This window comes from Curtobacterium ammoniigenes NBRC 101786 (assembly GCF_001571045.1).
Classification (GTDB): domain Bacteria; phylum Actinomycetota; class Actinomycetes; order Actinomycetales; family Microbacteriaceae; genus Curtobacterium; species Curtobacterium ammoniigenes.
The window spans coordinates 346,030-403,700 of sequence record NZ_BCSV01000001.1; the positions used below are offsets into that span (position 1 = coordinate 346,030).

At 68.0% G+C, this 57,671-nt stretch carries 47 protein-coding genes and 2 tRNA genes (2 of these 49 only partly in view); 34 read left to right on the top strand and 15 right to left on the bottom strand.

The annotated features are described in order from the left end of the window. Nucleotides 1-688, top strand: the end of a protein-coding gene (locus CAM01S_RS01545) for a UrvD/REP family ATP-dependent DNA helicase (protein ID WP_066515193.1). 2,507 nt of this gene lie to the left of the window's left edge; 688 of the gene's 3,195 nt are visible here — the last part of the coding sequence; its start codon lies off the left edge, out of view; it ends in the stop codon at nucleotides 686-688. Next, entirely contained in the window at nucleotides 685-3,966 is a 3,282-nt protein-coding gene (locus CAM01S_RS01550; RefSeq protein ID WP_245631498.1) for an ATP-dependent helicase, read from the top strand. The genes CAM01S_RS01545 and CAM01S_RS01550 overlap by 4 nt, the downstream gene beginning before the upstream one ends. 85 nt (nucleotides 3,967-4,051) lie before the next feature. On the opposite strand, the gene CAM01S_RS01555 is transcribed toward CAM01S_RS01550, so the two are convergent. Next, nucleotides 4,052-5,053: a phosphotransferase gene (locus tag CAM01S_RS01555; RefSeq protein ID WP_066515196.1), complete on the bottom strand. Its 1,002-nt coding sequence runs from the start codon at nucleotides 5,051-5,053 to the stop codon at nucleotides 4,052-4,054. A gap of 157 nt (nucleotides 5,054-5,210) precedes the next feature. Between CAM01S_RS01555 and nudC the strand changes: the two genes are divergently transcribed. Then, a complete protein-coding gene (nudC, locus tag CAM01S_RS01560; RefSeq protein ID WP_066515197.1) occupies nucleotides 5,211-6,146 on the top strand; it encodes an NAD(+) diphosphatase in 936 nt (311 codons plus the stop codon). A gap of 12 nt (nucleotides 6,147-6,158) precedes the next feature. Next, nucleotides 6,159-7,886 (top strand): ATP-dependent helicase, encoded by a 1,728-nt coding sequence (locus CAM01S_RS01565; protein ID WP_066515203.1) that lies wholly within the window; start codon nucleotides 6,159-6,161, stop codon nucleotides 7,884-7,886. Between the two features lie 855 nt (nucleotides 7,887-8,741). Here CAM01S_RS01565 and CAM01S_RS01570 read toward each other — a convergent pair. Then, complete coding sequence (locus CAM01S_RS01570; protein WP_066515207.1) at nucleotides 8,742-10,118, bottom strand: zinc-dependent metalloprotease; 1,377 nt, start codon at nucleotides 10,116-10,118, stop codon at nucleotides 8,742-8,744. 101 nt (nucleotides 10,119-10,219) lie between these two features. Between CAM01S_RS01570 and CAM01S_RS01575 the strand changes: the two genes are divergently transcribed. The 8 genes from CAM01S_RS01575 (at nucleotide 10,220) to CAM01S_RS01610 (ending at nucleotide 20,286) form a co-directional block, all read left to right on the top strand. Beyond that, a complete protein-coding gene (locus tag CAM01S_RS01575) occupies nucleotides 10,220-11,329 on the top strand; it encodes a YlbL family protein (protein ID WP_157071340.1) in 1,110 nt (369 codons plus the stop codon). Between the two features lie 144 nt (nucleotides 11,330-11,473). Next, nucleotides 11,474-14,527: a UPF0182 family membrane protein gene (locus CAM01S_RS01580; protein ID WP_174520400.1), complete on the top strand. Its 3,054-nt coding sequence runs from the start codon at nucleotides 11,474-11,476 to the stop codon at nucleotides 14,525-14,527. A 55-nt stretch (nucleotides 14,528-14,582) separates the two neighbouring features. Further along, nucleotides 14,583-14,659: transfer RNA gene (locus CAM01S_RS01585), tRNA-Met, on the top strand. 149 nt (nucleotides 14,660-14,808) lie between these two features. Continuing rightward, entirely contained in the window at nucleotides 14,809-15,207 is a 399-nt protein-coding gene (locus CAM01S_RS01590; RefSeq protein WP_066515217.1) for a DUF1304 domain-containing protein, read from the top strand. Between the two features lie 160 nt (nucleotides 15,208-15,367). Further along, complete coding sequence (locus tag CAM01S_RS01595; protein ID WP_066515221.1) at nucleotides 15,368-16,609, top strand: DUF2254 domain-containing protein; 1,242 nt, start codon at nucleotides 15,368-15,370, stop codon at nucleotides 16,607-16,609. A gap of 160 nt (nucleotides 16,610-16,769) precedes the next feature. Continuing rightward, complete coding sequence (locus CAM01S_RS01600) at nucleotides 16,770-17,423, top strand: acetate uptake transporter (protein ID WP_083527628.1); 654 nt, start codon at nucleotides 16,770-16,772, stop codon at nucleotides 17,421-17,423. Between the two features lie 31 nt (nucleotides 17,424-17,454). Next, nucleotides 17,455-19,425, top strand: coding sequence for an acetate--CoA ligase (gene acs / locus CAM01S_RS01605; protein ID WP_066515224.1), 1,971 nt, complete (start codon nucleotides 17,455-17,457; stop codon nucleotides 19,423-19,425). A gap of 54 nt (nucleotides 19,426-19,479) precedes the next feature. Next, a complete protein-coding gene (locus CAM01S_RS01610; RefSeq protein WP_066515227.1) occupies nucleotides 19,480-20,286 on the top strand; it encodes a carbon-nitrogen hydrolase family protein in 807 nt (268 codons plus the stop codon). Nucleotides 20,287-20,403: 117 nt separating this feature from the next. Here the strand turns inward: CAM01S_RS01610 and CAM01S_RS01615 are convergent, their stop codons facing one another. Then, on the bottom strand, nucleotides 20,404-21,600 hold the full coding sequence (locus tag CAM01S_RS01615) for an aminotransferase class I/II-fold pyridoxal phosphate-dependent enzyme (RefSeq protein ID WP_066515228.1): 1,197 nt from the start codon (nucleotides 21,598-21,600) through the stop codon (nucleotides 20,404-20,406). A 150-nt stretch (nucleotides 21,601-21,750) separates the two neighbouring features. On the opposite strand from CAM01S_RS01615, the gene CAM01S_RS01620 reads away from it, so the two are divergent. From CAM01S_RS01620 to CAM01S_RS01635, 4 genes are all read left to right on the top strand, one after another. Further along, complete coding sequence (locus tag CAM01S_RS01620) at nucleotides 21,751-23,391, top strand: S1C family serine protease (RefSeq protein ID WP_157071341.1); 1,641 nt, start codon at nucleotides 21,751-21,753, stop codon at nucleotides 23,389-23,391. Nucleotides 23,392-23,579: 188 nt separating this feature from the next. Beyond that, nucleotides 23,580-24,623: a glycosyltransferase family 2 protein gene (locus CAM01S_RS01625; RefSeq protein WP_066516690.1), complete on the top strand. Its 1,044-nt coding sequence runs from the start codon at nucleotides 23,580-23,582 to the stop codon at nucleotides 24,621-24,623. Between the two features lie 2 nt (nucleotides 24,624-24,625). Continuing rightward, nucleotides 24,626-25,444 carry a CDP-alcohol phosphatidyltransferase family protein gene (locus CAM01S_RS01630; protein WP_066515230.1) on the top strand — a complete coding sequence of 273 codons (819 nt, stop codon included), beginning with the start codon at nucleotides 24,626-24,628 and terminating at the stop codon, nucleotides 25,442-25,444. A 53-nt stretch (nucleotides 25,445-25,497) separates the two neighbouring features. Next, nucleotides 25,498-26,343, top strand: coding sequence for a glycosyltransferase family 2 protein (locus tag CAM01S_RS01635; RefSeq protein ID WP_245631499.1), 846 nt, complete (start codon nucleotides 25,498-25,500; stop codon nucleotides 26,341-26,343). A 19-nt stretch (nucleotides 26,344-26,362) separates the two neighbouring features. On the opposite strand, the gene CAM01S_RS01640 is transcribed toward CAM01S_RS01635, so the two are convergent. The 4 genes from CAM01S_RS01640 to CAM01S_RS01655 are packed head-to-tail and all read right to left on the bottom strand — an operon-like array spanning nucleotide 26,363 to nucleotide 29,028. Beyond that, entirely contained in the window at nucleotides 26,363-26,656 is a 294-nt protein-coding gene (locus CAM01S_RS01640; protein WP_066515238.1) for a hypothetical protein, read from the bottom strand. A gap of 42 nt (nucleotides 26,657-26,698) precedes the next feature. After that, entirely contained in the window at nucleotides 26,699-27,475 is a 777-nt protein-coding gene (locus tag CAM01S_RS01645; RefSeq protein WP_066515243.1) for an ABC transporter ATP-binding protein, read from the bottom strand. Further along, nucleotides 27,475-28,296: an ABC transporter permease gene (locus CAM01S_RS01650; protein ID WP_066515246.1), complete on the bottom strand. Its 822-nt coding sequence runs from the start codon at nucleotides 28,294-28,296 to the stop codon at nucleotides 27,475-27,477. Before CAM01S_RS01650 ends, CAM01S_RS01645 begins: the two co-directional genes overlap by 1 nt. Nucleotides 28,297-28,332: 36 nt before the next feature. Continuing rightward, a complete protein-coding gene (locus tag CAM01S_RS01655) occupies nucleotides 28,333-29,028 on the bottom strand; it encodes a phosphocholine cytidylyltransferase family protein (protein ID WP_066515250.1) in 696 nt (231 codons plus the stop codon). Nucleotides 29,029-29,498: 470 nt separating this feature from the next. Here CAM01S_RS01655 and CAM01S_RS01660 point away from each other — a divergent pair, with 470 nt between their 5' ends. Together CAM01S_RS01660 and CAM01S_RS01665 are read left to right on the top strand one after the other, a co-directional pair. Continuing rightward, nucleotides 29,499-30,533 carry an ABC transporter ATP-binding protein gene (locus tag CAM01S_RS01660; protein ID WP_083527629.1) on the top strand — a complete coding sequence of 345 codons (1,035 nt, stop codon included), beginning with the start codon at nucleotides 29,499-29,501 and terminating at the stop codon, nucleotides 30,531-30,533. Beyond that, a complete protein-coding gene (locus CAM01S_RS01665; protein ID WP_157071342.1) occupies nucleotides 30,509-32,068 on the top strand; it encodes a hypothetical protein in 1,560 nt (519 codons plus the stop codon). The genes CAM01S_RS01660 and CAM01S_RS01665 overlap by 25 nt, the downstream gene beginning before the upstream one ends. A gap of 12 nt (nucleotides 32,069-32,080) precedes the next feature. Here the strand turns inward: CAM01S_RS01665 and CAM01S_RS01670 are convergent, their stop codons facing one another. Then, nucleotides 32,081-32,341 carry a DUF3039 domain-containing protein gene (locus CAM01S_RS01670; RefSeq protein ID WP_066516695.1) on the bottom strand — a complete coding sequence of 87 codons (261 nt, stop codon included), beginning with the start codon at nucleotides 32,339-32,341 and terminating at the stop codon, nucleotides 32,081-32,083. 29 nt (nucleotides 32,342-32,370) lie between these two features. Beyond that, the gene (locus CAM01S_RS01675) at nucleotides 32,371-33,657 is read right to left on the bottom strand and encodes a nicotinate phosphoribosyltransferase (protein ID WP_174520401.1); all 1,287 of its coding nucleotides are present in this window, start codon (nucleotides 33,655-33,657) and stop codon (nucleotides 32,371-32,373) included. Between the two features lie 67 nt (nucleotides 33,658-33,724). On the opposite strand from CAM01S_RS01675, the gene murI reads away from it, so the two are divergent. Genes murI through rdgB form a run of 3 tightly spaced genes read left to right on the top strand, consistent with a single transcriptional unit; the run spans nucleotide 33,725 to nucleotide 35,969 of the window. Further along, a complete protein-coding gene (gene murI / locus CAM01S_RS01680) occupies nucleotides 33,725-34,561 on the top strand; it encodes a glutamate racemase (RefSeq protein WP_066515263.1) in 837 nt (278 codons plus the stop codon). Nucleotides 34,562-34,614: 53 nt separating this feature from the next. Next, complete coding sequence (rph, locus tag CAM01S_RS01685) at nucleotides 34,615-35,358, top strand: ribonuclease PH (RefSeq protein ID WP_157071343.1); 744 nt, start codon at nucleotides 34,615-34,617, stop codon at nucleotides 35,356-35,358. Further along, on the top strand, nucleotides 35,355-35,969 hold the full coding sequence (gene rdgB, locus CAM01S_RS01690) for an RdgB/HAM1 family non-canonical purine NTP pyrophosphatase (protein ID WP_066515267.1): 615 nt from the start codon (nucleotides 35,355-35,357) through the stop codon (nucleotides 35,967-35,969). The genes rph and rdgB overlap by 4 nt, the downstream gene beginning before the upstream one ends. Before the next feature lie 16 nt (nucleotides 35,970-35,985). Here the strand turns inward: rdgB and CAM01S_RS01695 are convergent, their stop codons facing one another. The 3 genes from CAM01S_RS01695 to CAM01S_RS01705 all read right to left on the bottom strand — a co-directional run bounded on the left by CAM01S_RS01695 (nucleotide 35,986) and on the right by CAM01S_RS01705 (nucleotide 38,230). Continuing rightward, nucleotides 35,986-36,714: a DedA family protein gene (locus CAM01S_RS01695; RefSeq protein ID WP_066515276.1), complete on the bottom strand. Its 729-nt coding sequence runs from the start codon at nucleotides 36,712-36,714 to the stop codon at nucleotides 35,986-35,988. A gap of 129 nt (nucleotides 36,715-36,843) precedes the next feature. Next, nucleotides 36,844-36,925: transfer RNA gene (locus CAM01S_RS01700), tRNA-Leu, on the bottom strand. A 45-nt stretch (nucleotides 36,926-36,970) separates the two neighbouring features. Beyond that, nucleotides 36,971-38,230: an MFS transporter gene (locus tag CAM01S_RS01705; RefSeq protein WP_066515284.1), complete on the bottom strand. Its 1,260-nt coding sequence runs from the start codon at nucleotides 38,228-38,230 to the stop codon at nucleotides 36,971-36,973. Between the two features lie 42 nt (nucleotides 38,231-38,272). Between CAM01S_RS01705 and mnmA the strand changes: the two genes are divergently transcribed. From mnmA to CAM01S_RS01750, 9 genes are all read left to right on the top strand, one after another. Further along, a complete protein-coding gene (gene mnmA, locus CAM01S_RS01710; protein WP_083527630.1) occupies nucleotides 38,273-39,430 on the top strand; it encodes a tRNA 2-thiouridine(34) synthase MnmA in 1,158 nt (385 codons plus the stop codon). A gap of 10 nt (nucleotides 39,431-39,440) precedes the next feature. Continuing rightward, nucleotides 39,441-41,765 (top strand): NAD-dependent DNA ligase LigA, encoded by a 2,325-nt coding sequence (ligA, locus tag CAM01S_RS01715; RefSeq protein WP_066515295.1) that lies wholly within the window; start codon nucleotides 39,441-39,443, stop codon nucleotides 41,763-41,765. A gap of 99 nt (nucleotides 41,766-41,864) precedes the next feature. Further along, the gene (locus tag CAM01S_RS01720) at nucleotides 41,865-43,289 is read left to right on the top strand and encodes an alpha/beta hydrolase (RefSeq protein ID WP_083527631.1); all 1,425 of its coding nucleotides are present in this window, start codon (nucleotides 41,865-41,867) and stop codon (nucleotides 43,287-43,289) included. Between the two features lie 100 nt (nucleotides 43,290-43,389). Next, nucleotides 43,390-45,699 (top strand): transglycosylase domain-containing protein, encoded by a 2,310-nt coding sequence (locus CAM01S_RS01725; protein ID WP_066515305.1) that lies wholly within the window; start codon nucleotides 43,390-43,392, stop codon nucleotides 45,697-45,699. A 63-nt stretch (nucleotides 45,700-45,762) separates the two neighbouring features. Then, nucleotides 45,763-46,062, top strand: coding sequence for an Asp-tRNA(Asn)/Glu-tRNA(Gln) amidotransferase subunit GatC (gene gatC / locus CAM01S_RS01730; protein WP_066515308.1), 300 nt, complete (start codon nucleotides 45,763-45,765; stop codon nucleotides 46,060-46,062). A gap of 17 nt (nucleotides 46,063-46,079) precedes the next feature. Beyond that, complete coding sequence (gatA, locus tag CAM01S_RS01735; protein ID WP_066516705.1) at nucleotides 46,080-47,606, top strand: Asp-tRNA(Asn)/Glu-tRNA(Gln) amidotransferase subunit GatA; 1,527 nt, start codon at nucleotides 46,080-46,082, stop codon at nucleotides 47,604-47,606. Next, nucleotides 47,606-49,108, top strand: coding sequence for an Asp-tRNA(Asn)/Glu-tRNA(Gln) amidotransferase subunit GatB (gene gatB, locus CAM01S_RS01740; RefSeq protein ID WP_066515313.1), 1,503 nt, complete (start codon nucleotides 47,606-47,608; stop codon nucleotides 49,106-49,108). The genes gatA and gatB overlap by 1 nt, the downstream gene beginning before the upstream one ends. Before the next feature lie 200 nt (nucleotides 49,109-49,308). Then, nucleotides 49,309-50,445 carry a type III polyketide synthase gene (locus tag CAM01S_RS01745; protein ID WP_157071344.1) on the top strand — a complete coding sequence of 379 codons (1,137 nt, stop codon included), beginning with the start codon at nucleotides 49,309-49,311 and terminating at the stop codon, nucleotides 50,443-50,445. After that, nucleotides 50,442-51,218, top strand: coding sequence for a methyltransferase domain-containing protein (locus CAM01S_RS01750; RefSeq protein WP_083527632.1), 777 nt, complete (start codon nucleotides 50,442-50,444; stop codon nucleotides 51,216-51,218). The genes CAM01S_RS01745 and CAM01S_RS01750 overlap by 4 nt, the downstream gene beginning before the upstream one ends. Here the strand turns inward: CAM01S_RS01750 and CAM01S_RS01755 are convergent. Continuing rightward, on the bottom strand, nucleotides 51,196-52,248 hold the full coding sequence (locus tag CAM01S_RS01755; RefSeq protein ID WP_066515318.1) for a zinc-dependent alcohol dehydrogenase family protein: 1,053 nt from the start codon (nucleotides 52,246-52,248) through the stop codon (nucleotides 51,196-51,198). The genes CAM01S_RS01750 and CAM01S_RS01755 overlap by 23 nt on opposite strands. A 263-nt stretch (nucleotides 52,249-52,511) precedes the next feature. Here CAM01S_RS01755 and CAM01S_RS01760 point away from each other — a divergent pair, with 263 nt between their 5' ends. From CAM01S_RS01760 to CAM01S_RS01770, 3 genes are read left to right on the top strand one after another with little or no spacing between them, the layout of a single operon-like run. Beyond that, on the top strand, nucleotides 52,512-53,357 hold the full coding sequence (locus tag CAM01S_RS01760; RefSeq protein WP_066515326.1) for a DUF3097 domain-containing protein: 846 nt from the start codon (nucleotides 52,512-52,514) through the stop codon (nucleotides 53,355-53,357). Between the two features lie 42 nt (nucleotides 53,358-53,399). Beyond that, a complete protein-coding gene (locus CAM01S_RS01765; RefSeq protein ID WP_083527633.1) occupies nucleotides 53,400-54,053 on the top strand; it encodes a spermidine/putrescine ABC transporter substrate-binding protein in 654 nt (217 codons plus the stop codon). Nucleotides 54,054-54,111: 58 nt separating this feature from the next. Next, nucleotides 54,112-54,555, top strand: coding sequence for a DUF3054 domain-containing protein (locus CAM01S_RS01770; protein WP_066515329.1), 444 nt, complete (start codon nucleotides 54,112-54,114; stop codon nucleotides 54,553-54,555). On the opposite strand, the gene CAM01S_RS01775 is transcribed toward CAM01S_RS01770, so the two are convergent. Then, nucleotides 54,552-55,037, bottom strand: a complete 486-nt coding sequence (locus tag CAM01S_RS01775; protein WP_174520402.1) for a nucleoside deaminase — start codon at nucleotides 55,035-55,037, stop codon at nucleotides 54,552-54,554. The genes CAM01S_RS01770 and CAM01S_RS01775 overlap by 4 nt on opposite strands. Before the next feature lie 3 nt (nucleotides 55,038-55,040). Next, on the bottom strand, nucleotides 55,041-56,474 hold the full coding sequence (locus tag CAM01S_RS01780; RefSeq protein ID WP_245631500.1) for a purine-cytosine permease family protein: 1,434 nt from the start codon (nucleotides 56,472-56,474) through the stop codon (nucleotides 55,041-55,043). Between the two features lie 127 nt (nucleotides 56,475-56,601). On the opposite strand from CAM01S_RS01780, the gene CAM01S_RS01785 reads away from it, so the two are divergent. Next, nucleotides 56,602-57,671, top strand: partial view of an ATP-binding cassette domain-containing protein gene (locus CAM01S_RS01785; protein ID WP_083527635.1) — the 5' portion only. The gene runs 70 nt beyond the window's last position; 1,070 of the gene's 1,140 nt are visible here — the first part of the coding sequence; the start codon lies at nucleotides 56,602-56,604; the stop codon falls past the right edge of the window.

Below are 57,671 nucleotides of genomic sequence, written 5' to 3' on the forward strand. Positions count from 1 at the left end.
CGGCGGCGGCGCCCCGACCGCGGCGATGGGTCTCGGCACGATCATCCATGCCGCTCTCGAGGAAGCCACGAGCGCCGATGCGGAATCGCTCTGGGGCGTGGTCGAGCGCCGCTGGCACGAGTTGCAGTTCGAGTCGCCGTGGATCGAAGCCCGCGAACGCCGCCGCGCCAGACGGATGGTCGACGGCCTCAGCGACTACCTGTCCGTCGCCGAACGTGAGGGCCGAAGCGTCATCGGCGCCGAGATCCGCTTCGCCGTCGAGCACGGTGCTGCCGCGCTCCACGGCAGCATCGACCGGATCGAGGCGCACCCGGACGGATCCCTGAGCGTGGTCGATCTGAAGACGGGCGCAACGATGCCCGCGATGCCGAGCATGCCCACGCACGCACAGCTCGCCGCGTACCAGTTCGCTGTCCGAGAGGGCGCGGTCGATGGAGCCCCGGTCGGCGCGCCACTCCGTGACGCGCGACTCGTGTTCGTGCAGAAGTCCAATCGATCGCGGCATTTCAACGAGCGCGTTCAGCACGGGTTCGACGACGAGCAACACGCCGAGTTCGGTGACCGCCTCCAGCGCGTTGCGGCAGGAATGGCGGACCGCACCTTCATCGCCAAGGTCGACGAGCACTGCACCGCAGATCAACTCGGTGCGCCGTGCTCGGCGCACATCGTCGGGGAGATCACGTGGTGACCGACACCGCCGCGACGAACGCGCCCCGAGCCTCCGATGCGTCCCTGCGCTACACCGCCCTCGACATCGCCGAGGCGCTTGGCATGCCGGCCCCGACACCGCAGCAACGTGCTGTGATCGAGTCGCCACTCGAACCGGCGCTCGTCGTCGCGGGCGCGGGGAGCGGGAAGACCGAGACCATGGCGGGCAGGGTCGTCTGGCTGCTGGCGAACGGCTTCGTCGAACCGGATCAGGTTCTTGGCCTCACGTTCACGCGAAAGGCAGCCGGAGAACTCTCGGCCCGCATCGGCCGCCGCATCGCCGGGTTGGAGGCTGCGGGCCTCATCCCCGCGACCGACGCGTTCCAAGCGCCCACCGTCTCCACCTACAACGCGTTCGCGAACACTGTCTTCCGCGAACACGCGCTCCTCGTCGGCCGGGACAGTGAGTCCCAGGTCCTGTCCGAGCCATCGGCGTGGCAGCTCGCACGGAGCGTGGTCGTCGGATCGAGCGACGACCGGCTGGCTGCCCTCGAACGGTCGGTCGACACGCTGACGCGCGCGGTGCTCGACGTGAACGGAGCAGCCAGTGAGCACCTCGCAGACCTCGGTACCCTCCGGGCCTTTTCGGAGCAGTTCCGTCAGGTCCTCGCGCTGCCCGACGGGGCCAAAAGCACGATCCGCCCCGCGATCCGCGACATGGTGAAGGCGGTGGATGCCCTCGAGCCGCTCGCAGACCTCGTCGACGCGTTCCGCCGCCGGAAGATCGAACGCGGGCTCGTCGAATTCTCGGACCAGGTGGCGCTCGCGCTCGCAGCGGCAGACGCGGCGCCGATCGTCGCATCTCGGCTCCGGGCGCGATTCGGGGTCGTTCTTCTCGACGAATACCAGGACACTTCCGTCGTGCAAACGCGGTTCCTCGCGCGCATCTTCGCGGGCACACCCGTGATGGCCGTTGGCGATCCGCACCAGTCCATCTACGGTTTCCGCGGCGCCAGCGCCGCGAACCTCGCACGATTTCCCGCCGACTTCGGCGCGAACGCGTGCGAATCGAACGCGACATACGCGCTGTCGACGAGCTGGCGGAATGCGGCGAACGTGCTCCACGCGGCGAACGTCATCGTCGAACCGCTTGGAGCGACCGTGAGCGCACCCGTCGAAGCGCTCACCCCGCGTCCTGCCGCGCCTGACGGGGCGGTTGAGACCGTCTTCACCGAAACACTGAGCGAGGAGGCGCAGTCCGTCGCTCGGTGGTTCGGTGGCTACCGACGCAAGCACCCGGATGGCTCGATGGCGCTGCTCATGCGCTCCCGGACCGAGCTCCGCACGTTCACCTCAGCGCTCGACGCCGAAGGCGTTCCGCATCACGTGCTCGGCTCGGGGGGATTGCTCCTCCGGCCCGAGATCGTGGATCTCACCAGCTGCCTTCGCGTGCTGCATGACCCTGCGGCCGGAAACGCGCTCATCCGGCTCATGGCGGGAGCGCGATGGCGGATCGGTCCCGCTGACATCGCGGCGCTCGCCGACGTCAGCCGGTGGCTCTTCCATCGAGACCACGCCCACCAGCCGCTGGACGACGCCGTGCATGATGCGTTGCGCGCATCCGTCGCCGCAGGAGAGCACGGGTCGCTCGTGGACGCCCTCGACTTCGTCGCGACTGCCCCGGACGACCACCGCGCGATCGCGACGATCAGTGCGGAGGGCCGATCGCGCATGCGTCGCTTAGGCTCGTCGCTGGCCCGGCTCCGCACGCGAGCGCGGGGCGACCTCGTCGAGTTCGTCTGGCAGGTTGTGCGCGACATGCAATTGGACGTTGAACTCGCGGCCCACGAGGGCGCAGACGCCCGGGGGGTGGACGCGTTCTTCGACGCGCTCTCGAGCTTCGTCCAGACCGACGACCGGGCCGATCTCGGGTCATTCCTCGGATGGCTTGACGCCGCCGGCAGGAAGGATGACCTCGGGCCGCGCTCCGAGGAACCGGAGCCGGGGTGCGTGCAGATTCTCACCATTCACGGGGCGAAAGGCCTCGAATGGGACGCGGTCGCCGTCGTGCGCATGGTGGAGGGCGGCCTCCCGGGCGCATCGAACGAGGGGGCAACCGGCTGGCTCCGACTTGGGTCGCTCCCGTACGCCTTCCGCGGCGACGCCTCGGAACTGCCGGTCTTCGGATGGCGATCCGCGACGAGTCAGCGTGAGCTCATCGCCGCGCTCGACCGATTCAAGTCGGAGGTCGCCGCGGGTCACGAGCAGGAGGAACGTCGGCTCGCGTACGTCGCCATGACGCGGGCCAGGGATGCGCTCCTCCTATCCGGATCCTTCTGGGGGCGCGGCAAGCGAGCCAAGACCCCGAGCAGATATCTCCGGGAGCTCGCTGCCCGATCCGTCATCGACCCGGATGCCGTGCCCGAGGCGTCGGCGCACGACGAGAACCCGATGGCGGACCTCGCGCTCACGGCTCCGTGGCCGAACGACGGCCTCGGCGGTCGTGCTGCTCGGGTGCATGCAGCCGCGGACGCCGTCCGATCAGCTGCACCCGGTGACGACGACGGACCGTACGGCGCGGACATCGATCTGCTGCTGGCGGAACGGTCGGCGAGTCTCAGCGGAACGACGACGGCGCACGTGCCGCATCGAATCCCTGCCTCCGGATTCAAGGACTACCTGCACCGCCCGGACGAGGTCGCGGCCCGTATTCGGCGACCGCTGCCGGATCGCCCATACCGGGCGACGCGGCTCGGCACGCTCTTCCATCGCTGGGTCGAGGAACGAAGCGCTCCGAGCGGCACCGTGGAACTCCTGGACGCGTGGCCAGACGAGCTCGACGATGCGGCCGAGGCGCCAGATGCCGAGACCGAAGCCAGCGTGCTCGACGACGACGAAGCCACGCGGCTCAGAGCGTTCCAATCGACGTTCGCCCGTTCGAGGTGGGCGGATCGAACCCCGATCGATGTCGAGCGCGAAATTCACATACCGTTTCTCGGGCACAGCGTGGTCTGCAAGATCGACGCCGTCTACGAGACCGCGACCGGGTGCGAGATCGTCGACTGGAAGACCGGGCGGCCGCCGTCCGGCGCGCGGGAGCTCGACGAACGATCGCTCCAGCTCTCGCTCTATCGGCTCGCGTACGCCGAGGCGACCGGCCGCTCCCTCGACAGTATCGACGCCGTGTTCTTCTACGTCGCCGCAGATCAGGAGATTCGCGCGACGTCCCTCCTGGATCGAGCCGCGCTCGAGGCGCGCTGGCGCGGGGTGTTCTCGCAGGAACGGTCCCCGGCTGGAATCCGCCTGATCGACGGCTGACGCCGACTCCGCTGCGTCAGCGGCCAGCGCTTGCGGCCGAACTCGCTGCGTCAGCGGCCAGCGATCGCGGCCGACCGTGCTGCGGTCAGCCGTGCCGGCGCTCAGTCGTCGAGAGCAACTCTTCGACCTCGCGGATCTCCATCGTGTGAACGTGCTCCGCCTCGATCGGCGTCGCCGCGTCCGCATCGACCACGGCCGCGAGCCGCTGCATCATCGCTACGGCGTCGTCGACGATCTCGGTCCGCTTCACCTGCACGCCGTGCAGAAGCCAGCCCGCGGTCTCCAGCTCGTGGTACAGCCGCGCACGCTGCCCGAGTTGACGGTCGCGTCCGCCGCCGTTCGACGTATATGCGGCGAATACCGCGCTGGTCGTCCGGTCATCGCGGATCCCGAGCACCCACGCCAGATCCTTCGCGGGGTCGCCGAGCCGGAGGTCGCCCCAACCGAGGACCCCGGAGACCGTGCCGCCGCGCACCAGCAGACTCGACGCGTCGAGCGAGCCGTGCACCACGGTCGGCGTGAACTGCCAGAGCTGCTGATCCCGCGCAGCGTGCTCCCAGCGCTGCTGGAGGGCAGCGGGAACGAGCTGGGTGGCAACGGCCCGGTCCATCGTCGTGACCGCACCGCGCAGGATTTCGAACGGCGTGAGCGACGGCAGGCCGGCATCGCTGACAAAACTGGTGGGGAGCCCATGGATCGCCGCGACGGCGGCGCCGATCGAGGCGGCGAGCGTCGGACTCGTCGGCAGGGCGCGCGGGTCCAGATGGTCGCCGTCGACGAACGTCGTCACGATTGCGCGCGTCGATCCGATGGGCGCCTGTCCGATGTATTCCGGAACGGCGAACGGGAGGCGCGTGCGGATTCCGGCGCTCAGCGCACGGATGGCGACGAGGTCGGCGGACTGCCGCGCTTCCGCCCGCTGAGACCGCGGGCGTCGGATGACCGACAGCGCGCCGTCCGCGTGCTGCAGAAGCGCGGACTCATAGTCCCCGTCGCGGACCGAGCCGAGCACCCCGGCACCGGTCACGACGAGCTCCGGGACAGCCGTCGTCGCGAGCGCGGCTAGAGTGAACTGGGATCCCGCCATGCGGTCCAGGGTAGGTCGTCGGGTGTCGCCCAGCCGGTCGCCACGCTGAAGCGGGTGAAGGGTCCGGTCAGTCGCCGCATCGCTGGGCGCCGAGCCGCCGGAGCCGTCCGGATCGCGGCACGCGACCCTGAGCCGAGACAAACGACAAGGAGTCACTGTGACCGCTGCGTTCGCCGCTCGACTGCCGCTCGCGCGGAACGCACTGGACCGGGACGCTGAGTACCGCGACCGGCCGGACGCGATCGAGCAACTGCTCGGCGATCCGGAGACGCGTGTGCTGCCGGTCCGTCGCGGATCGCTGCTTCGTACGACGTCGGGTGCGCTTCGCTTCGTCGCGCCCGCGGCGGTGCCGGACGACGCCGTGATCGTCTATCTCGGCCGCGCGCTCGCTGACGAGTCCGATGCTCCGGCCGGAACCCGGTTCGTCGCCGCCCTCGTCGACGACGCGGCCGCGCGGGCGATCGAACCCGATGACAACGCGTGGGAGAGCCTGCGCATGTTCGGCACCGAACTCTCCGCCCGAGACTCGGGCATCGCTGTCGAGGCGGTGGCGATGGCGAACTGGCATGCCGTGCACGGCTTCTCGCCGCGCTCCGGCTCGGCTGCTGTCGTTGAGCGTGCCGGATGGGTTCGGCGGGACGCCGAGGGCCATGACGTGTTCCCGCGCACTGACGCGGCGATCATCGTCGGCGTCACGGATCGGCAGGATCGCATGCTGCTCGGCTCGAACGCGGCCTGGGAGACCGGGCGATACTCGGTGCTCGCCGGTTTCGTCGAGCCCGGCGAGTCGCTCGAGGACGCCGTTCGCCGTGAAGTCTGGGAGGAAGCCGGCATCCGATTGAACGAGCCGGAGTACCTCGGGTCGCAGCCGTGGCCGTTCCCCGCCTCTCTGATGCTCGGGTTCCGCGCCCGCGTTCGCGATGGTGACCCGGAGACGGTTCGACCCGACGGTGTCGAGATCACCGACGTGCGCTGGTTCTCACGGGCGGAGATCGCCGCAGAAGCGGGGACGAGCCTGCATCTGCCTGGCCGCGCATCCATCGCTCGCGCGATCATCGAGGAATGGTACGGCGCACCCATCGACGCACCGTGACGGGGGTACGCAGTGGTTGACGCGCCTCCGAGTCCGGACGCGCTGCTCGCCGGGCTCGACCCGGACCAACGAGAGGTCGCGAAGGCACTGCTCGGTCCGGTCGCTGTTCTGGCCGGTGCGGGGACGGGCAAGACGCGCGCGATCACGCATCGCATTGCGTACGGGGTCGCGACCGGCACCTATGCGCCGTCGCACGTGCTGGCGCTGACGTTCACGAGCAGGGCCGCTGGCGAGCTCCGAGGCCGGCTGCGTCAGCTCGGCGCAGGACAGATCTCCGCGCGCACGTTCCATGCGGCCGCGCTCGCGCAGCTCGCATACTTCTGGCCCGACACCGTGGGCGGTTCGGCCCCTCGGATCGTGGAGGCGAAGGGACGCTTGATCGCGCACGCCGCCGACACCATCGGCTTGCGCGTGGACACTGCGGTCCTTCGCGACCTCGCGGGAGAGATCGAATGGCGCAAGGTCGAGCGCCGAACCCTCGACGAGTACGAGGCGGCTGCGGCCGATCGGACGCTTCCCACCGGCCTGTCGCCGGCGCGCGTCGTCGACCTGATGCGTGCCTATGAGCGGATGAAGGACGACCGTCGGCAGCTCGACTTCGAAGACGTCCTGCTCGCAACCCTCGGAATGATCGAGACGGAGCCACGAGTGGCCTCCGCGGTGCACGCGCAGTACCGGTTCTTCGTGGTCGACGAGTATCAGGACGTGTCTCCGGTGCAGCAGGATCTGCTCCGCGCGTGGCTCGGCGATCGTGACGATGTATGCGTCGTCGGCGACGCCAGTCAGACGATCTACTCGTTCGCCGGAGCTACCTCCGACTATCTCCTCGGATTCCATCGCGCGTTCCCGCGGGCGAACGAGATCCGGCTCGAGCGGAACTACCGATCCACCCCCGCCATCGTGTCGGCGGCGAACCGGCTGATGCGGGGTCGTGCGGGCGCGCTCGAGCTCACGTCGCAGGCGCCGGACGATGGGCCCGCTCCCGCGATCCTGGCGTGCGAGCACGACGGCGCCGAGGTCGCGGCCATCGCCTCGCGCCTGCGCGAGCTGATCGACGCCGGCGCCTCGCCGCGGGATTGTGCCGTGCTGTTTCGTGTCGGAGCCCAATCGGCCGCGATCGAATCGGCGTTGCAGCACGCGGGGATCCCGTATCGCGTGCAGGGCGGGCAACGGTTCTTCGACCGGCCGGAGGTGCGGCAAGCGGTGCTCCTCATCCGCGGCGCAGCGCGGAGCATCGTCGGCGAGCCGCTGACGAAGTCGGTCTCCGACGTCCTGCGATCGCTTGGGTGGACGTCCGCCCCGCCGGAGGGAGCTGGCGCGGTCCGGGAGACGTGGGAGTCCCTCCAAGCGATCATGGGGCTCGCCGAAGCGGCGGGCGATGCCTCGTTGGCGCAGTTCTCGGCCGAACTCGTCGACCGGCAGAACACCCATCACGAACCCGAGCTCGAGGCGGTGACCCTGTCGACGCTGCACTCGTCGAAAGGGCTGGAGTGGGGCCATGTCGTGATCGCCGGAGCTGTCGAGGGGCTGCTGCCGGTCTCCCATGCGACCACGGAGGCTGCCATCGCCGAAGAACGTCGGCTCCTGTACGTGGGCATCACCCGCGCGCGCCGCTCGCTGACCGTGACCTGGTCGCGCCGGGGCGGGATCCGTTCCGGAGATCGTGCACCGAGCCGATTCCTTGCGGACCTGCACACAGACAGTCCGGGTGCTGGGCGACCGGGACCCGGACTGCCGTGAGGCTCGCTCGATCCAGGACCAGCTGACCTGTCCCGGAGTCGGACCGGTCGTCCGTCGAATGCGGGTGGGGGAGCGGCCTGGCCGACGGCAACCGATTCGGACCCGTCAGGAAATCAAGCACCTCGGCGGCGGCGCGCGTCGCGACCACACTCACGCGATAGGGAGTGAGCGGTGCGGCGCGCCGCCCGAGGAGCTGCGTGGCGATCGCGGGCCACGCGCCGTCGGCGGCCGCGTGCCGCAGCTCCAAGCAGTGCAAGCACGGGCCGTGGTCCGGGTCGAGGATCGGCCCGATCCGCACGGCGCCATCGCCGATGACCACCGGCAGATGCGGGACACAACTGCGGGTCAGCGCTGAGCGGACGCGCGGAGCGATGACGTGTTCGGCGACGACGACGCTGAGGTCGCCGTCGTACGCGGCGACCGCGCTCGCATCATCAGCAGCGAGACGCCGAACGTCGACCGACTCACCGGCGAGCATCTCGACGATCGCGTCCGCGGCCGGATGGGCTCCGATGATCGCGGTCGCCGCGGGCATCGGATTCGTCGTCTCGGTCAAGGCCGGGGCAGCGGCCCGCAGCGTGCGCGCGGCGCTCATCGGATCGCACCCGTACTGCTGCGCGACAGCGGCAAGCGCTCCCCGCGCCGTCTCCGTGCGAAGCGCGGTGAGGAACCGCTCCGCGGAGGCATCGGGCACGGACACGATCGCGCGGGCCGGGTCGGTCCCGAGCTGCATGGTGTACGGGTCGCGCCAGACAAGCTCGAGGGTCGGATCGATGCGAATTCCCATCGGACGAGCGTGTCGGACCAACGCGGCCGATCACGAGCCTCCCCGGCGAACTGTGGAGAACGTTCGCCTCAGCGGCCCGATGCGCCCGGGCCCTCGTCCGCGGAGCCATCCGAGCGCTCGTGCGGTCGGTCCCCGCTCTCATCATCGAGGAGCTCTTCGATCGCGCGGTCGATCGCGTCATCTTCGGTGCCCGGGTCACGAAGCCGAGCAACGAGCGCGCCAGGCTCGTCGATGTCCTCAGAGGTCGGCACGAGATCCGGGTGCGACCACAGTGCGTCGCGCTGTGCCCGTCCGAGGTCGCTTGCGAGGCGCTGCCACATCGTCGCCGCCTCGCGGAGCCGCCGTGGACGAAGCTCGAGCCCGACGAGCGCCCCGAGAGCGGACTCGGCCGGCCCACCGGTCGCCCGGCGGCGCCGGACCATCTCGGCGATCGCGTCCGCGTGGGGGAGGCGCGCAGTGGCTTCGGCCGTCACCGTGTCGACCCAGCCCTCGACCAGCGCGAGCATCGTCTCCAGCCGCGCCAGCGCAGCCTCCTGCTCGGGGGTCTTCGGCGGGATCAGGGCGCCTGACGCCATCGCCTCCTGCAACTCCTCGGCGTTCGACGGATCGAAGCGCATCGCGAGGTCCTGCACCGCGTCGGCGTCGATGTGGAGACCACGCGCATACTCCGTGATCGAGGTGATGAGGTGCAGACGCAACCATCGGGCCGATCGGAACAGCCGTGCGTGCGCGAGCTCACGGACCGCGAGGTAGATGCGGACCTCGTCGACGGGGATGTCGAGTCCTTCGCCGAACGCATCGACGTTCTGCGGGACGAGCGCGGCCTCCTGCTCGTCGAGCAGCGGAATGCCGACATCGCCCCCGGAGACGACCTCGCTGCTCAACTGGCCGATCACCTGTCCGAGCTGGAGCGCGAACAGCGCGCCCCCGAGCGATCGCATCATCCGGCTCGGATCGCCGAGCATGCTCCGCAGCTCTTCGGGGGCCTGTTGATCGATCACCTCGGTCAGCGCGTTGGCGATGCTCGATGCGACCGGCTCGGCGAGCTGCGCCCAGGTCGGCGTCGTCAACGCAGCCCATTGTTCGCGCGTCAGCAGGCGGGGAGCGCTCGTCAGCTCGGCGACGTCGGTGACCTCATCGAGCCAGAGTGCGGCGACCTGAAAGGCCTGCATGAGCGCGTTGGAGGTCGCGGGGTCGAGCGCACGCTGGTCCTCGCGAGCGATCGCGGACGCGCGGTCCTTCGCTGCGTCGAGGTCGATCCCGTCGCCGCGGTACTGCATCGCCGACTGCAACTGGCTCATGAGGCTGGCGATGAGCGCCGGGTCGGTGGGGAGTCCCGCCGCGCCGGCGAGCTGCTGCGGGTCGATGTCGCCGTTGCCGGACAGCATCCGCCGAAGCATCTCGCGGAACTCTTCCTCAGGTTCGCGCTGCTCGTCATCAGCCATGCCCACTACGCTAACCGCTGGTTCATCCGCCGGCGCCGGGTTCGCGCGCGGACGGGCCTCCCAGCCCTGCGCCGTGGGCGAACACCCTGGAAGGAGCTCCGTTGCCGTTGTTCGTGACGCCGCCTGTCGAGCGAATCAGGTCCCGAACGATCGGCTGGACGCTGCTTGCGATCGCCGCGATCATCGCGATCGTCGTGAGTGCGCTCCCAAGCCCCTACGTCATCGAGCTGCCCGGACCGGTGTTCAACACGCTCGGCGCCCAGACGATCGGCAGCGGCAGTTCCGCCAAGAAGATCGCGCTCATCAAGGTCTCCGGACATCGCACGTATCCGACGTCCGGTGCACTCGACATGCTCACGGTGAGCATCGATGGAACCGCCACGCAGCGGCCCTCGTGGCTGAGCGTGGTCCGAGCCCTGCTCACGCCGTCGGAGGCGGTGATCCCGGCCACGGCCATCTATCCGCCCGGGCAGACGACGCAGCAGGTCAACCAGGCGGACCAGGCCCAGATGACCGACTCGCAGCAGTCGGCGATCGCCGCCGCGCTCATCCACGCCGGATACTCGGTTCCCTCCATCTTGACGGTCGCCCAGGTGCAAAGCGGATCCGCCGCGTCGGGCGTCATGAAGCAGGGGGATGTGATCGAGTCGGTCAACGGGACGTCGTTGACGACCGACAGCGACACGACGGTTCTCCGAGACCTCGTCGCGAAGAACGGCGCGGGGAAGCCCGCCCAGGTCGTCGTCAAGCGCGACGGGGCGGATATCCCGCTGACGGTCACGCCGAAGCTGTCGGACGGAGCGCCGCTCCTCGGCGTCGTCGTCTCGGAACGGTTCCGGTTCCCGTTCGACGTGTCGATTCAGCTGCAGAACGTCGGCGGACCAAGCGCGGGCATGATGTTCGCGCTCGGGATCATCGACACGATCACGCCGGGATCGCTGAACGGCGGCAGGCATGTCGCGGGTACCGGCACGATCACGGCGGGCGGCCAAGTCGGCCCGATCGGCGGAATTCGCCAGAAGTTGTATGGAGCGCGGGCTGCCGGAGCGACCGTGTTCCTCGCGCCGAAGTCGAACTGCAACGAGGTCGTCGGACACATCCCCTCCGGGCTCAGCGTGTACGCGGTCTCGACGCTCGACCAAGCGGTCCACGACCTCGACACGATCGCGGCGGGTGGGAGCACGGCGGGACTCGCCCGCTGCTCCTCGTAGCCGATCCACAGCCTCCTGATGGGAGGCCCGTGGTGCGTCCACAGGCAGGTCACGTCCAGGGTGCGACCGGTGCGCTGCCCGTAGGATCGGTGGTCTGACGGCCCGCTCCGGCGGGCGCCGGTACCAACGTCTGGAGCACTACTCGTGACGAATCCGTCGTCCACTGCCGAGCGGCGATCCCCGCGCGTTCCGATCATCGTCACGATCGTCGTGCTCGCGGCGTTGGTCATCGCGTTCTTCGTGTTCGCGAGCCTGTACACCGACTTCCTCTGGTACGCGCAGCTGGGGTTCCAGCAGGTCCTCACGACTGAGTGGCTCGCGGGCACCGGCATGTTCTTCGCAGGCTTCTTCGGCATGGCGGTCCCCGTCTGGGCGAGTATCGCGCTCGCATACCGATTCCGGCCTGTCTACGCGAAGCTCGGCACCCAACTGGATCGCTATCAGCAGGTGATCGAGCCGCTCCGACGGGCAGTGATGTTCGGTCTCCCGGCCGTTCTCGGGCTGTTCGCGGGCCTGGCGACCGCACCGCGGTGGAGCATGGTCCTCGCGTACTTCAATCGGACCCCGTTCGGCACGAAGGACCCTCAGTTCCATCTCGATATCTCGTTCTACGTCTTCGAGCTGCCGTTCTGGCGCGCGATCGTCGCGTTCGCCTCCGCGGTCGTGCTGCTCGCCGGCATTGCTGCGATCGCTGCCACCTATCTGTACGGCGCCCTCCGAATCGGCGGACGCGAGCTCCGCGTATCGCGTGCGGCGCGCGTGCAATTGGCCATCACAGCGGCCGTGTACGTCGCGCTTCAGGCGGTGAGCCTCTGGCTGGATCAGTACGCGACGCTGACGCAGAACAATTCGCTCATCACCGGTGCGCAGTACACGCAGGTGAATGCGACGATTCCTGGCCGGCAGATCCTCGCCGGGATCGCCGCAATCGTGGTGGTGCTCTTCGTGGTCACGGCGATCGTCGGGCGCTGGCGGGTCTCGGTCGTCGGTACCGGACTGCTGCTCGTCTCCGCGATCGTCGTCGGTGGCATCTATCCCTGGGTCGTGCAGCGGTTCCAGGTGGCGCCAAGCGAGCGGAGCTACGAGGCGCCGTACATCCAGCGGAACATCGACGCCACCCGTGCGGCGTACGGCGTGCAGAACGTGAAAGTGCAGCAATACGACGCGACGACGAAGACCCCCACGGGTGCGCTCGCGAACGATGCGCAGACCACGGCGAACATTCGCGTCATCGATCCGAACATCGTCAGCGAGACGTTCAGTCAGCTCCAGCAGTCCAAGCAGTTCTACTCGTTCCAGAACACGCTCGACGTCGACCGCTACCCGATCAACGGCAAGAGCACGGACGCGGTGGTCGGCGTCCGCGAGCTCGACCTCAGCGGTCTCCAGGGCAGTGCGACTCCGTATAACCGGACCTTCGTCTACACGCACGGATACGGGCTGGTCGCCGCCTACGGGAACCAACGCACCAGCGATGGCAAGCCGATCTTCTTCGAGTCCGGAATCCCGACGTCAGGCAAGCTGTCCCCGTATCAGCCTCGGGTGTACTTCGGCGAGGGTTCTCCCACCTACTCGATCGTCGGTGCTCCCTCGGGAACCAAGTCGATCGAATACGACTACCCGTCGGGCAACGACAGCGGCTCCGGAAATGCCACGACCACGTACCAGGGCAGCGGCGGCCCGAGCGTCGGAAACTTCTTCAACCGCCTCGTGTACGCGGCGAAGTTCCAATCGGAGCAGATCCTGCTCTCGAATGCGATCAACAAGGACTCGCAGATCCTGTACGACCGGAACCCGATCGAGCGCGTCCAGAAGATCGCTCCGTACCTGACGCTCGACCACGATGCGTACCCGGCCGTGGTGAACCACCGAATCGTGTGGATCGTCGACGGATACACGACGAGTGACAACTACCCCTATTCGGACAGCCAGAGCTTGACCGACAGCATCAATGGGACGAGCAGCGGCGCATTCAGCACCAACCAGGTCAACTACATCAGGAACTCCGTCAAGGCCACGGTTGACGCGTATACCGGGAAAGTCACCCTGTACGCCTGGGACACGACCGATCCGATCCTGAAGACGTGGCAGAAGATCTTCCCGTCCACGATGAAGCCGATGACGGACATGAGCGCCGCACTGCTCGACCATGTGCGGTACCCGACCGACCTCTTCAAGGTCCAGCGCACGATTCTCGCCACCTATCACGTGACGAACGCGACATCCTTCTACTCGCAGGAGGATGCGTGGGTCACGCCGGACGACCCGACCAAGGGCAAAGCCGCGTCGACGACCACGGTGAACGCGAACGGGACCGTCACGACGACGCCTGGGAGCGGTACCCAGCAGGATCCGTACTACCTCACGATGAACGTGCCCGGGCGGGGCGAGGCGTACTCGCTGTACTCCACGTACATACCGCAGGGCTCGAACGCGCGAAACCTCCTGACGGGGTATCTCACGGTCAACTCCGACGCGTCGGGGGCTGGAGCCGGAAAAAAGGCGTCGGGATACGGGGAGCTGACGCTGCTCACGATCCCGAAGAGCGACAACATTGCGGGGCCGGGCCAGGTCCAAGCGAACTTCAACGCGGATCCGACGGTCTCGAACGAGCTGAACATCCTGAAACGGGGCGACAGCACGATCGAGCGCGGGAACCTCCTGACACTGCCCGTAGCCGGCGGGTTCCTGTACGTCGAACCCGTGTATGTCAAAGCGTCGTCATCGTCCTCGTCGACGTCCTATCCGCTCCTACAGAAGGTGCTCGTCGCGTTCGGTGACAAGGTCGCCTTCAACGACACCTTGAACCAGGCGCTCAACGCACTCTTCGGTGGGAACTCCGGCGCCACCGCGGGCGACCAAGGGGCGTCGTCCGGTGGGGGAACGTCGAGTAGTGGATCCGGCGGTTCATCCTCCGGCTCGGGTTCCTCGTCCGGTTCCGGGAGTGGGGCCAGCAGTTCGAGCGGCTCGGGGTCGGGCTCGTCGAGTTCCCCCGCGACGAACAAGGCGTTGCAGCAGGCGCTCGCGGCAGCGAACGCCGCACTGCAAGCGCGCCAGCAGGCCTACGCAAGCGGAAATCTGGTCCAGGCGGCGCAGGAAGACGAGAAACTGCAGAAAGCGATCGCTGCCGCTGTGGCCGCCGAGCAAAGCGCAGCGGCGACTCCGTCGCCCTCAGCGTCGGCGTCCGCGTCGGGCTGAGGGCGGCGCTCGATTCGACCGCTCCGCGCTGCCGTGCTAGGCTCTTCAAACGTGCCGCGGGGTGGAGCAGTTCGGTAGCTCGCTGGGCTCATAACCCAGAGGTCGTAGGTTCAAATCCTGCCCCCGCAACCAAAAAGGCCCCCTGATCAGGGTTTTCTGATCGGGGGGCCTTCCTCTTTCCCTGCGGGCTGGGGACTGCGGGCTGGAGACCCCACCTGGCGCCGCCAGACAACTGAACCGCATGCCAAGCTCGTCGAGCCACGATCCGCGGAAGGCTTCGGATGCTCCTTGCAGGCATTATTCTCGCTGGCCTCTCGGCCGCGCTCCACGTCGTCATCTTCTGGCTCGAGTCGGTGGTATGGGGAAGCCCCCGTGCCAACCGCACCTTCGGTGTTGCAGCGGCAGACGTCGAGACGACGCGTGCACTCGCGTTCAATCAGGGTTTCTACAACCTGTTCCTCGCCGTCGGAACGTTCGTCGGAATCGCGGCCGTGGGTATCGGCGCGGTCACCGTCGGCGTGACCCTCGTCGTCGTGGGGACCGGATCGATGCTCGCTGCAGCCTCCGTGCTGTTCTCGTCGAGCCCGAATCTCCGGCGAGCAGCAGTCGTGCAGGGGTCGCTTCCAGCGCTCGCACTGCTCGCAACCGTCATCGCCATCGCGGTCGTGCCCGGAGGGTAGATCGGCACTCGCCACGGACTTCTGCGGATCGCCCACGGTAGCCACGGACCTCCGAGGATCGCCCAGGGGCCACGCTTCGCCGACGACCAGCCAGCGGGCCATCCGTCGGCAACGACCTGCTGCGTGTACGCCGGTTGCGCCGAATGGATTGACTGATCGTATGCACGGTCTGTCACTGCGCGTCCGCGAGTCGTTCTGGTTCCTCCCGGCGCTGTTCGGCATCGGCGCAGTCGCGCTCGCCGAATTGATCGTCCTGCTCGATCGCGTCCTCATCGCGCACGGCGCAACGCAGCTCTGGTTCATCGACGCACTGAGTGCGAGCGGAGGCCGGTCGATACTGACGACCATCGGAACGGCGATGCTCACCGTCGCGGGGACATCGTTCTCCATCACCATCTCGGTGCTTGCCACGACCTCGTCGACCTACGGGCCGCGGTTGGTTCGAAACTTCATGGCAGACCGGGCCAATCAGTTCGTCCTCGCCGCGTTCACGTCGACGTTCCTCTATGCGATCGTCGTCCTTCGCAGTGTGCACACCGCCGTCGACGGACAGGCGTTCGTCCCGGTGATCGCCATTCACGTCGCGGTCCTCTTGAGCATTGCGGACGTCGCCATCCTCGTGTTCTTCATCCACCACATCGCATCGAGCACCCAGATCACCTCGCTCCAGCGACAGGTGCAGACGGATCTTGAGGACGCGGTGCGCGAGGTGTACCGCGATGGCACTGATTCCGACGTGCGTGTCGACCCGGTGGAGCTCGCTGACGGTGCGTGGGTGCTCGTTGGCGCACACGAAGACGGGTACCTGCAATCGGTCAGGTGGGAGCGGCTCCGAGAGTGGGCCACCAGCCACGACACGGTCATCGACATGACCGCGATGCCCGGCGACTACGTGATCTGCAATGATCCGATCTTCCGGATCGCGGTCAGCGCAGCGCTTTCGGCGAAGGACAGAGCTGCGCTCGTTTGCGACGCTTCCGCGCTCGCTCGGGCGGCGAGCATGATCGGCACGGCCCGAACCCCGTATCAGGACGTCGGCTTCGCGCTGCAGCAGCTCGTGGAGATCGCGGTTCGGGGGCTCGCAAGCGGCACGAATGACCCGTACACAGCAGTCAGCGCGCTCGATCTCGCGGCGACCGCGCTCGTCCCGCTCTGGCGTTCCGGTCAGCCGATCACCGCCTACTGCGACGGCTCCCGGACGCCGCGGGTGATTTCGCACTGGCCCGAGGCGCAAACACTCATCGGCACCGTGTTCGACGGCGTCCAGACCTACGGAACCGAGCACCCCATCGTCGTCGCAGCAGCCGTGCGGCTCGCAGAGCGGCTGGAGGCGGCGGCGCCGACCGCACGTCGCGGAGCCCTTCTCGAGACGATCGCGAACCTCCGGAGCGCTCGCGGCTGACGTCGGTCGCGCTCACATCCGCCGAACGGACACGCCGGAACACTCCACAACGCCGACACGGCAAAAAGTGACGTTCGCCCTGTTGCGCTCCACCACAAACCTGGGCGTATGCTCCGTCTCCAGTGGAAAGCAATGGAGCTTTCCGGTCGAAGGAGACATCATGTCGTCGGCACCACTCACCTCTCGTCACAGCAGCAGCGTCGGTGAAAGCCCGGCCGTCATTCCGCAGAGCGCACCGCTCGAGAATGCCGCGCCGGCGGTTACCCCGTTCGCGGATCCGGGGCCGCTTGGCTTGGCCGCGTTCGCACTGACCACGTTCGTGCTGAGCTTTGCAAACGCCGGGATCATCCCGACTGCCGGCGCAGCCGTCCTCGGCCTCGCGGCGTTCTATGGCGGCCTCGGCCAATTGATCGCCGGCATTTGGGAATTCGCGAACAAGAACACGTTCGGCGCGACCGCATTCTGCACATACGGCGGATTCTGGCTGGCCTTCTGGTATCTGGTCTCGACCAAGGGAGACGTCGCCGCTGGTGGAAGCGGCGTCGGTATCTTCCTCATCGGGTTCGGCATCTTCACGCTCTACATGACGATTGCGGCCACGAAGACGAACGGCGCCCTCATCGCGGTCTTCGCATTCCTGACCCTGACGTTCTTCGCCCTGGGAATCGGCGCCGCCGCAGGCAGCTCAGCACTCTCTCACATCGGCGGGTACCTCGGCATCATCACTGCGCTGCTCGCCTGGTACACGTCGTTCGCGATCGTCACGAACTCCACGTTCAAGCGCATCGTCCTACCGGTCTTTCCGCGGCCCTGAGCGGTGAGCGACGAGCAAGAACGGATCCCGAATGAGTGACATCGTCACACCAACACTCGACAATCTCTCCGAAGAATCCCGCACCTTTCCGCCATCCGACTCGTTCGCCGCAGCTGCGAACGTCACTGCGGACGCGTATCGGGAAGCCGACGCAGACCGCCTCGGCTTTTGGGCCGAACGCGCGAGGAGACTCGACTGGGCAACACCCTTCGAGCAGGTGCTCGACTGGTCGAACGCTCCGTTCGCGCGTTGGTTCGCCGACGGGCGTCTCAACGTGGCGGTCAACTGCCTCGACCGCCACGTCGCGGCGGGGCTCGGAGATCGGGTGGCCTTCTACTTCGAAGGCGAACCCGGCGACAGCCGGACGATCACCTACCGAGAACTGACCGACGACGTCTGCAGGGCGGCGAACGCACTCACCGACCTCGGCGTGCGGGCCGGGGACCGGGTGGCGATCTACATGCCGATGATCCCCGAGACAGTGGTCGCCATGCTCGCCTGTGCGCGGCTCGGTGCGCCGCACACGGTGGTATTCGGCGGGTTCTCGTCCGAGGCACTCGCGACACGCATCCTCGACTGCGACGCCCATGTGGTCATCACCGCTGACGGCGGCTGGCGCCGTGGATCGGTGGCGCCGCTGAAGCCCGCGGTCGACGACGCACTTGCACAGTGCCCCGACGTCGACGCCGTGCTCGTCGTCCGCCGCACCGGCAACGACGTCGCGTGGACCGAGGGACGCGATCACTGGTGGCACGAGACGGTCGACCCTGCCTCCCCGCACCACGACCCCGAGGCGTTCGACGCCGAGCATCCGCTCTACGTCATGTACACGTCGGGCACCACCGGGAAGCCGAAGGGCATCCTGCACACCTCAGCTGGATACCTCACGGGCTGCTCGTGGACGCAGTACGAGGTGTTCGACGTCAAACCCGAATCCGATGTCTACTGGACGGCAGCGGACATCGGCTGGGTGACGGGTCACTCGTACATCGTGTACGGACCGCTGTCGAACGCGACGACCAGCGTGCTCTACGAGGGCACCCCGGACTTCCCGGATAAGGACCGCTGGTGGTCCATCATCGAGAAGTACCGGGTCAGCATCCTCTACTGCGCGCCGACCGCGATCCGCACCCACATGAAATGGGGTCACGAATACGCCGCTCGGCACGACCTCTCCTCGCTGCGCGTCATCGGCAGCGTCGGCGAGCCGATTAATCCCGAGGCGTACATCTGGTATCGCTCGCACATTGGCGGTGACCGGACTCCGGTCGTCGATACATGGTGGCAGACCGAGACCGGCTCGATCATGATCAGTCCGCTCCCTGGCGTGACCGCGGGAAAGCCTGGCGCCGCGATGACACCCCTCCCTGGGGTCAGCGCCGACGTGGTCGATGACGACGGCAACTCCGTCCCGAACGGCTCCGGCGGGTATCTCGTGCTCACGGAGCCGTGGCCGAGCATGCTGCGCACCATCTGGGGTGACGACGACCGATATCGCGAAACGTATTGGTCGCGGTTTCCCGGTCGGTACTTCGCCGGTGACGGTGCGAAACGCGACGCGGACGGGGACATCTGGCTGCTCGGTCGTGTCGATGACGTCATGAACGTCGCCGGGCATCGACTGTCGACCACGGAAATCGAGTCGGCACTCGTCGCGAATCCGAAAGTCGCGGAGGCTGCCGTCGTCGGACGCGCCGACGAGACGACGGGGCAAGCGGTCGTGGCGTTCGTGATCCTGCGTTCCGAGGCCGGCGACGGTGGTCCTCACGTGGCAGCGGAGCTTCGGGACTGGGTGGCGAACCAGATCGGAAAGATCGCCCGACCGGCACAGATCATGGTCGTCGCCGAACTGCCGAAGACCCGTTCCGGCAAGATCATGCGGCGGTTGCTGCGCGATGTCGCCGAGAACCGGCCGGTGGGCGACGTCACCACGCTCGCCGACACCACGGTCATGGAGACAATCCGGTCCGGAATGGCGAGCTCCGCGAATCAGGAGGACTGACCGGCCGTCCAGGATCACTGAAACACCGCCAGCCGCGCCCCGTACGCTCGACGCATGCCGACGCTTGCGATCGCGATCCTCCAGTTCACTCCGGGCACCGATCCGGATGCGAATCTGCGCGAGATCGAGAACGGGGCGCGGCGTGCGTCGGCGGCGGGGGCGCGCCTCCTGATCGCTCCGGAATACAGCGCGTTCTTCGCGCCGACCCTCGATACCGCCTATCTGGAGGCTGCCCAACCGCTCGACGGCGCCTTCTGCTCCGGACTTGCGTCCTGTAGCGCGGCGACGGGCATCACGATCATCGCTGGGATGAACGAGCGCGCCGACCGCGCGGACCGCTTCTGGAACACCCTCGTGGTGGCCGACCCAGCGGGCGGTGCCGGTGTCGGCTATCGGAAGGTTCACCTGTACGACGCATTCGGTGCGCGCGAATCGGAGTGGATCGAGCCCGGCGATCCGGCACAGCTCCCGGTCATCGAGATCGAGGGCGTCCGCATCGGCCTCGAGACCTGCTACGACCTGCGGTTCCCGGAAATCTCGCGTCGGCTCGCGGGGGAGGCAGCGGTCGACGCCATCGCAGTGCCCGCCGAATGGGTCCGCGGCCCTGGCAAAGAGCGGCACTGGAACACGCTTCTGGCTGCGCGCGCGATCGAGAACACGATCTGGATGCTCGGCGCCGGTCAGTCCCCACCGATCGGCATCGGGTGCTCGGCAGTCGTCGCTCCCGACGGCACGGTTCGGGCCGCGGCGGGCGCCGAGCCGGAACTCCTGTTCGCGTCGATCGATACGGAGGCTGTGGCTCGCGTCCGGCACACCAACCCGTCGTTAGCTGCGCGCCGGTACGCCATCGCACCGCGCTGATGCCGGCCCGGAGCGCACCGCGCTGACGATAGCCCGACCGTGCTGCGCTGCCAGCACCCCGGAGCGATCGAACCGCACCGCCCGCACGAGCGGGCGACGGGTCGGAACGCCATCCTGTCACGCAGCCAGGCGGCCCAACCGTTCGACCGCTTCGTGGAGGACGCGCTCCCGCTTGCAGAACGCGAAACGCACGAGCGACGTGAAATCGTCCGCATGGTCTGGGCGCACGAACGCAGTGACCGGGATGGCGACGACGCCGACGCGTTCCGGGAGCAGACGGCAGAACTCGCGCGCATCGGGGAACCCGAGGGGTCCGGCGTCGGCGATGACGAAGTACCCTGCGTCGGGAGTGAAGACGTCGAAGCCCGCGCCGCGGATTCCGTCGGCGAGCACCGCATGCTTCGCGGCGAGGGCACTGGCAATGCCGCCGAAGACGGCGTCCGGAAGGCGAAGGCCGGTCGCGATCGCCGGTTGAAATGGCGCGCCGTTCACGTAGGTCAGAAACTGCTTCACGGCGAGGACGCCCTCGATCAGCTCGGACGGGCCGGTGATCCACCCGATTTTCCAGCCCGTGGTGCTGAACGTCTTGCCGCCGCTGGAGATCGTCAGCGTTCGATGCGCGGCACCGGGCAGGCTCGCCACCGGTACGTGCGGCGCGCCGAAGGACAGATGCTCGTAGACCTCGTCGGTGAGGATGAGGGCATCGTGCTCCTCGGCGAGCTCGACGATCCGCTGCAGCACGTCCTGCGGGAAGACTCGACCGGTCGGATTGTGCGGGCTGTTCACGAGGATGACGCGCGTGCGGTCGGTGATCGCCGACGTGAGCTCATCGAGATCGGGGAGGAAACCAGGACTGCGCAACGGCACGGTCACGTGCTCGCCGCCAGCCAGTGCGATGAGCGCGCCGTACGCGTCGTAAAACGGTTCGAATGTCACCACCTGATCGCCCGGTTCGACGAACGCGAGCAGGGCTGCAGCGAGGGCTTCCGTCGCGCCAGCCGTGACGAGCACCTCCCGCTCCGGGTCGAGGTGGAGGTCGTAGAACCGCGCCTGGTGCTCCGCGATGGCCTCGCGGAGGTCGGCGGTGCCGCGCCCCGGGGGATACTGGTTCACCCCGTCGGCAATGGCACGACGTGCGGCGTCAAGCACTTCGGCAGGGCCGTCCTCATCGGGGAATCCCTGACCGAGATTCACCGATCCGGTCGCCGCAGCGCGAGCGCTCATCTCGGCGAAGATGGTCGGAACGGGCGCACCATCGGTGCCGAGCAGCATCGCTCCAGCAGCCGCTCGGCGCCATGGACCGGAGGTTCGCATGGATCTCCCATCAAGATCATCGGCTTGGTGCCTACGGTAGCGGTGCGACGATGCAGAATCCGGCTCCGCCGTGACACCTGGCCCATCATCGCGTTCCACCATCCGGACGCCCGACCGACCATCGTCGGGCTCGAAAGGAGCACCCTCATCATGACCGACCGTTCGCCGAACGAACCCGACGACGTCGCAGGCCGCGAAGCGGGTCGGGATGTTGAGCAGGACATCCACGAGGAGCCAGACATCGCCGGCGCCGAGCCGACGACGCAATACACGGCACCGTATCCGCAGCACTGGTCGCCAGCGCCCGCACCCGCACCCGCGTCCGGGGAACCGGAGCGAGCCCACCAGGGTCATGACGATGCGTGGCAAGGACAGGGGGCCTGGCAGCCGCAGCAGGCGTGGCATCAGCAGCCGCAATGGCACGCGCCGCAGTCGGGCGCGCCGGACTACGGCCAGGCGAGCGCTCACTCGGGGTTCGGCGGCCACGCCGCGCAGCCCTCCTGGGAACAACCGTGGAATGCGCAGTACGACCAGGCTCCGATGTCGAGCGGCCTCTCCGGGGGCTCCTACTTCGAGTCGGCGAACGAGACCCCTCGACGTCAGCGCGCGTCACGGAGAACGGCCCCACTCGTCGGAGCACTGCTCGTCGGCGCGCTCGTCGGAGGTGCCGCTGGAGCAGGGTGGACGGCGGCCTTCGGACCGCATGCGTCGAACACCGCAGCAACGAGTGGCCAGCCCGGTGGCAACATCACCGTGAACGATTACAACTCGGCCTCCGTCGTCACGGCGGTCGCGGCGAAGGCGACGGGATCCGTCGTGACCATCAACGCGACTGCGTCGTCCGCATCGGGGACCGGGTCCGGCGTCGTGCTCACCGCGGACGGCTACATCGTGACGAACACGCACGTCGTCACACTCGACGGCGACAGCGGAAGCGCGAGCATCTCGGTGACCACCTCCGACGGTCACATCTATCCGGCGAAGGTGGTCGGCACCGACCCCACGGTCGATCTCGCCGTCGTGAAGATCGACGCAAAAGGTCTGACGCCGATGCCGTTCGCGGATTCGGCGAAGCTCAACGTCGGTGACACGGCGATCGCCATCGGCGCGCCGCTCGGCCTGTCGAACACCGTCACCGACGGCATCGTCTCGACGCTGAATCGCAGCATCTCGGTCGCGTCGAGCGCGCCCGGCAGCGGGTCCGGTGACCCGAACTCCGGCGGCACCGACCCATTCAACTTCGGCGGCCAGAGCGGGACCGCGACGAACTCGACCGTCTCGCTGCCCGTGATCCAGACCGATGCCGCGATCAACCCCGGGAACTCCGGCGGTGCGCTGCTCGACTCGAAGGCGCGTCTCATCGGGATCAACGTGGCGATCGCGAGCGCGGGCAACCAGAGTTCGTCGACGTCGCAGTCCGGCAGCATCGGCGTCGGCTTCGCGATCCCGTCCGACCTCGTGAAGCGGGTCTCGGACGAGATCATCAAGAACGGCAAGGCGACGCACGGCCTCCTCGGCGCGAGCGTCACCGACGCCACCGCGGACCAGAACGCCACGCAGGTGGGTGCGCTGATCAAGTCCGTGACGAAGGGTGGCGCTGCGGATCAGGCGGGCATCCAGCCCGGCGACGTTGTCACGGCCCTCGGTGGGATCCCGATCACGAGTGGAACCGACCTGACCGCGCAGGTGCGCTACTTCGCGGGCGGTGCGAAGACGTCGCTCACCTATGTGCGCTCCGGGCAGTCGCACACGGTCGACGTGACCCTCGGCACGTACGCGAGCACGAGCTGACGCTGACGCAGACGCGGATTCCGACGCGCACGCGGTGACAGCCGCTGGCGACGCTCGACCGTATCCGCTCGGGCAGCGTGCAGCTGAGCGTGCCGGCCCGAGCGACGCGGCTTGATAGGCTCGTCGTCGCTCTGACAAGGGCCGACGGATGCGACTGAGCGCGTCCACGACCACAAGGTATGGATCGAATGCAGCGAGACGGCGCGCCCCTGCCCGGGGTCTCCTACGTCATGCCGGTCCTCAACGAGGTCACAGAGGTTCGTGCCGCGGTCGCCAGCCTGCTGGCGCAGGAGTACGACGGTCCCGTCGAGATCATTCTGGCGCTCGGCCCGTCGATCGATGGAACGAACGAACTGGTCGCGGAGATGAGCGCCTCCGACCCGCGGATCGTTGCGATCGACAATCCCATTGGGTCGACTCCTGCCGGCCTGAACGTCGCGATTCGGGCTTCTCGGTATCCCGTCGTCGTCCGCGTCGATGCGCACTCGGTCCTCCCACGCGACTACACCAGGATCGCGGTCGAGACGCTCGCGGCGACCGGTGCGGACAACGTCGGTGGCATCATGCGTGCAGAGGGGCGAACCGCATTCGAGCGCGCCGTCGCGCATGCGTACGGCAGCAGGGTCGGGCTCGGCGGCACCCCGCACCATGTCGGAGGCACGGCCGGGCCTGCTGAGACCGCCTACCTCGGGGTATTCCGCCGCGAGCGCCTGTTCGAGGTCGGTCTCTTCGACGAGGACATCAAACGTGGTCAGGACTGGGAGCTCAATCGTCGACTCCGGATGACCGGAGGAACGGTCTGGTTCACCCCGGAGCTCGTGGTGACCTACCGGCCGCGCCCGAGCCTCCGTCGCCTGATACGGCAGTTCGTTGCGACCGGCCTCTGGCGGGGCGAACTCGCGCGCCGATTCCCGACCGGGAACGGCATCCGCTATTTCATCCCGCCGATCATGGTCGTCGCCGTGGGTGCCGGGTTGATCGCGGGAGTCGTCGGGCTGATCGGTGCGCTCGCGCACGCGGGCGCAGCCTGGGCGCTCCTCGGGCTGGCGATTCCGGCGACCTATCTGGTGTTCGTCGTGATCGGCAGCCTCGTCGTCGCGCGCGCGAGTTCGTTGCGCACGCGGCTGTGGCTCATGGTCGTGCTTCCGTGCATCCATGTCGGGTGGGGCACGGGATTCATCGTCGCGTTCCTCACGCGCACTTCCGAGCTCACGACCCATACAGGACGGTGACGGTGGCTGACGCGAATCACACATCGACGCAGGCCCGACCGCGTTCGATCGCCGAGCTGCGCGCCGTGGCGCAGCCCGACGAGGTTCGAGCGCGCGCGAACGCCGAACACTGGACTGCGTCGCTGTATCTCCGGGATCTGTCGCCCTACTTGACATGGACGCTCCTCCGAACTCGGGTCAGCGCGAATCAGGTCACGGGCCTCATGATCATGGTCGGCTGGGCGACTGCCGCTGCACTGCTCATTCCCGGTGTGTGGGGTCCGTTGGTCGCGCTCCTCCTCGGCCAGCTGCAGATGCTCGTGGACTGCTCGGACGGCGAAGTCGCGCGCTGGCGCAATACGCGGTCTCCTGCGGGCGTGTTCCTCGACAAGGTCGGGCACTACACGACGGAGGCGCTGATCCCCGTGATCCTCGGGGTGCGCGCTGCTGGGCTCCCCATCGTCGGCGCGTCCTGGATGTGGACGACGTTCGGTTGCACGCTCGCGCTCGTCATCGTGATCAATAAGGCGCTCAACGACATGGTGCATGTCGCGCGGGCCCATGGGGGCCTCGCACGGCTGGAGGATCGGCGCGACGCATCGACGGCGCCAGGCCGGCGCGGACTGGCGTCCCTCCGACGGCTCGCGCGCTTCCTCCCGTTCCACCGGCTCTACCACTCTGTCGAGTTGACGATGCTCGCCGTCGTGTTCGGGGTCGTCGGCATCGCCATCGGCCAGAGGCCGGCGTTCGAGATCCTCGTCGCTGCACTCCTCCCGCTCGCGCTGCTCGCGACCGTGGGACACTTCGTGGCGATCCTCTCGTCGCGGCGGGTTCGCGCGTGACCGGACAGGGCGGCCGCGGGACGGCGAGTGCAGTCCGGCCGCGGGTCGGAGTCGTGAGCCTCACCCAAGGGACGCGGCCGAACGAGCTCCGGCACGGGCTGCAGAGCGTGCTCCAGCAGCGCGACGTCGATCTGGATGTTGTGTGCGTGGGGAACGGTTGGGATCCGAGCGACCTGCCGGACGGCGTCCGCCCGCTGTACCTGCACGAGAACGTCGGGATTCCCGCAGGGCGGAACGCGGGCGCGGCCGCGGTGCGGGGCGACTACATCTTCTTCCTCGACGACGATGCATCGGTGCCTTCGCCGACGTTCCTGATCGACGCGGTTCGTCGATTCACGTCGGATCCCAGCCTCGGCCTCATTCAGCCGCAGGTTGTCGACCCATCGGGCGCGGCGAATCCGCGGCGGTGGATCCCACGGATTCGGAAGGGCGACCCGTCCAGGTCCTCCGCTGTCTTCAGTGTGTGGGAGGGCGCCACGATGCTGCCGCGCGAGATCTTCGACGCCATCGGAGGCTGGGGTGATCCGTACTTCTACGCGCACGAAGGGATCGAGCTGGCGTGGCGCGTCTGGGACGCGGGTCGTCGGGCCTGGTATGACGGCGGGCTCGTCGCCCACCACCCGGCGGTGAGCCCCACGCGACATGCCTCGTACATCCGGCTGAACGCTCGGAACAGGGTATGGCTCGCGCGCCGGAACCTTCCGGCGGCACTGCGTCCGATCTACGTGGCAAGCTGGGCGACGGTGCAGTTGGTGCGGTGGTGGCGACACCCGGCTCGATTGATCGTCTGGTGGCGGGGCCTGCTGGAGGGATTCCGCACTGACTGCGGCGATTCGCGCGTCATGGCGTGGCTCACCATTGCGCGGATGGCCCTGGCCGGTCGGCCGCCAGTGATCTAGTCGGACCGCGACGCACCAGTCACGCCATCGGACTCAGGTTCAGACGCCACAGGTATTCGGCATCGTTCGGACGCCGCCACCGAACGACGAGGATGCCGGTGTCGGTGTGGGAGGCGCCGAAGACCGCGATCGAGAGTTCGGCTCCCGGCGCGAGGCATCGGACGGCGAGCGGGGGCGCGTAGCCATTGCCCAGATGCGTCAAGCTGATCGCGCGGACCGGCTCAGTGCTCATGTTGCGAAGCCGGTACAGGCGCGGCGCAGCGGAGCGGTCGACGACGAATGGGACGGAATACGCGGGTTCGGTGCTGAGCATGCGCTCAGGATAGGAGGGGCTACCGACGCCGGGCGGGATGCATCAGGTCGGGTAGTCGCTGGCGTAGCGATCGAGCGCGTCCCCGATCGAGCCGTCGAACTGCAGCGTCCCGCGGTCCAGGTAGATCCCGCGCTCACAGAAGCGGCGCAGGTCGTTCTCGTTGTGCGACACGAAGAACAGGGTCCGGCCGTCGGCGAGCATCGCGTCGATTCGGCGGTAGCACTTCTCGCGGAAGCGCTTGTCGCCGACGGCGAGGACCTCGTCGACGAGAAGGATCGGCTCATCGAGACGGGCGATCACGGAAAACGCGATGCGCACCTGCATGCCGCTGGAGAGGTGCTTGTACGGGGTGTCGATGAAGTCCTCGAGCTCCGCGAACGCGATGATCTCGTCGAAGCTCTCCTGGATCTGCGATCGAGGCATGCCGTGCAAGCCGGCGGTCAGGTAGACGTTCTCGCGCACCGTCAGGTCGTTGACGAAGCCGCCGGTGATCTCGATGAGCGGTGCGACGCCGCCACGCACTCCGACGCGGCCCTCGTCGGGGAGCATCACCTGCGCCACCAGCTTCAAGAGCGTGGATTTCCCTTGACCATTCCGTCCGACCACTCCGATCGCTTCCCCGGGGCGCACGTCGAAGGAGACACCTCGCAGCGCCCAGAACTCATCCGCAGGGCGACGGCGCTGGGCGGACGAGAACAGATCTTTGAACGATCGCTTCGCCTTCCGGTTGCGCTTGAACCGGATGCCGGCGTTCTCGACGACGATGACGGGAGACGCGGCATGATCGACCGGATGCCGCACACTGATGCTGTCGGTCATCACAGTTCCTTCAGGACGCGACGTTCGGAGCGGCGGAACACGGCGACGCCGATCGCGAGAACGACCAAGGTGACGATCGCGGCGGCGATCACCTCGTGCAGGTCGAGCTGTTTCGGGAAGAAAGCCGCGCGATACATGCCGATGATCCCCGCGAGCGGATTCAGCGCGAAGACGTCGTGCACGCCATGCGAGAGCGCGAGGGGCGAGTAGACGATCGGGCTCGCGTAGAACGCGAATCGCAGAATGAGCTTCACGGCGCGCTCGAGGTCACGGAAGAACACGACGAGCGGCGCGATGATCAACCCGAGGCCGTAGATCAGCGCTCCTTCCATGATCACGGCGAGCGGGAAATACACCACCTGCCAGTGGAGGTGGGCTCCGGAGAAGATCGCGAAGAGCGCGAGCACGGGGATGCTGAGGAGGAACTCGATCCCTTTCGACAGATCGATCCGCGCGACCCAGATGGAGCGCGGGATCGTCGTCGAGCGGATGAGCCGCGCTTCGCTGGTGAACGCGCGCGTCGAGTCCGAGACGGCGCCCGTGAACCACATCCACGGCAGCAACGCAGTGAGCAGGAACGTGATGTACGGATCCTCGCCCGCGCCGCCGCGGTGGAAGATCTTCGTGAACACGAACCAGTAGATCAGGGACATCAGGAGCGGATCGAGGATCGACCAGATGTAGCCGAGCGCGGACGTCGAATACCGGACGCGGAGATCGCGCGAGGTCAGCAACCACAGTGCGTTGCGGTAGCGGGCGGTTGCGCTCCGAGAGGTGCTGTAGACCGCGGACTTCGGCGGTGTCGCGGTGGTGCTCGTCATTCGTTCCTCGGCGTCCGGCCGAGGAACGAACCACTGTTACCTGAACAGCGCGTTGGCGCGGTCCAGATCCTCGGCGAAGTCGATCTCGACCGCATAGAGGTCAGAGATGTCAACGGGCGTCCAGCGTAACCCGTCTTCGTGGATCGCCGCCTCGATCCCGCCTTCGAAGTACTCCTGGTCGGGAACCTTCGCGAGATGGCGGATGAGCGCAGCCTTGTCAGCGCTCGAGACGTAGTTGATCCCGACTGCTTCGCCGAGCGCATTCGTGACCTGCTTTGAGAGCTGGTCGATACACCCCGCTGCGTCGACGGTGTACTTGACCTCCTCGTCAGACACCTTCTCGGTGTTGACGCTCACGAACGAGCGGTCGAGGTCGATCATGTCCGCGGCACGGACGAGCGCGCGCGGATCGAAGACGACGTCACCGTTCATCCAGAGCACACCGCTCTTGCCGGTCGCCTTCAGCGCGCGCAGCAGGCTCTTGGAGGTGTTCGTCGAGTCGTAGGACTCGTTGTACACGAAGTTCGCGTCGGGGAACGCCTCGACGATGTGCTCGGACTTGTACCCGACCACGACAGTCACTCGCGCCGCCGAACCGAACGCGGCCGCGATGTTGTCGAACTGCTGCTGCATGATGGTGCGACCGTCGCTGAGCTCGGTCAGCGGCTTCGGGAGGCTCCGGCCGAGACGGCTTCCCATTCCTGCGGCGAGAATTACGATCTGCGTAGTCATGCGGGTTCCTTTCGACGGTCGGACCGAACACGGCCGGCGCGGAGCCGTACTCGCACCGTGCGACTCGCGTGCATGCTGTCGGCCGGCCCTCTGAAACTCCCGAGAATCAGTTCAGAAAGCGCGGGCTTCAGCAGGCGGATCGGCAAGCAATGCGGCGACGAATCCAGTGACGACGGGTTGAACACCCGGTCGCCGTTCGGTGAATTCTACGCCGGATCCCCGGATCGGGGTGTGAAACCGGACATTCGTCACGCAACCGTAACGACTGTCTCCTCCGGGCCATGGCCCTCCCGTCCGGACGAACCCCGCCCTGCCGCCGTCCAAGCTCGGGTGCCGTGGATAGGGTGGGGAGAACGGCGGAAGCACGCCCCAAGCGCGTCGGGGCCGCGCAGGGGCGATTCGGCCGAGCCGTGCGCGATCCCGCTGCACGCACATTGCGGCGCCCGCCGCACACGAGCACAAGGGGCGAAATGACCGACGACGAGGCGCCTCCCGGCCAGGCCGAGAACGCGCGCGCCGGCTCGGAGGAGCAAGCCCTCCCTCCGCGCCCCGCACGCAGCCGGGCGCCGAGGGCTCCCCGCGTCAGCCGCACGCAGGCCGCAGGAGCGACGCGTGCTGACGTGGCGCCGACGACCGACGGCGAGGACGACCAGGCTCTGGCGTCCCCCTCGGCGGACGACACCGTCCCTGCACCGCGCAAGCGAACGGGGCGCTCTGCACCCCGGCGTCCGACTCGAGAACAAGAGCCGGTGGTCCTTCGAGCGGACGGGCTCACGAAGCGATACGGCACGACGCTCGCCGCGGACAGCATCGACCTCGAGATTCGGCGCGGATCCATCTACGGCATCGTCGGTCCGAACGGAGCGGGCAAGACGACGACCCTCTCGATGCTCACTGGGCTCCTGCGTCCCGATGCCGGCTCCGCGTTCGTTCTCGATCAGGACGTCTGGACAGACCCGGTCGCCGCGAAACGCAGTCTCGGGATCCTGCCGGACCGTCTCCGACTGTTCGACCGGCTGACCGGCGTGCAACTCCTCACCTCCGCCGCTGTGCTGCACGGCGTCGACATCGCCACCGCACGCAGCCGAGCCGCCGACCTCGCGACCGCATTCGGTCTCGGCGATGCGCTCGGCCGGCCGGTGTCCGACTACTCGGTGGGCATGGCCAAGAAGATCGCGCTCGCGGCGACGCTGATCCACACACCTCGCGTGCTCGTGCTCGACGAACCCTTCGAGTCCATCGACCCGGTCAGCCTGGTCGGAATCATCGAGATTCTCCGTCGGTATGTGCGGGGCGGCGGCACCGTCGTGCTGTCGAGCCACTCGATGGAGCTCGTGCAACGCACATGCGACTCAGTCGCGGTCATCGTCGGCGGCCGGGTGCTCGCCGCCGGGACCATGGCCAAGGTGCGGGGTCGCAAGAGCCTCGAGGACAAGTTCGTCGAACTCGCCGGTGGTCTCGGCGCTGCGGAGAGCATGGAATGGTTGCACAGCTTCTCCGCCTGAGGGCCGCCATGCTCCTCGGTATCGTCCGGACCGACCCGGTCAGGGCGGTCGGTCGGAGCGTCGGACTGCTCGCATCGCTCGGCGCCTCGTTCGTCGTGGCGGTGGTCGTCGCGAACGTCGACACGACGACGCCGAGCGGCCGCGGCGTCATCGTCGCGGTGAGCGCGCTCATGCTGATTGCGTTCACCGTCGTCCCCGCCATCACGGGTGCTCGCGACGCAGTCGACCCTCTGCGCTTCCGGCAGTTCCCGCTGGGGCAGCGCGACGCGGCAGTCGGACTGCTTGCCGCCGGCGCGCTGAGCTGGCCGATGCTCTGCCTCCTCATCGTCGCCATCGGCGCCGCGGTCGGGCTCGGGAGCACCACCGGTGCAGCGACGGCTGCGGTGATCAGCGTCGTGCTGGTCGTCGTGCAGGCGACGGCGTTCGGTCGTGTCGCGGTGAGTGCGACCACGCTGCGCACGGAGACGCGATGGACACGCGCAGCGCAATGGGGAATCGCGATCGTCCTCGCGGCGCTCGCTGCCGTCGCCGTGCCGTTGCTGATGGTCGGCATGCGCGGAGGCTCCGGCGCCGCCGGGATCGGAGCCGTCCTCGGCTGGACGCCGTGGGGGAGCGCGGCCGCGTTCACCGCGAGCGTCGAAGCGGGTCATGCCGGAGCGGCCGTCGGGCAGCTGATCGAATCGCTCGCCGTCACGGCAGCGCTGCTCGCGACCTGGTGGGTGCAAGCGGGGCGTGCGCTCGAGGCGACGCCGCCCTCGCCGACCGGGACGCGCCTCCAGATCGGCGGATTGTTCCGGATGGTCGGACGCACCTCGGTCGGCGCGATCGCTGCCCGGTCGTTCGTCTACTGGGGTCGCGACCCGCGGTATCGCGCGTCGTATCTGGTGCTCCTTGTCGTGCCCATCGTCGTCATCCCACTGGGTGTCGCGGGGATGCCATGGCGCTTCGCCGCCCTGGTACCGCTGCCCGTGATGGCGCTTATCGCCGGATTCCTGCCGCACAACGACGTCGCGCTCGACGGAACGGCCCTCTGGATGCACGTCGCAGCGGGTGTGCGCGGCTGGGCTGATCGCCTGGGCCGGATCATGCCGATGCTCGTGGTCGGCCTTCCGGGCGTCGTCGTCGGCGCGCTCGTCGTTGCGGGGCTGTGGGCCCCGTCAGGGACCCTTGCGCCAGAGCTTGCGGCCTCGATCTGCCTGCTCCTGACCGGCACCGGGCTCTCGAGCGTCGCGTCGGCACTGCTGCCCTACCCCGCGGTCCGCCCGGGCGATCGGCCGTTCCAGCAGCCGCAGTCGCTCGGCTCGCATGCGGTGCTCGCCCAAGTGCTCACGCTCGCACCAACCCTCGCCTTGAGCGCTCCGACGATCGTCCTCGGCGTCATCGCCATCGTGACCCGCGACCCAGCGACCGCCGCTCACGCACTGCTCGTCGGCATCGGGACCGGCGTCCTCGTCCTCGTCCTCGGCGTGCTCGGTGGCGGGTGGGCGTTCGATCGACGCGGTCCGGCCCTGCTCCAGGCCGTTCAGCGCTTCTGAGCGGAGCGGGACCTATTCGTCCCGCATGCGTTCGTAGATCGCCTTGCAATCGGGGCACACCGGGAACTTCTCGGGGTCGCGCCCCGGGATCCACTTCTTGCCGCAGAGCGCCCGCACCGGCTTGCCCGTCATGGCCGATTCCAGGATCTGCTCCTTGCGCACGTAGTGCGAGAACCGTTCGTGATCGCCCGGCTCGACGGTCTCCTCTTCGAGCAGCCGCTCGAGTTCGCGGTCCATGACATCGGTTCCGCCCACCGGCTCCGTCGTGCTCATGACCCCAGCGTACGACTCGACCGGTCCGATCACACGACCAGCGTGGGGATGGCCGGATCGCCGCGACCGATCCGCTCAGCATCGGCCGGCAACTCCTGTTTGGCCCCCCGATGGTGCCGCCGTGCCGCCTGCACCCCGTCGGTACCGAGCCACCGCGGGTCGACCTCGCCGTGCTCCGCGACGCCGACGAGCAGCGGCCGCTCGTCGATGACCGACGTGGGCTCCACGCGGATCACCTCCGCGATCGCCGCACCGCCGCTGAGACGACGACCGGCCCATTTGCGGCCTCCGATCGTGGCCTTGTCCACCGACTTCTTCGCCACCGGCTCGAGATCACCCGCAGCGGACTCGCGCGCGACGAGCTTGAACACCATTCCCGCGGCGGGATGGCCGGAGCCCGATACCACCGAGGTTCCGACGCCGTACGCGTCGACCGGCGCTCCGCGGAGCGCAGCGATCGTGAACTCGTCGAGGTCGTTCGTCACGGTGATCGTCGTCCCCCGTGCGCCGAGCGCATCGAGCTGCGAACGCACTGCGCGGACGACGCTCGGAAGGTCGCCGCTGTCGATCCGGACGCCCCCGAGCACTCCGTCGGTCAGGCGGACGGCAGTGTCAACAGCCCTGGCGATGTCATAGGTGTCCACTAACAGCGTCGTGCCGGTGCCGAGTGCGGCGAGCTGTGATCGGAACGCCTCCTCCTCGGAGGCGTGCAGCAGTGTGAACGCATGGGCGGCGGTCCCCATGGTCGGGATGCCCCACGTGCGCCCGGCCTCGAGGTTGCTCGTCGCGCCGAACCCCGCGATGTAGGCAGCTCGGGCCGCGGCGACGGCGCTCCACTCGCCGGTCCGTCGGGAGCCCATCTCGGCAACAGGTCGTCCGTCGGCCGCCGAGACCATCCGCGCGGCAGCCGATGCGACCGCCGAGTCCGCGTTCAGGATGCTGAGCGCGAGCGTTTCAAGCACGACCGACTCGGCGAACGACCCCTCGATCTGGAGGACCGGCGAATTCGGGAAATACATCTCGCCTTCCCGGTACGCGCGAATCGTGCCGCGGAACCGGTACTCCTCGAGCCACCGTGCCGTCGCCGCGTCGACGACGCCCCGGTCGCGCAGGAATCCGATCTCCTCGTCGCCGAAGCGGAAATCCTTGAGCGCGCCCAAGAACCGCCCCAGTCCCGCCGCGACCCCGTAGCGGCGTCCGTCGGGGAGACGGCGCGCGAACACCTCGAACACGCATCGTCGGTCCGCAGTGCCGTCCTTCAAGGCCGCATCGACCATGGTGAGCTCGTACTGGTCCGTCAGGAGGGCGGTGGTCACTCCTGGGAGCGTAGTCGGCACGCCCGCGCCGACCTCCGTGCAGGCTCGGACTGGTTAGGGTTGCACTGTGACGAGCGCGCCGATCGGAGTCTTCGACAGCGGTGTCGGAGGACTCACCGTCGCGCGCGCCATCATCGACCAGCTCCCGAGAGAGAGCATTCGCTACGTCGGCGACACGGCGCACTCGCCATACGGCCCGAAGCCGATCGCCGACGTCCGCCGATATGCGCTCGCCGTCATGGACGACCTCGTCGATCAGGGTGTCAAGACCCTCGTGATCGCCTGCAACACGGCCTCCTCCGCGGTCCTCCGCGACGCGCGCGAACGGTACGAACGTGCGGCGGGCATCCCCGTCATCGAAGTCATCCAGCCAGCGGTTCGCGCCGCAATGCAGCAGACCCGCTCTCGACGCATCGGGGTGATCGGCACGGAGGGAACCATCGCCTCCCGGTCGTACGAGGATGCGTTCGCCGCGGCGAACGACGTCACGCTGACGCTTGCCGCCTGCCCCCGCTTCGTCGAGTTCGTCGAGGCCGGGGACACCGCGAGTCCCGCGCTGCGAGCGGCGGCCGAGGAGTATCTCGAGCCGATCCGACGCGCGGACGTGGACACCTTGATCCTCGGGTGCACGCACTACCCGCTCATGTCCGCGGCGATCCAGTACGTCGTCGGCCCCGATGTCACGCTCGTCTCCAGCGCAGAGGAGACCGCGAGCGACGTCTATCGGCGTCTCATCGAGCACGGCCTCGAACGCGTCGACGCGCGGCCGCCGACCTACACATTCGAGGCGACCGGACTCGATCAGGCCGGCTTCAAGGCGCTCGCCCGACGCTTCCTCGGCCCCGAGGTCGCGTCGGTCGGACACCTGCAAACCGGCGTCATCGCTCTCCCCGCCGACGCCTGACGGGCGCAATGACCACCTCCGGACCGTTCCGAAACGACGAAAGCAGCACGACAATGACGCGAATCGATGGCCGAGAACCGCACGAGCACCGCCCGGTGACGATCGAGCGCGGCTGGAGCGGTCAGGCAGAGGGCAGCGCCCTGATCAGCTTCGGAAACACGCGCGTGCTCTGCACCGCATCCTTCACCAACGGCGTTCCTCGCTGGATGACCGGGAAAGGCAGCGGGTGGGTCACCGCGGAGTACGCGATGCTCCCGCGCTCGACGAACGAGCGCATGCAGCGCGAGTCGATCAAGGGGCACGTCGGCGGGCGGACGCACGAGATCTCCCGGCTCATCGGTCGTTCGCTCCGCGCAGTCGTGGACATGCGCGCACTCGGCGAGAACACGATCGTGCTCGACTGCGACGTGCTCCAGGCCGATGGCGGCACCCGAACGGCATCAATCACGGGCGCATTCGTGGCGCTCGCCGATGCGGTCGAGTGGGGTCGCGCGCAGGGGTTCATCGCGAAGAAAGCGACCCCGCTGACGGACAGCGTCCAGGCGATCTCGGTCGGCATCGTCGGCGGCACACCAATGCTCGACCTGGCGTACGCGGAAGACTCCATCGCGGACACGGACATGAACATCGTGACGACCGGCTCCGGGACGTTCATCGAGGTTCAGGGCACCGCCGAGCATGCGCCGTTCGATCGGGATGAGCTCAACACGCTGCTCGATCTCGGACTCGCTGGGAACGCGTCGCTCGCGGCGATCCAGCAGGCGGTCCGCACCGGCGCCGACGTGGCCGGCGCATGACCGATCCAGTGGTCGATGCCCGAACGGTGGTCCTCGCCACACACAACGCGCATAAGGTCGCCGAGCTCGAACGCATTCTCGACGACGCACTCGGCGACGTGTCCCTGCGGGCTTACGACGGTCCGGAGCCGATCGAGGACGGCGCCACGTTCGGCGAGAACGCCCTAATCAAGGCGCGTGCAGCAGTGCAGAACACGGGACTGCCGGCGCTCGCGGACGACTCGGGGATCGCCGTCGATGTGCTCGGCGGCGCCCCGGGAATCCATTCCGCGCGCTACGCCGGCACGCGGGTCGACGCGGATAACACAGCGCTCCTGCTTCGCAACCTCGAGGGCGTCCTCGAGCGCACCGCGGCGTTCGTCTGCGCGGCCGCATTCGTCACGCCAGACGGTGAGGAGCACGTCGTCGAGGCCGTCTGGCCGGGGGAGGTCTTGACGGCGCCGAGCGGTGACGGCGGCTTCGGGTATGACCCGATCTTCAAACCCGACGATGCCCCGGTGAGTGCTGCAGCGTTGAGCAGGGATGAGAAGGACGCGCTCAGCCATCGATCCAAGGCGTTTCGCGGCATCGCGCCCAGCGTTCGGACGTGGTTCGACACCGCCGACAGGTAAGTCGCGTCGCGGTTCGTCAGGCGGCGTCCTGGTCGGGCTCGTCAGTCGGGTCGGCTCGGCCCGCGCCGTCCGGATCGCCGTCGCGGCTTTTGCGAGCCTTGCGCGCGTTCCGCCAGTAGGTGAGCGCAGCGGGCACGACGGTGACGACGACCGCGAGCACGAGGATGAGGTCGATGTAGTTCCGGACGAGTGCCGCGATCGGTGGAATGTACCCGAGGAGGAACCCGAGGAGCGTCATGCCAGTGCCCCAGGCGAGACCGCCGATCGCGTTGTAGAGCGAGTACTTCCGATAGTTCATACGCCCGACGCCCGCGGCGATCGGCGCAAACGTGCGGACAATCGGCACGAATCGCGCGAGCATGACGGCCCTCGATCCGAAACGCTGGAAGAACCGGTCCGTTCGCTCGACGGCCTCGCGGGAGAAGAGCCCGCTCTCTCGTCGCTCGAAGATCGGCGGACCTGCGCGACGGCCGATCAGATACCCGAACTCACCGCCGAGGAACGCCGCTGCGCCGATCATGATCATGGCAAGCCAGACGGGGATCCCGCCGATGCTGCCACCGCGGTCGAAGGCGAACACGCCGGTGATGATGAGCAGGCTGTCGCCCGGAAAGATGAACCCGATCAGCAGACCGGTCTCAGCGAAGATGATCGCGCACACCACGAGCACCGCGACTGCACCGAAGTGGTCGAGGATGTAGTTCGGGTCGAGGAACGGGATCAGAGCGAAGGCGACGTGCGGCATGGGACTTCCGGATCGGGAGGCGAGGTCCCCTTTCGCCTCGCCTGCCCAGGCTAGCGTGCGACATCGGACGCCAGCAGTGCATGTCATCGTCACTCGCTGCTGCTGCCGCCGCCGCTCCGACATGGTCGGTGCGGGAGAAGGGACTCGAACCCTCACGCCCGGAGGCACAGGAACCTAAATCCTGCGTGTCTGCCAGTTTCACCACTCCCGCGGCGCTGCCAGTGTAGGGGAGCCGAGCCTCCGGATAGGCGCGCGGCTAGCGGAGGGCGCGCGGAAGGTACCGCGGTACGTAGCGGAGGAGGACACCCGCTCCGACGAGCCCGAGCACACCCATAACGCCGCTTGCGAGCGCGATCGATGCGGCGCCGGTGACGATCGAGATGAGGACGGGTGCCGCCGCCTGCCCGAAGTCGCCGGTGAAGCGCCACGCACCGAGGAACGGTGCTGGATGATCCCGAGGCGCGAGGTCCGCGCCCAGCGTCATGAGGATCCCCGACCCGACGCCGTTCGCAAGCGACATGAGCATTGCGATCGCGATGAACCAGATCACGCGGGTCGTCGACGAGTCGCTCCACGTCAGCAGGAAGTAGCAGATGCTCAGCCCGACCAGACAGGGGAGCGCGCTCGCAAGCCGCCCCCACCGGTCCATGATCTGACCGCTCGTGTAGAACAGCCCGAAGTCGATGGCCCCGGCGATCCCGATGACGAGGGCTGCCTCCGACGCGCCCATCCCGATGCTCACCGCCCAGAGCGGCAGGATGACCTGACGACCGGCCCGCATCGCCCCGATGATCCCTGCGCCGCTGCCGAGTTGAACGAGAACGCCGCGATATTGCCGGATCGTGCGGAACAACCCCTCCGACTCTTCGCGCACCAGCTCTGCGCCCTCGTCCTCGGCCGCACCGGAGGCCCGTCGCGCGACTCCGAATCCGCGTCGCCCCGTCGCCGGGTCACGAACGACGAAGAGCACCATCGCGGCAGCGAGACAGCACGCGACGTGGATCCAGAACGAACTCTGCACCGATCCGGTCATCCGAGTGATGCCAGAGGAGAGGAAGGGACCGACGAAGTATCCGAACCGGAACACCCCTCCGAGCGTCGACAATGCTCGCGCCCGGTAGGCGATGGGGACCGCAGTTGTCATGTACGCGTGTCGCGCGAGCGCGAAGACCGCGGTGGACATTCCGACGAGGAACACGCCGATCGCGAGAACGAGGGCGTTCGGCGCGCTGACGGCGACGAGCAGCCCGACGATGCTGACGAGCGACGCGCCGATCATCGCCGTCCGTTCGCCGATTGCGGAGACGACCCATCCGCTCGGGACGTCGCCGATGAGTTCCCCGACGAGGATCAGCGATGCGACGAAGCCCGCGATCGCCAACGTGGCCCCGAGCGAGTGCGCGGCGATGGGGATGATCGGGATGATCGCGCCTTCGCCGACAGCGAAGAGGGTGGCCGGGAGGAACGCCGACAACGCGACCGATCGAATCGAGAAGCCCGCCGAGGTCGTCGCCATGAGGGTTTCAGGGTACGCCCGAGCGCCGGGTACCCTGGAACGATGCGTGTGCTTGCAGCAATGAGCGGCGGGGTGGACTCCGCGGTAGCCGCGGCACGAGCGGTCGAGGCCGGGCACGACGTCGTCGGAGTTCACCTTGCGCTGAGTCGCATGCCCGGAACGCTCCGGACCGGGAGCCGCGGTTGCTGCACGATCGAGGACTCCATGGACGCCCAACGGGCCGCCGCCACGATCGGCATTCCGTATTACGTCTGGGACTTCTCCGAGCGGTTCAAAGCCGATGTCGTCGACGACTTCATCGCCGAGTACACGGCCGGCCGCACCCCGAACCCCTGCATGCGCTGCAACGAGCGCATCAAATTCGCCGCGCTGCTCGAGAAGGCGCTGGCACTCGGCTTCGACGCCGTCTGCACGGGCCACTACGCGACGATCATTCGCGACGAACAGGGGCGGCCGGAACTGCACCGAGCGGCGGCGTGGGCGAAGGACCAGTCGTACGTGCTCGGGGTCCTGACCGAGGAGCAGCTCGACCACGCCATGTTTCCACTCGGGGCGACACCGTCGAAGGCCGAGGTTCGAGCCGAGGCGGCCGCGCGAGGACTCACCGTCGCCGCCAAGCCGGACAGCCACGACATCTGCTTCATTCCTGACGGCGATACGCGCGGGTGGCTCGCCGATCGTGTCGGCGCGTCCGACGGACCGATCGTGGAGCGGGACGGAACCGTCGTCGGGCAGCACGCCGGCGCACATGCGTACACGGTCGGCCAGCGTCGCGGGTTGTCGATCGGGCGCCCCGCGCCGGACGGCCGTCCGCGCTTTGTGCTCGAAGTGCGACCCAAGGACAACACGGTCGTCGTCGGCCCGAAGGAATCGTTGGCGATCGCAGAGCTCTCCGGGCAGCGATACACGTGGGCCGGTGCTGCGCCGTCCGACATGACGTCGCCATTCGCGTGCACCGTGCAGATCCGCGCGCACGCTGACCCGGTTCCCGCGGCAGCCCGCGTCGTCGCGGATGACGATTCGGTGGGCGGTCGGCTCGTCGTCGCGCCTGCAGAACCGATCCTCGGGGTCGCGACGGGCCAGACTGCGGTCGTGTATGTCGGTACGCGCGTCCTCGGGCAGTGCACGATCGATCGCACTGTCGCGGCCGATGTCCTCGCCACGACACCGGAGCGGGAGAGCGTCAGCGGCGACCGGTAGAACTGACCGCATGAGCGATCTTGCCGACTCCACGATGTCGACCACGGCGGTCGACGAACTCGACCCGGCCCAGGCCGAACAGGAGAGCGACGCCCTGCGCACGCGCATCAATCGGCTGCGCGACGAATATTACGAGGGCAACGAATCCACCGCCTCCGACGCGGAATACGACGGGCTGGTCCGTCGCCTTGCCGCAATCGAGGCGCGGTTTCCGGAGATGCTCCGTGACGACAGCCCCACTCAGACGGTCGGCGGGCGGCCGCAGACGACGCAGTTCGCTCCCGTGGAGCACGCCGAGCCGATGCTCAGCCTCGACAATGTCTTCAGCCCAGCCGAACTCGCCGATTGGGCTGCCCGTGTGCAGCGTGACGCGGGCGATCATCGCGTGCGATTCCTGTCCGAGCTCAAAATCGACGGCCTCGCTGTCAACCTCCGATACGAATACGGCGAACTCATCACCGCGGCGACCCGCGGGGACGGCGTCATCGGAGAGGACGTCACCGGCAACGTCCGCACGATGGGCACCATCCCGACACGGCTCGCCGGCTCCGGGCATCCTCCATTGCTCGAAGTCCGCGGCGAGATATTCTTCCCCGTCGCCGAGTTCGACGCGCTGAACGCGAGTCAGCGCGAGGCGGGTGAACGGGTGTTCGCCAACCCGAGAAATGCCGCTGCGGGATCGCTCCGGCAAAAGGAAGAGGGGAAGAGCCCGGCGAAGCGAGCGCTGATGGTGGATCGGCTTCGGCGACTCCGGATGCTCGTTCACGGCATCGGCGCGTGGCCCGTTCCAGCGCTCACGGCGGACACCGGCGTGACCTCGCAATCGCAGATCTATGAGCTCCTGCACTCCTGGGGTCTGCCGACGAGCACGCACTATCGGGTGTTCGACACGATCGACGAAGTGAACGAATTCGTGCGCGAATACGGCGAACGGCGCGCTTCGGTCGAGCACCAGATCGACGGCATCGTCGTCAAAGTGGACGACCTGGCACTGCATGAGGAACTGGGCGCAACCTCCCGGGCGCCCCGGTGGGCGATCGCGTACAAATACCCGCCCGAAGAGGTCCACACGAAGCTCCTCGACATCGTGGTGAGTGTCGGGCGGACCGGACGCGCCACGCCATTCGCCGTGATGGAGCCGGCGGAGGTCGCCGGTTCCGTCGTTCGGCAGGCGACCCTCCACAATCAGCAGGTCGTCAAGAGCAAGGGCGTCCTCATCGGTGACACGGTGGTGCTCCGAAAAGCCGGCGACGTTATTCCGGAGGTGCTCGGCCCGGTCACCGAGCTCCGAGACGGGACCCAACGCGAGTTCGTCATGCCCGAGCGCTGCCCGGAGTGCGGAACGCCGTTGGCTCCGGCCAAAGAGGGCGACATCGACCTACGGTGTCCGAACGCACGATCATGCCCCGCACAGGTCCGCGGGCGAGTCGAGCACATCGCCTCTCGGGGCTCACTTGATATCGAGGGGCTGGGCGAAGTGGCCGCGGCCGCGCTCACGCAGCCGCTTGCGCCATCGACGCCGCCGCTCATCACGGAAGCGGGACTCTTCGACCTCACGGTCGAGGACATCTTCGCCATCGAAGTGATCGTGCGCGACGCCGACACCGGACTGCCGCGCACGGACGACGACGGCTCGCCGAAAGTCGTGATGCCGTTCAGTCGACTGCGGAAGCGAACGGATCCACCCTACGATTCGGAACTCCGCGGCGAGCGGTTCGCCGGAGACGCCGAGCGAGTGCCGTCGAAGGCGGCGATCGAGATGCTCGCGAACATCGAATCCGCGAAGAGCAGGCCGCTGTGGCGCTTCCTCGTCGGACTGAGCATTCGCCACGTCGGACCTGTCGCCGCTCGCGCGCTCGCTGACCACTTCGGCTCGCTTGACGCGATACGGGCGGCATCCCGAGACGAGCTCGCTGCCGTTGACGGCGTCGGCGAGATCATCGCGGATGCCCTGCTCAACTGGTTCGACATCGACTGGCATCGGGACATCGTCGATCGATGGTCCCTCGCCGGCGTCCCGTTCAGCACACCCGGTCATCCGGGTCCCGGCGGGGCCACGGGGCCGAAGGGCGTGCTCGACGGTGTGACGGTGGTCGCGACCGGAACGCTGGAGGGGTACACCCGCGAAGGCGCGCAAGAGGCGATCATCGCAGCGGGTGGGAAAGCGGCCTCAAGCGTCAGTAAGAAGACGGACTTTGTCGCTGCCGGTCCCGGGGCCGGGTCCAAGCTGACCAAGGCCGAGCAACTCGGGCTTCGGGTCATCGACGCCGCCGCCTTCCATCTGCTCGTCACAGAAGGGCCGAGCGCGCTCGCCACACAGGACCCGGGCGAGTAGGTCGTCCCCACGGATCTGCGACACGCCGGTGAGCGTGCCCGGAACGGGGGACAAGTTCTCACAGAGAGCCCACGACCGGGAGTGGTTTCCCTACACTTGATGAAGCATCACCTGCCGTCTACAGGGGGACGACAGGAGGCCTTCCCAGGGGAGACCGATTTGCTGCTCGCCGCCGCAGCTTTGCTCGCAGCCTCGATTCACACATTCGGAGTGGTCGAGGCCCCGACCGCGCCGCAAACCTCGCTCGTCGTGAGCGCTCCCGGGGCACGCCAACCACCGGAAGGCCTGAATCACCACCCGTCGCCGACCACCGTGTCGTCCGCCGTGCGGCTTGCCGCGCAAAGCGGCCCAGACGCGCTCCTCACCGAATTGGGCCGGTTTGATCCGGCACAGTTGCGTGCCGTCGCCGCCGATGCGCAGGTTCAAGCGACGGTGTTCGATGCGCCACCGACCGCCCCGCGTGTGCAGAAATGGTGGGCAGAACTCTCCCATGCAGCGCAGACGCGCCTCGAGGATGACGCCCCGGCCATCGTCGGGAACCTCGAGGGCGTGCCCTACGGCGTGCGCGACCGCGCAAACCGCGCGTATCTGACGCAGGCACTCCGCGAGAACGAGCGGTCCGCCGTCGCGTCCTCGCGGACCCTCGCGATGCTGGAGCAGGTCCGGTATGCCCTCCGCCGAGCTCCGGGCACGCCGATGAAGCAACTGCTGACGCTCGACCCCCGTGGCTCGGGGCGAGCAGCGATTGCCATCGGAAACATGGCAACGGCATCCGACGTCACGGTGATGGTCCCGGGAATGTTCTTCACCGTGACCGGCCAGATGCAGGACTGGACCAACACCGCCGAGAACGTGTACGCCGAGCAGGCGAGCCTCGCCCCACAAGCGACCGACGAGTCCACCGGCATCGCGGTGCTCGCCTGGATGGGCTATCGCACGCCCGACCTCTCGAATGTGCTCTCGCTCCAGCTCGCCAAGGTCGGCGCACAGCGATTCGAGCGGGTCGTCGCCGGCCTCGATACGATGCGTGCCGCCTCCGAACCGCGGGTCAATGTGGTCGCGCATTCGTACGGCTCCACGACCGCGCTGATCGCCCTGTCCTCGGGCCGAATCCACGTGCAGTCCCTCACGCTGTACGGCTCACCAGGCAGTTCCGTCGCGAGCGCGAGCCAACTCGGTGTGACATCAGGCCAGGTCTTCGTCGGTGACGCACACTGGGATCCCATTGCCGGCACCGGATACTTCGGCGTCGATCCCGGCTCGCACGGGTTCGGGGCGCATCTGCTCGACCTCGTAGGGGGCGCGTCCACCGCGTTCGATGGGGACGTGTTCCGCTCACCGTTCGGGCACAACGAGTACCTGAAGCCGGGCACCGCGTCCCTCCACGACGTTGCACTGATCGCCATCGGCCGCAGTGATCTCGTCGCGCGCAGTGGCGACCCCAACGCTCCTGCGAACCCTGCGGATCCGCACTCGCCACAGTTCCTGCTCGTGCGCCCGCAAGACCTGCTCGTCCGGGACTGATACGCCTCGCTCCGATGGTCGGCCGAAAAGCCTGAGGGTCGTCGCAGGAATCGGCGCGTCGGAATGGGCCGATTCCAGTGCTTGTCCGTACCGTTCTCCCATGCGCGTGCTCCGATGGCCAGCCTCCCTGATCTCATTCGTGATCATGGCCGTGCTCGCGGGCATGCTCATCGCCGTCGCAGTGACGCCAGCGGTCGCGATCGCCGGGCAGGGTGTGTCATCCGCGGCCCAGTTCTTCGAGGGGCTCCCGAGCTACCTGGACATCGGGTCGCAGCAGCAGGTCTCCACGATCTACGCGTCCAAGGGTGGCCAGCAGGTGCCCATCGCGTCGTTCTATGCGGAGAATCGGACCACGGTGCCGAGCACCCAGATGTCCAAGTACGTGAAAGAGGGCGCAGTCGACACGGAGGATCCGCGCTTCTACGAGGAGGGCGGCATCGACCTCCTCGGCACGGTGCGCGGTGCGCTGTCCACAGCCTCCGGTTCGACCGTCCAGGGCGGTTCCTCGATCACGCAGCAGTACGTGAAGAACGTCCTCGTCCAGCAGTGCGAGCAACTCGCGACGACTGCCGAGATCAACTCGTGCTACGTCAAGGTGACCGGCGTCACTCCGCAGCGCAAGCTGCAGGAGATGCGGTACGCGATCGCGGTCAACAAGAAGTACACCAAAGACCAGATCCTGACCGGATACCTGAACATCGTCGGTCTCGGCGGTCGCGTGTACGGCGTTGAGGCCGCGGCCGAGTACTACTTCGGCGTGCACGCCGCTGATCTCACGCTGCCGCAGGCGGCCACGCTCGTTGCGATTCTGAACAATCCCGAGAACCTCCGGATCGACGAGCCTTCGAACGCATCGAACGGCGCGGCGAACGGCTACAAGCTGACGAAGACACGCCGTGACTACGTCCTTCGCAGGATGGTCGTGCACCACTCGATCACGAAAGCCGAAGCGGACGCCGCGATCGCGACCCCGATCACCCCCAAGGTGACAGCAACCGCGAACGGATGTTCGACCGCGGCGACGAACTACGACGCCGGGTACTTCTGCGACTACGTCCGCGCCCAGATCCTGCAGGACAAGGCGTTCGGAGCCACACTCGCGCAGCGCATCGAGACGCTCGACACCAAGGGGTTGAAGGTCTACACGACGCTCGACCTCGACGTCCAGGCGAAGGCGCAAGCTGCGCTCTCGAGCTACGTGCCCGCGACGATGTCCGGAGTGCACATCGGCGGCTCCAACGTCACCGTCGAGCCGGGAACCGGGCGCATCCTTTCGATGGTGCAGAACACGGCCTACACGCAGTCCGACAACGCGCCCGCTGGCAGCACTGCCGTGAACTACAGCGCCGACAGCGGCTATGGCAATTCCATCGGGTTCCAGACCGGATCGACGTTCAAGGTGTTCACCCTCGCCGAGTGGCTCGCGACCGGACACACGCTCAGCCAGTACGTCTCGACGACGGAGCACAACCTCCCGTCGTCCGAGTTCCACAACTCCTGCGAGAACATCGCGGGTCCGCCGTGGTCGGTCGCGAACGCCGAACTGGTGCCGGCATCGATGTCCGTGCTAACGGCGACCGCGGAGTCGATCAACACGGCGTTCGCGCAGATGGGGAAGCAGCTCGACCTCTGCCAGATCGCGAATCTCGCCGCGGCGATGGGCATCCATCGGGCTGACGGCGGAAAGTTCGTGGAGAGCCCGTCGATGATCCTCGGCGTGAACGAGCTGTCACCGATCAATCTTGCCGAGGCCTATGCCGGGTTCGCGAACGACGGTGTCGTCTGCACTCCGAGCGCCATCGATAAGGTCACCGAAGCGGACGGCACGGTGATCGCACCCTCGCCGTCGATCTGCACGCGCGGCGTCTCAACCCAGGTCGCAGGCACCGTCGACTACGCATTGCAGACCGTCTTGCAGCCAGGAGGCACGGCCGCCTCCGCCAACCCGCAGGACGCCACGCCCAAGTTCGCGAAAACGGGAACGACAGACTCCGACATTCAGAACTGGCTGGTCACCTCGACGACCAAGTACACCAACGCGACCTGGATCGGAAACGTCTACGGAAACGTCGGGCTCGCAAACTGGCCGATGGGTCAGGGCACGACCGGCTACAGCGCGAAGTTCGGCGTCGGGAAGCAGATGATGACCTTCCTGGACAGCAAGTACGGGGGCGGCGCACTCCCCGTGCCGGACCAGGCGATGATCGGCACGCCGCCCGCGCCTCCGTCCGCGTCGACGGCCGCCACGGCCACCCAGGGCGCCGCAACGCCCAGCACACCGACCACGTCGACGTCGGGTGGGCAGACCGGCACCTCCGGGAATGCCGGCGGTGCGCCGGTCGCTCCCGGCGCGGGCACGAACGGCAACGGCGGCGGCAACGGCAACGGCAACGGCGGCGGCCACGGCTGATCGGCGGGCAGGGCGCCGCCCCTAGACTGGTTCGGTCCCCGAGCCAACGATCGACGGAGCACCATGCCTGACATCACGACCGACCAGGTGGCGCATCTCGCGTCCCTCGCGCGCATCGCGCTGACGCCCGACGAGATCGAGACGCTCACCGGCGAGCTGGGTCACATCGTCGAGAGCGTCGCGCGGGTCTCGGAGGTCGCAACGCCGGACATCCCCGCGACCAGCCATCCGATTCCGATGCAGAACGTGTTCCGCCCCGACGTTGTCGGCACCACGCTCACGCAGGAGCAGGCGCTCTCGGGCGCGCCCGACTCCGACGGGCAGCGGTTCCGTGTCACCGCCATCCTGGGGGAGGAGCAGTGAGCGACGACATCGTCCGGATGAGCGCCGCAGCGCTCGCCGATGCGCTCGTCTCGCGCGAGATCTCGAGCGCCGACGCGACGCAGGCGTATCTCGACCGCATCGCAGCGGTCGACCCCGACGTGCACGCCTACCTCCACGTCAACGATGCGGCGCTCGCCGCCGCGAAGGTGATCGACGCGCGCCGCGCTGCCGGAGACGATCTCGGGCCGCTCGCCGGTGTGCCGGTCGCCGTGAAAGACGTGCTGTGCACTGCCGACATGCCGACCACAGCCGGGTCGCGGATCCTCGAAGGATGGGTGCCGCCGTACGACGCGACCCCGGTCGCTCGGCTCCGGCAGGCCGGTCTCGTGCCGCTCGGGAAGACCAACATGGACGAGTTCGCCATGGGGTCGTCGACCGAGTATTCGGCCTACGGACCGACGCGAAACCCGTGGAATCTCGACCGCATTCCCGGCGGGTCCGGCGGAGGCTCCGCAGCCGCGGTGGCGGCGTTCGAAGCGCCGCTCGCGCTCGGGAGCGACACCGGCGGGTCGATCAGACAGCCGGGTGCCGTGACCGGAACGGTCGGCGTGAAGCCGACCTATGGGGGAGTGAGCCGCTACGGGTCGATCGCGCTCGCGTCGAGCCTCGACCAGGTCGGGCCCGTGGCGCGCACGGTGCTCGACGCTGCCCTGCTCCACGACGTCATCGGCGGCCACGACCCGCGCGACTCGACGTCCATCCCCGATGCGTGGCCGTCCTTCGCGGAGGCCGCGCGAGACGGACTGCAGCGCGACGACCTCACGGGACTCCGCGTCGGTGTCGTGGCGGAGCTCTCGGGTGGCGACGGGTTCCAAGCGGGTGTCGAACAGCGGTTCCGCGAGACGGTCGATCTGCTCGAGCGTGCCGGAGCAACGGTCATCGAGATCGCCGCCCCGAGTTTCGCCTACGCGATCAGCGCCTACTACCTGATCCTGCCCGCGGAAGCGTCGTCCAACCTGGCGAAGTTCGATAGCGTCCGGTTCGGGCTCCGGGTGACCCCTGACGGCGGCGGCACCGTCGAGGACGTGATGGCTGCCACCCGCGAGCGCGGCTTCGGACCGGAGGTCAAGCGGCGCATCATCCTCGGTACGTACGCGCTGAGCGCGGGCTATTACGACGCCTACTACGGCAGCGCGCAGAAGGTTCGAACGCTCGTGCAGCGCGACTTCGCGACGGCGTTCGACCAGGTCGATCTGCTGATCAGTCCCTCCGCGCCGACCACGGCATTCGCCATCGGGGAACGCGTGAACGACCCGCTTGCCATGTATCTCAACGACCTCACCACGATTCCGGCGAACCTCGCCGGCGTCCCGGGCATGACGATCCCGATGGGTCTCGCCCCCGAGGACGGCCTCCCGGTCGGCGTGCAGCTCATGGCTCCTGCGCGCGAGGACGCCCGTCTCTATCGCTATGGCGCGGTGCTCGAGCGGCTTCTGGAGGCATCGTGGGGTTCGCGCCTGCTCGACCGGGCGCCGGATCTCGACCGAGGGCAGGAATCAGCGGCGGAAGCGGGAGTGGTCTGATGGCGAAGGTCGCCCTGATGGATTTCGACGAAGCGCTCGAGCGATACGAGCCGGTGCTCGGATTCGAGGTGCACGTCGAACTCGGCACGAAGACGAAGATGTTCTCGGATGCACCGAACGCCTTCGGCGGTGAGCCGAACACGTACGTGACGCCGGTCGATCTCGGGCTCCCCGGTTCGCTGCCGGTCGTGAACGAACAAGCGGTGCGCTACTCGATCAGTCTCGGGCTCGCGCTCGGATGCTCGATCGCCGAGTCGTCGCGGTTTGCGCGGAAGAACTACTTCTACCCGGATCTGGCGAAGAACTACCAGATCTCGCAGTACGACGAACCGATCGCGTTCGACGGAGAGGTCGAAGTGGAGCTCGCCGACGGCACCACGTTCCTGGTCCCGATCGAACGGGCGCACATGGAAGAGGACGCCGGCAAGCTCACGCACGTCGGCGGCTCCACCGGCCGGATCCAGGGCGCGGAGTACTCGCTCGTCGACTACAACCGCGCCGGTGTCCCGCTCGTCGAGATCGTGACTCGGCCCATCTTCGGCGCCGATAAGCGCGCTCCGGAGCTCGGCGCCGCGTACGTGCAGACGATTCGTGACCTGGTGCGCGCGCTCGGCGTGTCCGAGGCGCGGATGGAGCGTGGCAACCTGCGCTGCGACGCGAACGTCTCACTCCGCCCTCGGGGTGCGGAGCGGCTCGGAACGCGAACGGAGACGAAGAACGTCAACTCGTTCCGATCCGTCGAGCGCGCCGTTCGATACGAGATCCAACGACAGGCCGCGATCCTCGCTGCCGGCGGCACCATCACCCAGGAGACCCGTCACTGGCACGAGGACACCGGCACGACGTCGCCAGGACGCCCGAAGTCGGACGCGGACGACTACCGGTACTTCCCCGAGCCAGATCTGCTTCCCGTCGTGCCGTCGCCCGCGCTCATCGACGAGCTTCGTCGAGCGCTGCCGGAGGCGCCCGTCGCCCGCCGTCGTCGCCTCCGCGCCGAGTGGGGATTCACCGACCTGGAGTTCCAGGATGTCGCGAACAGCGGCCTCGTCGACGCGGTGGCGCAGACGGTGGCCGAGGGTGCGTCACCCGCGGCTGCGCGCAAGTGGTGGACCGGTGAGATCGCACGGATCGCGAACGCGACGAATGCGCAGCCGGAAGACCTGGTCTCGCCGGCGCACGTCGCCGCGCTCATCGCACTCGTCGATTCGGGCTCCTTGACCGACCGATTGGCTCGCCAAGCGCTCGAAGGCGTCATCGCCGGCGAGGGGTCGCCTGACGAGGTCGTTGCCGCGCGCGGGCTGCAGGTCGTCTCCGACGACGGGGCGTTGACGAGCGCAGTCGACGAAGCCCTCGCGGCGCAGCCGGACGTTCTTGCGAAGATTCGCGATGGCAAGCTGCAAGCAGCCGGCGCCATCATCGGAGCCGTCATGAAAGCCATGCGCGGTCAAGCGGACGCGGCACGGGTGCGAGAACTCGTCCTCGAGCGGGCGCAGCAGGGCTGAGCGAGCTAGGCAGCGGTGGCGGGCTGCGCCCGATGCAGCGTGCTGCCCAGGGCTGAGTCGGTCCGGACCGGATTGCGGCACGCACCGAACCTCCGCTCGGCCGTCACCGCGCGCTGGTCCGGACACCTTGGCGTCGGCGCGAATGGCGCTCGATGGATCGGACCGGCACGTCCGACCGGACTGCGGTGACAGGATGGTGCGTGCCTCCCGTCATCCGCGCCATCGGAACCGCGACTCCGCTCCGGTCCGTCTCCCAGGACCGCATTCGGGATCGGTTTCTCGCCCAACCCGATCTCAGCCGTCTGGGGTCACGGCTCGTTCGTGCGGCGTTCGACGGTGCCGATGTGGCGCAGCGCGGAACAGTGCTCGACGTACTCGCCGACCCTGACGGCACCGATGACGTGGGGCTGCGAGCCGACCCGTTCGTCGACGCGAACGGCATCATCGGCGTGCCCTCGACGGGGTTCCGCAACGACCGGTACCGCGTCGAGGCGCCAGAGCTGTTCGTCGCCGCCGCCCGCGAGGCGCTGATCCGAAGCGCCGTTCCCGCGGCGGCCGTGACGCACGTGATCACGGTCTCGTGCACCGGCTTCACGCAGCCCGGGCCCGACCTCGACATCGTGCACCGACTCGGGCTGCCGAGCACGGTCTTTCGGCATCACATCGGCTTCATGGGCTGCGCGGCCGCATTTCCCGCGCTCCGCATGGCCGCCGCGTTCTGCGCCGCCGATCCCACGGCAGTCGCACTCGTGGTGTGTGCGGAGCTGTGCACGCTGCACGTTCGCACGAGCGATCAGCCGGACCAGATCGTCGCGAACGCGGTGTTCGCTGACGGGGCGGCGGCGGCCGTCGTGACAGGTGCCGCACCTGACCGTGCGACGAGCGACGGAGCCGATCCGTGCCTCCGAATCGATGGCTTCGCAACGACCGTGATCCCGGAGGGGGCACCCGACATGGCGTGGAACATCGGCGACGCCGGGTTCGAGATGGTGCTGTCGCCGCGGGTTCCGAAGCTGGTGCAAGCACACGTTCGGGAGGCTGTGGCGCCGATCCTCGAGCAGTGCGGTTGGGAGCAGGGCTCGGTCGCGCATTGGGCGGTGCATCCTGGCGGTCGGGCCATCGTGGATCGCGTCGAGGAGGAGTTGGTGCTCCCCGCAGAGGCGCTGGCTCCCGCCCGGCGCGTGCTCCGCGAGCACGGCAACATGTCGAGCGCCACCGTGCTGTTCGTGCTCGACGCGATCCTCAGCGCAGCACCGGAGGACGGCGACCCCGTCGTCGCATTGGCGTTCGGACCAGGGCTCACGGTCGAGTCGGCCGGACTCACCGTGCTGCGATGAGCGGGCGAGGACGAACGGGTCCGAGCCGTGCGCGCCGTTCAGATGGACTGAAGGATCGGCTCCGCACGCGCGCGATCGACCTCGCGGAGCTTATGGACGACCCCGACTGCGACCCTGTCCGCCTCGACCGAACCTACCGCCGTTTCGAACTTATCAACGCGCTCGTGAGTGGCTGGCGTGAGACGTTTCGCACCCGCATCGCGCCGGTGCTCGTCGGGCGCCGTGTGCCAGCACGCATCCTCGATCTCGGATGCGGAGGCGGGGACCTCGCCCGAGCGCTTGCGCGTCGCGCGTCCGCAACCGGTATCCCTGTCGAAGTCGTCGGCATCGACCCGGACGAGCGGGCGATCCGGGCAGCGAAGCGGCGGACCACGGACGGCGTGTCGTTCCGTGTCGCATCGAGCGGTGATCTTGTTGCCGCCGGGGAGGTGTTCGACGTCGTCGTGTCGAATCACGTGCTGCATCACCTGCACGCCGACGACCGTGACGCGTTCTTCGCTGATTCCGCAGCCCTCGCGACCTCGCTGGTCGTGCACAGCGACATCAGACGCTCCCCGGGCGCGTACCGCTCGTACGCTGCAGCGGCGCCGTTCATCGCGCCGGGCACCTTCGTCCTCGTCGACGGTCTGCGATCGATTCGCCGCAGCTACACCGCTGCCGAATTGCGCGACGCGGCGCCTGCCGGTTGGAGTATCGCCGAGCAGGCACCGCATCGCGTTCTCGCAGTCCGGGAGGCACCCGGACGTTCGATCAAGGCTTCAGCAGCACCTTGATCGCGCGTCGCTCGTCCATGGCTGCGTAGGCCTCGGGTGCGTCGTCGAGCGGCAGTGTGAGATCGAACACGCGCCCGGGGTCAACGGTCCGCGCGAGCACGTCGGGGAGCAGTTCGGGGATGTACGCACGGACCGGCGCGACGCCGCCGCCGACCGAGATGTTGCGGCCGAACAGGAACGGAACGGGCAGCTCGGGCTCTCCCGCGGGGACGCCGACGTAGCCGACGTGGCCGCCCGGACGGAGCACGCGCAGGGCGGTGTCCATGCTCTCAGCGGTTCCGACCGCCTCCAGCGCGCAGTCAGCGAGTTCGCCGTCGAGGAGCTCGCGGACCGCCTCCACGCCCGCGTCGCCGCGCTCACTCACGATGTCCGTTGCCCCGAATTCGCGGGCGAGCGCCTGCCGGTCGGTATGGCGGCTCATCGCGATGATCCGCGAAGCACCCAGCCGCGACGCCGCGAGCACGGCCAGGAGGCCCACCGCACCGTCGCCGACGACCACCACCGTCGATCCCGTCGTGACGTTCGCCGCGATGGCCGCGTGGTGCCCGGTGGAGAACACGTCGGAGAGCGTCAACAACGATGGAATGAGGTCGTCGGCGACCGGGCCGGGGACGACGACGAGCGAGGCCTCCGCATCGGGAACCCGAACGAATTCGGACTGCGCGCCGGACATCGGGTTGCCGTAGGCATCCTTCGGCGCGCCGAACGTGGAGCCGTGATCGCAGCCGGATGTCATCCCGTTCCGGCATGCCTGACAGGTGCCGTCGTTCGTGGTGAACGGCGCGATGACGAAGTCGCCGACATGGAGGTCTCGGACATCGTCGCCGACCTCGGTGATCGTGCCAACCAGCTCGTGCCCGATCGCGCGCGGCTCCTTCGTCGGCCGCACCCCTCGATATGGCCAGAGGTCCGAACCGCATACACAAGCGGCTGCGACCTGCACGATGACGTCGGTTGGGGTGATCAGCCTGGGCTCGGGCCGGTCCTCGACGCGGATGTCCTTCGGGCCGTAAATGACGGTTGTGCGCACTGGGATCCTCTCGTGATGCAACGGTTCGGTTGGGCGCTCTGGCGCCGGGACAGGCGTTGGGGCTACCGCGACCGGCGCTTGGTCTGCCGCGGCGGGTGCTTGGTCTGCCGCGGCGGGCACTTGGTCTGCCGCGGCCGGCGTTTGGGCTACCGCAACCGGCGCTTGGGCTATCGCGACCCGGACGCCCGGCGCGAACGTGAAGCCACGACGCGCCGAGAGCCCTGCGACAGCGCCGGACCCCCGAGGATACGCTCCGTTGGGTGATGCACGACCACGACCGCTACGGCGATGATGTTCTCGCCGGCGACTGGCGATCGGCGGGACGCAAGCTCGTGCGTGAGATCCCATTCGAACGCGGCATGATCCTCGAGGATCCGACGTCGGGCTGGGCGGGCGCCGCCATTCGGCTGCAGGCTGGCCTGCTCGACCTCGAGGACTGGAAGGGCCGGACGAGATCGTTCCCGTTCACCGGACAGTTCCTGTTCGAGGGCGAACTCGTCCGACTGGGAAGGCCCGTCATTGCCGGGAGCGGCTCCCGGGCGCGGACGGCCTCCGGGTCGTTCGCCGTCGACACGAGCCGTGCGAAGACGGCGCTGCCGTCGCGCATCCTCGTCGAAGGCCGTCACGACGCGGAACTCGTCGAGAAGGTGTGGGGAGCGGACCTCCGGAATGAAGGGGTCGTCGTCGAATATCTGGCTGGCGTCGACAATCTGGAGGCGGTGCTCGCCGAATTCCGGCCGGCGGCTTCCAGACGCGCGGGCGTCCTGGTCGACCATCTCGTCGCAGGATCGAAGGAGTCTCGGATAGCGGAGCGCGTGCACCATGGCCCCTGGGGCGAGCACGTGCTCGTGCTCGGGCACCCCTACGTGGACGTCTGGCAGAGCGTCAAGCCCGCGCGGCTCGGTCTTCGTGCGTGGCCCACGGTGCCGCGGACGATCGAGTGGAAGCATGGGATATGCGCGGCGCTCGGCTGGCCGCACGCGGACCAAGCGGACATCGCGCGAGCGTGGCAGCGGGTTCTCGGACAGGTACGGACCTTCACCGACCTCGAGCCGTCGTTTCTCGGCCGCGTGGAAGAGCTCATCGACTTCGTCACCGTCGGCCGCTGAGTGGCGGCTGCGGATCGGCGGAGAGACCGTACGCTTGCTCTCATGGACGGCATCGACGGGCGCGTGCGCACCGCGGTCGACCTTTGGTTGCGGTGGCTGCCCCGCTGGCAGTTGGGGTCCGTGCGCTCCCGCACGCGAATCTGCCGCAAATGCACCGGATCGCCGCTCGCGACCGCGGCCGGGTTCGGACCCGACGTCCCGCACGTCGTGCAGCACGCGCTGATCAGCAGGCTCTCGCTCATCATCGAGGACGCGGTCGACGACTACACCGTCAAGAACCTCCCGCTCTTGCATCGGGAGCTCGATCGCGCGGCAGCGCGGCGTCGTCGTTCCGGGTATCAGCCCACCGATGGGCTCTCGCCCGAGTTTCAAGGCCTGGACCCCGACCCCGAGCCGGAACCCGGCGAACCGTTCCTGTTCACGCTCGGCGAGCTCACCGGCGTCGGAGCGCAGGAGCAGCCGCCACGCGAGCCGCTCAGCGATGCGGCAAAGGCAGCGCTCCGCCACGAAGTGGCGCTGTCGGACGAGTGCGCGCGAAACACCGGCACGGCAGTGTGCCTCGCGCTTGTCGATCACCGCCCGAGAATCGCGGAGGCGATCGAACGGCTCGTGGAGCCGCAGATCACGGCGCTGCTCGCGGACATGTTCCGAGGACTGGACGATGACGGGGGAATGGGCGGAGACGCGCTCTTCTGACGGTGCGGAGTGACTTTCGTTCATCGGCACGTGCATGTGGTCCTGCAACAATGGAGCGGTGACGCTCAAGACCTGGGGAATACTTGCCGCCGTAATCGACGCGGTCCTCATCGTGCTGTTCGCGCTCATCGGGCGCGGCTCGCACGGCGAGCAACTCTCCGTGGGGGGTCTGTGGGAGACCTCCTGGCCGTTCCTCGTCGGGTGGGCGATCGGGTACATCACCACTGGGGCTTGGGCGCGTCCACTGCGGATCTGGCCGACCGCCGTCGTGATTTGGATCCTGACCGTCTGCCTCGGTATGGCGCTCCGGGTGTGGAATCACCAGGGCATCGATCACGGCAATCCGCTCCCGATCTCCTTCCTCATCGTCGCGTCCATCGTCCTCGCGGTGTTCCTGATCGGCTGGCGCGTCGTCGTCCGTCTTGTGCTCGGACGCGAACGGACCGCGTTGCTCCGCGGAGCTCGCGCTGCCGACCGGACGCCCGGGGTCGCCGCGCGCTAGGGCTCGTCGACGCCGATGTCCTCGTTCCACAACTGCGGTTGCTCCGCGATGAACGTCTGCATCATCGCGATGAGGTCGGGATCGCGCAGGATCGTGACGTCGACACCGTTCTCGCGGAGCCAGTCATGTCCGCCCGAGAAGGTGACATCTTCTCCGATGAGCACTCGCGTGATGCCGAACTGCCGGATGAGGCCGGAGCAGTACCAGCACGGCGACAGTGTGGTCACCATGGTCGTCCCGGCATATGTGCGCTGGCGGCCCGCATTGCGGAAGGCGTTCGTCTCTGCATGCATCGACGCGTCGTCGTCCTGAACGCGCCTGTTGTGTCCGCGCCCGAGCAGGGTCCCATCGGCGCCGAATAGTGCCGCCCCGATCGGGATGCCGCCCTCGGCAAGCCCGAGCCGGGCCTCCGCAGCGGCGACCGCGAGCATCTCCGCGTCGGTCGCCGGAACCGGTGCGTTGACCGAGCCTAGGTCGACCATCCGTCACGCCTCGTAGTCAGCGGCGTCCACGCCGACGACCAGATCGGGCTCGTCGGCGAGCGGACCGCCGAGCCGGACTCCGAGCGGCTTGAACAGCACGAGCGTGAGGATGAAGGCGATCGCGAACCCGACGAGGGGAGTCAAGTCGCCCACACCGGTCTTGGCTACCGGGCCGGTGTAGAGCGTCTGATTCGAAAAGAGCCAGATCGAAACGACCGCCCCGACGACGAAGCCGATGAAGCCGGCCCAGTTTCGATAGCGCGCGTTGTCGGGGATGAACGATGCAATAGCGGTGCCGCGTCGGATGATGCGGTCGGCGAAGACCGTGCCGAGCCACGGTGCGATCCAGTAGGCGATCACGAGGAGGAAGTTCTCGTAGTTCGCGCCCGCATCGGGGAGCGCCCACAGTGCGACGAGCGTGCCGAGCACCCCGAATCCGAGCGCAACGATCGCGCGTCGAAGCGCGAACGGGATCTTCACGCCAGCGGCGAGGAAGGACATTGCGCCGGAGTAGATGTTGAGCGCATTTGCGGCGATGGCGCCCACGGCGATCGCGAGCAGGGTCAGGTCCTTGATGACCGGAGAGAGGCTCGCGGTGAACGATCCGGTCGGGTCATTGCCGTTGAAGTGCCCGATGGTGACCGCGGCGGCGCCCGCTGCCATCAGCACCGTGCAGGAGATGAAGTCACCAAGACCAGCGGCCCAACCCGCTGTGCGCGCTGAAACGGTGCGCGGCAGGTACCGGGTGTAGTCGGACGCGTACGGGTTCCATCCGGCGGCATATCCGAAGGCCGCCGAAACCGTCAGCGTGAAGCCCGCGAAGGTGCCGAGCCCCGACGGCTTCGGCTGGAAGCCGAGGTGTGCGTGCGTGAAGATCATGATCGTCGCGATCAGGAATACGATCCCGAGCACGTACGAGGCGTAGCGCTCGAACACTTGCACGAGGTCGTGGCCGACGAAGGCCAGCGCCACTTCGAGGACGACCACGATGAGGAGCCCGAGCCACGTGGGCATCCCGGTGAGCGTTGCGAGCGCGAACGCCCCGGAAATCGAGTTGGTAGCGAACCAGCCGAGCCCCGCCATGACGGTGTTCAGCCCCGCGGGGAGGATGTTCCCTCTGGTCCCGAAGGCGGTGCGGCTCAGCACGAGCTGCGCGAGGCCCTCTCGTGGTCCCCAGGTCGAGAGGATCCCCTGCGTGAGCGAGCCCAGCGCGTTTCCTACAACGAGCGCGGCGAGCGCCGTCCAGAAGTTCAGGTTGAAGAAGAGCACGGCGATGACGCCGACGTAAACGGTGGCGAACTCGAGGTTCGGTGCCGTCCACGTTGCGAAGAGCTGCCACGGCGAGCCATGCCGATGTTCGGCGGGGATCGCTTCGATGCCTCCGGGTTCGACGCGGGCGGGACGGGTTCGGGGAGCATCGGTGGCTGCTGTGGTCACGCGCAGAGCATAGGAGGCCCGGGCGACATCGGGCGACCTCGGAGCGAAATCGTCACATGGGTTTTACACGGGGCGGGCGACACGAACGATTCAATCTGATATATTCGTCCCCTCCCGGAGGAGCAGGATGCCAATCATTGAGGCCCAGGGCCTGACCAAGACCTATTGTTCACGCTCAGGGCAGGTTCATGCCCTCACTGGGCTTGACCTGTCTGTTGCGCAGGGCACCGTCACCGCAATCCTCGGGCCGAACGGGGCAGGGAAGACCACAGCAGTCAAAGTCCTCACGACGCTGACCCGGCCAGACTCGGGGTCGGCGCGGATCGCCGGCGTGGATGTTCTCCGCGATCCACATGCCGCCCGGCGCCAGATCGGCGTATCAGGCCAGTACGCAGCGGTCGACGAGAACCTGACCGGGTACGAGAACCTCGAGATGATCGGGCGGCTCTATCACCTGGGTCGTGCTGCTGCGCGCGCCCGGGCGCGGTCGCTCATCAGCCTGTTCGACCTCGACGAAGCCGGCAACCGCCCCGTCAAGGGCTTTTCGGGCGGTATGCGACGCCGGATCGACCTGGCCGGCGCGCTCGTCATGCAGCCGCGGGTGATCTTCCTCGACGAGCCGACCACCGGACTGGATCCCCGAAGCAGGATCGCGCTGTGGGACATCGTCGAGCGTCTGGTCGCCGAGGGCACCACAGTCCTGCTCACGACGCAATACCTCGAAGAGGCAGATCAGCTCGCAGACGACATCGCCGTCATTGACGGCGGTCGCGTGATCGCAAGCGGCACCGCCGACACGCTGAAGGCTCAGATCGGCGGCCATCGCATCGTGATCACGCTCGTCGCCGAGGAGGACGCCGACGCCGCTGTGCGCGCGTTGTCGAGCGCGGGCCGCGGAGCCGTCGATCGCGACGGCCGGACGTTCTCGGTGGCCGTCGATCACGGTCCGTCCGCGCTGCAAGCGGCGCTCGCGGCGCTCGAACGCGACGGCATCGAACTGCACGACGCAGGCATTCGCCGGCCGACACTTGACGATGTCTTCCTTCGACTGACCGGGCACCAGACAGGCGGCGTTGCCGGTGCGGCGGACATCAACCGGACGAACGCTGCAACGGCGGGTGTCGAGCGGCATTCGGGATTCGCGGGGCAGCACGGAGACTCGGCGGCCTCTGCGGACGAGACGAAGGACGACCCGAA

Excerpts from the sequence above, each read along its gene's own strand:
- CAM01S_RS01600 (WP_083527628.1), top strand. The coding sequence starts at position 16,770 with ATGTCGTCGGCACCACTCACCTCTCGTCACAGCAGCAGCGTCGGTGAA.
- CAM01S_RS01555 (WP_066515196.1), bottom strand. The coding sequence starts at position 5,053 with ATGGCGGGATCCCAGTTCACTCTAGCCGCGCTCGCGACGACGGCTGTC.
- CAM01S_RS01695 (WP_066515276.1), bottom strand. The coding sequence starts at position 36,714 with ATGCCGCACGTCGCCTTCGCTCTGATCCCGTTCCTCGACCCGAACTAC.
- CAM01S_RS01670 (WP_066516695.1), bottom strand. The coding sequence starts at position 32,341 with ATGAGCACGACGGAGCCGGTGGGCGGAACCGATGTCATGGACCGCGAA.
- CAM01S_RS01610 (WP_066515227.1), top strand. The coding sequence starts at position 19,480 with ATGCCGACGCTTGCGATCGCGATCCTCCAGTTCACTCCGGGCACCGAT.
- CAM01S_RS01595 (WP_066515221.1), top strand. The coding sequence starts at position 15,368 with ATGCACGGTCTGTCACTGCGCGTCCGCGAGTCGTTCTGGTTCCTCCCG.
- CAM01S_RS01570 (WP_066515207.1), bottom strand. The coding sequence starts at position 10,118 with ATGGCTGATGACGAGCAGCGCGAACCTGAGGAAGAGTTCCGCGAGATG.
- acs (WP_066515224.1), top strand. The coding sequence starts at position 17,455 with ATGAGTGACATCGTCACACCAACACTCGACAATCTCTCCGAAGAATCC.
- CAM01S_RS01590 (WP_066515217.1), top strand. The coding sequence starts at position 14,809 with ATGCTCCTTGCAGGCATTATTCTCGCTGGCCTCTCGGCCGCGCTCCAC.
- CAM01S_RS01620 (WP_157071341.1), top strand. The coding sequence starts at position 21,751 with ATGACCGACCGTTCGCCGAACGAACCCGACGACGTCGCAGGCCGCGAA.
- CAM01S_RS01660 (WP_083527629.1), top strand. The coding sequence starts at position 29,499 with ATGACCGACGACGAGGCGCCTCCCGGCCAGGCCGAGAACGCGCGCGCC.
- CAM01S_RS01750 (WP_083527632.1), top strand. The coding sequence starts at position 50,442 with ATGAGCGGGCGAGGACGAACGGGTCCGAGCCGTGCGCGCCGTTCAGAT.
- CAM01S_RS01615 (WP_066515228.1), bottom strand. The coding sequence starts at position 21,600 with ATGCGAACCTCCGGTCCATGGCGCCGAGCGGCTGCTGGAGCGATGCTG.
- rdgB (WP_066515267.1), top strand. The coding sequence starts at position 35,355 with ATGACCGATCCAGTGGTCGATGCCCGAACGGTGGTCCTCGCCACACAC.
- CAM01S_RS01705 (WP_066515284.1), bottom strand. The coding sequence starts at position 38,230 with ATGGCGACGACCTCGGCGGGCTTCTCGATTCGATCGGTCGCGTTGTCG.
- ligA (WP_066515295.1), top strand. The coding sequence starts at position 39,441 with ATGAGCGATCTTGCCGACTCCACGATGTCGACCACGGCGGTCGACGAA.
- CAM01S_RS01665 (WP_157071342.1), top strand. The coding sequence starts at position 30,509 with ATGGTTGCACAGCTTCTCCGCCTGAGGGCCGCCATGCTCCTCGGTATC.
- CAM01S_RS01760 (WP_066515326.1), top strand. The coding sequence starts at position 52,512 with ATGCACGACCACGACCGCTACGGCGATGATGTTCTCGCCGGCGACTGG.
- CAM01S_RS01645 (WP_066515243.1), bottom strand. The coding sequence starts at position 27,475 with ATGACCGACAGCATCAGTGTGCGGCATCCGGTCGATCATGCCGCGTCT.
- CAM01S_RS01640 (WP_066515238.1), bottom strand. The coding sequence starts at position 26,656 with ATGCTCAGCACCGAACCCGCGTATTCCGTCCCATTCGTCGTCGACCGC.
- CAM01S_RS01725 (WP_066515305.1), top strand. The coding sequence starts at position 43,390 with ATGCGCGTGCTCCGATGGCCAGCCTCCCTGATCTCATTCGTGATCATG.
- CAM01S_RS01650 (WP_066515246.1), bottom strand. The coding sequence starts at position 28,296 with ATGACGAGCACCACCGCGACACCGCCGAAGTCCGCGGTCTACAGCACC.
- CAM01S_RS01655 (WP_066515250.1), bottom strand. The coding sequence starts at position 29,028 with ATGACTACGCAGATCGTAATTCTCGCCGCAGGAATGGGAAGCCGTCTC.
- gatB (WP_066515313.1), top strand. The coding sequence starts at position 47,606 with ATGGCGAAGGTCGCCCTGATGGATTTCGACGAAGCGCTCGAGCGATAC.
- rph (WP_157071343.1), top strand. The coding sequence starts at position 34,615 with ATGACGCGAATCGATGGCCGAGAACCGCACGAGCACCGCCCGGTGACG.
- CAM01S_RS01720 (WP_083527631.1), top strand. The coding sequence starts at position 41,865 with ATGAAGCATCACCTGCCGTCTACAGGGGGACGACAGGAGGCCTTCCCA.
- CAM01S_RS01625 (WP_066516690.1), top strand. The coding sequence starts at position 23,580 with ATGCAGCGAGACGGCGCGCCCCTGCCCGGGGTCTCCTACGTCATGCCG.
- CAM01S_RS01765 (WP_083527633.1), top strand. The coding sequence starts at position 53,400 with ATGGACGGCATCGACGGGCGCGTGCGCACCGCGGTCGACCTTTGGTTG.
- CAM01S_RS01775 (WP_174520402.1), bottom strand. The coding sequence starts at position 55,037 with ATGGTCGACCTAGGCTCGGTCAACGCACCGGTTCCGGCGACCGACGCG.
- mnmA (WP_083527630.1), top strand. The coding sequence starts at position 38,273 with ATGCGTGTGCTTGCAGCAATGAGCGGCGGGGTGGACTCCGCGGTAGCC.
- gatA (WP_066516705.1), top strand. The coding sequence starts at position 46,080 with ATGAGCGCCGCAGCGCTCGCCGATGCGCTCGTCTCGCGCGAGATCTCG.
- gatC (WP_066515308.1), top strand. The coding sequence starts at position 45,763 with ATGCCTGACATCACGACCGACCAGGTGGCGCATCTCGCGTCCCTCGCG.